This is a genomic window from Oryzicola mucosus (assembly GCF_014534685.1).
Taxonomy (GTDB): Bacteria; Pseudomonadota; Alphaproteobacteria; order Rhizobiales; family Rhizobiaceae; genus Oryzicola; species Oryzicola mucosus.
The window spans coordinates 1-56,517 of sequence record NZ_JACVVX010000010.1; the positions used below are offsets into that span (position 1 = coordinate 1).

Here is a 56,517-nt window from a genome sequence, read left to right on the forward strand (position 1 = left end):
GGCTGGGCGGAGGAGACCATCGAGCAGACGCTCACCTTCTTCCGGCTGCCGCGCCAACACCACAAGCACCTGAAGTCCACCAACATGTTGGAGCGCCTCAACGAGGAAATCCGCAGGCGCACCCATGTCGTGCGCATCTTCCCCAACGCCCAGAGCTGCCTGCGCCTCGTCAGGGCGCTCGCCGTGGAGACCAACGAAAATTGGATGGAGGCCAACCGCTACATCAACATGGACGACCTCAGAGAGCACAAGAAGCTCGAACTCCGAAAAGCCGCATGACCAGCACAATGGCCGCCCCAATTTGCAGAACTTGACGCACACAACCTCAAAATCGAAGGCGGATGACCGGGTTGGGTTCGCTCCGCAGCGTCCATTCCAGCAAATCTAGATAGCTACTTTCAATGCCCAGGAGGTGTTGTGCTCAATTGCTGGCGAAGCATAGCGCGGTAGCGTTGTTGGCTCCCTTTCAGATGAACGCGCATGGCGTCGCGAGCGGCGTCGGCATCCCCATCGGAGATCGACGACACAATCTTCCTATGCTCATCCTGAAGCTGCTTAAGATAGGGTTCGGCCGTGCGCTCAGTCGTCGTCGCTTGCAACGCAGCGCGCGGGATAATGTTCTTTCCCATCATCTCGAGGAATTCCACGAAGCGGGGATTGTTGGTGGCCGCAGCGATCGCAAGATGCAACTCGAAGTCAGCCGCCGTCGTCGTTCTGCCTTCATCGATACAAGCTTGCACTGAAGCGAGTTTTTCGATGAGGATTTCCTCCTGCGCTGGTGACCGACGGATGGCGGCAAGCCCTGCTGCTTCAGTTTCAACCGCCGCTCGAAGCTCAAGAATCTCGATTATTGATGAAATCCGTTCGTGGTCGACATCCTGGAATGGCTGAGGCTGCGGCACCGGAGGATGCAACACAAAAACCCCGGCGCCATGCCTGACTTCAACGAGGCGATCGGCCCGCAAGGTTGCAACCGCTTCGCGGATTACCGTTCGGCTGACTTGGTGAATGTCGGTCAGTTGAGCCTCAGTCGGCAGCTTGTCGCCCGGGAGATAGTCACCGGCGGCGATAGCTCTACGCAATGTGTCGCTTACTTTGCTGACAAGGGTTCCGCTTTGGGGACGGGCAAGTTTATTCATAACGGACTCGGCTTCGTTATTCAGAATATGCAGCGATCTCCTGCTACAGCGCAAGAAATGATATGATGAATCTTATATCGTATTATATCTTTGCACAAGCACTCACTGCGATGCCGATAGGCGCTGAAGAACAATCCCGTAAGTTACCCGAGGTCTACCGCAACTTCAAATTGGCCTCGGCTCTGCAGTGCTTCTCCCTCTTAATCGACACGCCGGCGGAACGGGCTCGCCAGTTGCGATCAAGTAATCTCATTGATGCCTCTCAAAGCTGTGATCCACGTCGGTCGGGTTCCGATACCACGCAGGGCAGCGGGGCAAAGCATGCCCTTGTCGTCGATCTTGTGGATGGCGAATTGATTGGTCTTCTCGCTGGCAACGAGCAGAAACCGGCCGGAAGCATCAAGCGAAAAAGCGCGTGGAAATGGCGCCGTCTCGATCTCGCCCTGCCACACCAGATCACCGCAGCTCGATATGTCGAAAATGCCAATGCGACCCGCATTACGCTCCGCCGCGTATAGCCTATTACCGCCGGCGCGAATGTCGCTCGCTTTTGGTGCGGATATCGAGATACTTTGAAGGATCGGCAGAGTTTGACCGGCGATCATCGCACCGTCCAAGGTCTCCGAGAAAGCTGTCACGGTGGCAGCTTTCTCGCTTATAACGAACCATGCGTCATTCATCGGCGAACGTGCGAGATGGCGCGGTCCGCTGCCGGCGGCAAGCCGCAACCGCCCCGCCTCCTCGATGTGGCCAAGCCCGGCATCGAAACGGTAGGAAACGATCAGATCCGCGCCCAGGCAAGGCACGAGAAGATGGCTGTTGTCGGCGGTTAAGGCAACAAAATGCGGATGGAGTGGTGTCGGGATTGCGCGCGTTTCATCCGGAAGCCCGTCGTCGCCAATATGACTGACCGACATCGAGTTGCCTGAGAAGGACGCACCGAACAGATAGCGTCCGGTGGCGTCGAGGCCGATATGGCATATGTCCGCCGGCAGAGGTGCCGTTCCGAGAAAGCCGAGATCATCGCCCGCAGGGTCGATCTCGAACACATAGACGCGATAGGGCAGGCCTCGAAACGCCGCGTAGAGATAACGCCCGTCCGGGCTCAGAGCCATGGGAGCCGACCCGTTGCGCCCTTCAGCATCCGGCAAGCTGCAGCGTTTCACAGGATGTGGGACGCCCTGCGTATCGAGATCGAACACATCCAGGCAGTGGTCCCCGGCGCAGTAGACGACAAAACGGTTTCGCATAGCGTTCTAGCGACCGGGAATCAGCGCCGGGTCGGCCAAGAATTCCTTTGCGGCCGAGCCGCCGCCCTGGAACTGATTTTCCAGTTTGCCGGCCTCTTCCCGATTCTCTCCAAAACGCGCGGCAAAGGTCTCGGCGTCGTCCCGCGGCTGATACCCGAGTTCATGGGCGCGTGCGTTGTCGCACCAGGCACGCTTGTTGGCCGAAATGCCGAACACCGTCTCGAAAACGTAATCCGCATTGAGACCTATCTCGACAAGAGCGGCCAGATCGCGAGGCGAAATCCAGGTGGATAATTCGCGGCGGCTGATTGGCTCTGGGCGGTATGAACCGATGCGGATGCAGAATGCCTTTACGCCAAACTTGTAGGCGTAGACACTTGCCAGATGCTCGCCAAAAGCCTTCGTGATTGCATAGCGGCTGTCTGGCCGCTGTGGATCGTCGTTCGAGATTTTCTCTTCTGGTCTGTAGAAACCGACCACATGGTTGGAGCTGCCGTAGACGATGCGCTCCACCCCGTGCGTGTGCGCAGCGTCCCAAAGATGGGTGGCCGCCATGATGTTGGGCCCGGCCAGGTCGGTCCACTGACCTTCCTTGGCGCGGCCGGCCATGTGGACAATCGCGTCGACCCCTTCGCAGAGGCGAGATGCGAAGCCGGCATCGCAGAGGTCGCCGATAACGATCTCCTCCTGATCGCCAAGCTGGCCGAAAGGTCTGATGTCGCTGCTGCGCAATGTGGCGCCTTGTTCGACAAGCCAGCGGCGCAGGTCAGAGCCGATGACACCTGCGGCGCCCGTCATGAGAATGCGTTTGCCCTTCACGCCGCCGCTCCTTGTAATGGATGGCCCTTCAGGAAGTCCAAAATCACATCACCGAACTCCGGCCGCGACGGCGCGTTGCCATGGGTTGCGCTCTCGGTTTCCACAAAAAGCCCGGCGTTGCCGCTTTGAAAATACCGGCCGTTCGTCATGCTTTTTCCTTCGCCGCGGCCGAGCCCGCGACCATGGCGACGCCAAATTCGGCTGCCGCCTTTTTCAGGTCGGTGACGATGCCATCGTTGAGGAGGACGCCATGCTGCAACATGTGCCTGCGCAGCGCCAGACCACGCTGGCCTGGCAAGCGTACCGGACGTGATGGGTCGCGCGGCGGATTGCTGCGCACTGCGGCCGCCAGCCAGCCGGTTTCCCGCAGGAACGCCTGCCGGCCGCCGAAAAATTCAGGATCGAGCACCTGGATAAACACGCCGGCCTGCCAGCCCGCGGCCCCATCGGCACGACCGTAGCCGGCAAGACCGTTGGCGAGCGCCTCGACCAGAAGGCCGAGACCGAAGCCCTTATGGCCGTTGTCGACCCCGCCCAGCGGCATGATCGACCCCACGGGTTCGCTGAACCGCACGGCCGGATCGTCGGTTGGGTTGCCCTGCGCATCGACAAGCGCATGGTAGCTGAAACGTTTGCCCGTCTTGTGCAGTCGGTTGACCATGCCATTCGTCGTCGCCGACGTGCTCACGTCGATCAGGATCGGATCGCCGTTCGTCGGTATGCCTGCCGCATAAGGATTGGTCGTGTAGAGCGGCACGGTGCCGCCGAAGGGCGCGATCATCGCCTGCGTGGGGTCGGACACGGCGAGCAAAGCGACCAGTCCGTGGTCGGTCACCGGCTTGAGATAGGAGGTTAACGCGGCGGTATGGTGACTGCGACGGATGGTGAGCGTAAAGGTGCCATAGGTCCGCGCACGCTCGACGCCCAGTTTCATGCCTTCGCTGATCAGCCATGGGCCCGGAAGCCCGCGACCGTCCCACAGGGCGGCTGCGCCGGCGTCGCGCACGATTTCCTGCGCACCGTCCGCCGTCATGGTTCCGGCCTTTAGCGAGGCGAGATAGGACGGCAGGAGTTGCAAGCCGTGCGTGTCATGCCCCATCAGGTCGCCTTCGACCAGAACCTCGGCCACAGCAGCGCCATAGCGCTCGGGCAGACCGGCCGCAGCCAGCAGATCGGTGGCGAAGCGGCATAGGGCGGTATGGTCAAACGATACTGCGGTCATGGTCACGCTCCGTGAATCGTACCGCCGCCGGCCTGGCGAGCGGCGGTGATGTCGTTCGCCATGGAACGGTCGTAATGGTGGCTGGCGTCGAACAGCATGCGCGAATAGGCTTGTTGCGCGCGTCCGCCCGAAAGATCGGCATAGTCGACGACCTCTTCGATCAGGCCTTGCTGCATGACGGCGAGCCGCCGGCACATATGCCCGATCACCGCCAAATCGTGGCTGACCAGCAGGTAGGTCAGCCCTTCACGGTCTCGGATGTCGCTTAGCACATTGAGAACCTCGGCCTGCACCGACACGTCGAGCGCGGAGGTCGGCTCGTCCAGCAGCAGGATGGAGGGTCGCAGGATCAACGCCCGCGCGATGGCCACGCGCTGCCGCTGGCCACCCGACAATTGGTGCGGATAGCGGAAACGCAGATGCGGCGCCAGGCCGACGTCGCGCAGGACCTCGGTGATGCGTCTGTCAATGTCGCCGATGCCATGGATGCGCAGCGGCGCTGCGAGCGTGGTCTGTACGGTGTGCTTCGGGTGCAGCGAGCCATACGGATCCTGGAACACCATCTGGATCTTACGGCAGCGTTCCTTGGTCAGTTGCGCGCCAACCGGCTGCCCATCGATCCGGATTTCGCCCGTCCAATGCGTGTAAAGGCCGGCGATGCAGCGCAGCACGGTCGATTTTCCCGAACCTGACTCGCCCACCAGACCGAACACCTCGCCTTTCTCGACGTCGAAGCTGACTGCGTCCAGGACCTTGGTTTCATTATCCTCCTCGCCGAAGACGATGGAGAGATTCTTGACTGAAATAGCCGTCATCATGCGCTCCTATACCGCTTCGAGCCAGCTGTCGTCGCGCTGGATCACCGGAAGGCGGTCGCGCTTCTGGTCTAGCCTTGGCAGCGAATTCAAGAGGCCCCTGCTGTAAGGATGCTGGACATTGTCGAGGTCGGCCGCGGCCACCGTTTCGACGATGCGGCCGGCATACATGATGATCACGCGATCACAGAACGAACGCACGAGGTTGAGGTCGTGGCTGATGAAGATCATGCCCAGGCCGCGCTCTTTGACCATATCGTCGAGGATAGCGAGGATCTGCAGCCGCACGGTCACATCCAGAGCCGATGTCGGCTCGTCTGCGATCAGCACCTCGGGATCGGAGATCAGCATCATGGCGATCATGATGCGCTGGCCCATGCCGCCTGAGACCTGATGCGGATAGAGGTCGTAGACGCGCTTAGGCGAGCGAATCTGCACGGCTTCCAGCATGGTCAGCGCGCGCTCGCGGGCCTCCCGGCTGGATACCTTGTGATGCGTTCGGTAGGCCTCGGCAATCTGTTCGCCGACGGTTGCGACAGGATTGAGCGAGTACTTCGGATCCTGCATGATCATCGAGATGTGGCGCCCGCGCAGGCGGCGCAACTCCTTCTTGCTCGCGCTGAGAAGGTCGACATCCTTGAACGTCAGCCGCTCCGCGGTGACGATAGCACTCGGCGGGTTGAGGCGCATGATGGCGCGACCGACGGTGGACTTGCCCGAGCCTGACTCGCCCACGATCGCTAGTTTTTCCCGGCCTAGGCTGAAGGACACGCCACGGATAGCCTGGAACACGCCGCGCTGCATCTGGAAGGCTACACGCAGATCGCGCGCTTCGATCAGCGGAGCCTGAACGGCCGCCGCGTCACTTGCTCTTGGGGTCGAGGACATCGCGCAATCCATCTCCGAACAGGTTGAAGGCAAGGCTGACCACCATGATCGCAACGCCTGGTGCAGTGACCAGCCACCAGCTGTCGAGCATGTATTCGCGGCCCGCGGAAGTCATCGCGCCCCACTCCGGCGTCGGCGGCTGTGCGCCGAGGCCAAGGAAGCCGAGGCCGGCTGCCGTCAGGATGACGCTCGCCATGCCCAACGTCAGCCGGACGATGACCGACGACAGGCAGACCGGGATGATCGAACCGAAGATGATCCGCAGCGAGGAAGCGCCCTGAAGCCGCGCCGCCGCGATGTAGTCCGAAGAGCGGATCGTCATGGTTTCGGCGCGCGCCAGGCGAGCAATTGCCGGCCAGCCCGTGAGTGCGATGGCCAGCACCGCCTGCTCGAGTCCCGGCCCGAGAATGGCCACGAAGGTCAAGGTTAGGATCAGACCGGGAAAGGCCAGGAACAGGTCGGTGATGCGCATCACGATCATGTCGACCATGCCGCCAAAATAGCCCGAAACCGTGCCGACGATCAGTCCGATCGGCCCGACGGTAATTGTCACCAGCGTAACGATGTAAAGCGTCACGCGCGAGCCATAGACGATGCGGCTGAAGATATCGCGGCCATATTCGTCGGTGCCGAACCAGTTTGCCGACGAAGGCGGCTTTAGCGCCATGGACAGGTTCTGCAGGTTCGGGTCGTGCGTTGCCATCCATGGTGCAAAAGCTGCCACAGCGATCAGCAGCAAGATGATGGTAAGCCCGGCAACGGCGAGCCCGTTGGACAGGAACGTGTGGATGCCTACCAGCAGCCGCTGCAGAAAGGCCTCGGTGACGGAGGTCGCCTCGCGGTCGAGGAAGGCGACTTTCTTCCGCTTTGCCGGCCCTTGGCTTGCCTGCGCACTCATTGGACGGTCCTTGGGTCGAAGATTTTGTAGAGAAGGTCGGCCAGCATGTTCAGAGTGATGAAGATCACGCCGACCAGCAGGACGCAGACCATGATGGCGTTCATGTCGCCGAGCAGCAGGTTGTTGGTCAGGTACTGCCCGAAACCGGGCCAGGCAAAGATCGTCTCGATCAGCACCGCACCTTCCAGCATGCTGCCATAAGTCAGCGCGATGACGGTCAAAAGCTGGACGCGGATATTGCGGAAGGCGTGATGCCAGACCACGTTCCATTCCGACACACCTTTGACGCGCGCGGCGGTGATGTATTCCTGCGACAACTGGTCGATCATGAAACTGCGGGTCAGCCGGCAGAGCGAGGCCATGGAGGCATAACCGAGCACGGTTGCCGGGAGGATGATGTGACGCACCGCGCTCCAGAACACTTCCGTGTCTCCGGCCAACAGCGAATCCACCAGGAGCAGACCAGTGCGGGTCTCGACGAGACCTTCATAGTAAATCTCGACGCGACCACCGCCGCCGACCCAGCCCAAATAAGAATAGAAAAGCAGCAGCCCCATAAGGCCGATCCAGAAGATCGGAACGGAGTGGCCCAAGAGCGTGACGATGCGGATGATGTGATCGGCGGAGCGGTTTCGCTGGACCGCAGCCAGGACGCCAAGTGGAACGCCTATGCCGGCGCCGATCAGCAGCGCCAGCGTTCCGAGTTCGACAGTGGCGGGAAAAACGCGGATGATATCGTCCAGCACCTGATGGCCGGTCAACAGCGCCGTACCGAAATCGCCCTGCACCATACGCGAGATGTATATGCCGAACTGGACGATGATCGGCTGGTCGAGACCGAGCCGCTCATACGTCGCCTGATAAGTTGCCTGGTCCGCATCGGGACCGACGAGCCGCGACACCACGTCGACCGGCATGACCTGACCGAGAAAGAATGTCAGCGTCACCAGCAGCAACAGAGTGACGAGCACCGATGCCAGCGATTGCGCCGCCCGCTTGAGTTTGTTGCGTTTGAAGAACCGGCCCATCGCATTTCCTGATCGCATGGAGCCCGCCGAGACGGGCGGTGCGTGGCGGCTGGAAAGCCGCCACGCCTTGGGAGGACTACCGCTGCTTGTGGGTATCGCGATAGCGCGTGTTCTCGAACGGATGCGGCACGTAGTCCACCAGATCCGCCTGATAGACGACAGTCGAGTAGCTGAGTGAGATCGGCTGCAGCGAGGGAACTAACTCTTCGTAAAGAAGCTGGATGTCCTCGTACATTTTCTTCTGCTTTTCAGCGTCCGGTTCCAGCAAGGCCGTCTCGAGCAAGGTGTTGATCTCCTTGCTCTGGAAGCTCGTCCGCCACGCCTGGAGGGTGAACAGCTTGGCGTCGTCGGCATTGTTGGGATTGTAGACCAATGACAGGAGCGCCGAATAAGCGTTGGAGCCGTTGCGGTCGCCGCCGCGACCGACAATAAACTCGAAATCGCGGGCGCGCATGGCGCCATAAACCTGATCGCCATTGCCTGTCAGGATTTCAGCCTTGATGCCGCCCTGTGCCAGAGAAGCCTGGATGGCGGTAGCAATGTTCACAAAAGGCGATTCCGCCAGAACGCGGATCGTTGTGCTGAACCCATCAGGAAAACCAGCGTCCGCAAGATACTTCTTGGCCAGCTCAGGATCGAACTTGTACATCGGATCGGGCAGCGCGCCGCTCAGGCCGTGCGGAACCGGGCGCTGCAGAAGCTTGCCATAAAAGGGCAGGATCGTGTTGTTGATGCCTTCGTAGTCGATCAGATGTCGCAGCGCGAGGCGAACATTCTTGTCGGCGTATTTCTCGTTCTTCATGCTGGCGGCGAGATAGTAGACGTTGCCCGAGCGCACCTCGGCCGTCTTTAGCTTCGCGTCGGTCTGCAGGGCAGTGATGTCGCTAACCGCCATCCCCATGCCGATGTCGATGTCGCCACGCTGCAAAGCCAGACGCTTGGTCTGCGATTCCGGCATATGGCGATAGATGATGCGGCGGAACTTGGGCGCTTCGCCCCAGTAATCGTCCGAGCGCTCCAGGATCACGGCGTTGTTGGCCTGCCAGCTGCGCAGCACATAGGGCCCGGAGCCTGCGCTGTTGGTGGTGAGCCAGCCCTGCCCCTCGTCGCCATCCTTGGCGTGTTCGAGCGCCAGCTTCTTGTCGATCACCATCAACACGCCGGTCGACGCGATTGCATCGATCAGCAGCATCGGATCGTTGGGCTTGGGCAGTCGGATAACGAGTGTATGCGGGTCTGGCGCGGTCACCAGTTCTGGGATGTTTTCGACGGTGTAGCCGTAGACGCGCAGCGTGGATCCGCCAATGCCCAGCTTGAACGCTCGCCAGAACGACCAGATGAAGTCTTCCGCGGTCAGCGGGTTGCCGGAGTTGAAGGTAACGTCGTCACGCAGCTTGAACGTGATCGACATATGGTCGTCGGCGATCTCCCAGCTCTTGGCGAGGCGGGGATGGTAGGTGCCGAGCTTGACCGGATCGGCCTCGACGAGTTGGTCATAGACGTTGGAGTTCATCTCCATCGACTCGCGACCGCTCATGGCCGAGGGGTCGAGCGACAGCATGTTCACCAGACTGACGCCAATGACCAACTGGTCCTCGGGGGTCGCCGCCGGCGCAGGTGCGCTGCCCAGACCGACAAGCGCACTGACAGCGAGCGCTCCTAGCAGATTGCGGAATTTCATGCTTCTCCTCCAGTAAGAAATCCCGGCCGACGAAATGAATTCATCCGACCAGATTGGCTTCGATGTAGTCGAAATCGATATCCTCCCCGAGGCCGGGCAAGGGCGAGCCATGGACGTAACCGTCCGCATCCATTGGATCGACGAGGCCGCGCAGATATTCCGGCGGCTTCTCGTAATCGAGGAACGGGTGCAGCAGGCCGCGCTCGTACCAGTCGCAATTGGAGCTCGACAGGCACAGTGCGAGGTTTGCCGCGCCGTTGCCGTGGATTTCGCAATTGAGCCCAAAGGAATGCGCGGTATGCATAACCTTGAGCGAAGGCGTGATGCCGCCGGCATTCAACACGCCGGTGCGCAGGATGTCGCTGGCCTCGTGCTTGACCCATTCCGCACGGCTGCGATTCTTGCCTGATATCGTTTCAGGCCCGAGAACCGGAATGTCGAGCTTGTCTGCCAACCAGATGTAGGAGGACATGCTGGTCTCATCCATCGGCTCTTCGATCCACTCGAACGCTAGCTTTTCAAGCGTCCGGCCGATCTTCAGCGCGTCGGTCCGGCTAAACCAATGATAACCGTCCAACATCAATTTGATCTTTGGGCCGACCGCTTCGCGCACCGCAGTGCAGAGGTCGATTTCCATCTGCGCGTCGGGAGCGCCCGCTATCGGCGGAAACCAGCCGTGCAGCTTGATTGCCTTGTAGCCGGCTTCGACCAGCTTTACCGAATAGGCAGCATAGTCGTCTGGGCTGGAAAGCCCACCGGGAACGTCGTCTCCTGACATAATCGAGCCATAGGCGAGAATCTTGTCGCGATAGGCACCGATGAGCTTGTAAACCGGCATGCCCGCCTTGCGTCCGGCCAGATCCCAGAGGGCCTGGTCGATTGCGTTCAGCGACCGATCGTTGAAGCGGCCGCCGGCTCGCCGCTGGCGATGCGTCATTTCGGTGAACAGACGCTCTCGTGCAAGCGGGTCCTGGCCGATCAGGACGGGGCGAACATAGTTGTCGAGAATTGCAGCGCTGAGTTGCTCCGGATGCTGGAAGGAAAAACCTTCAGTGCCGTCATCGGTTAGGATGCGCAGCATTGCATGAGCAACACGCTTGCCCGAACCGAAATGAGCATGGCCGGTGGCGCCTTTCGAGCTGTAGCTGGTGTAGTGGAACACATCCGTGCGGACATCGACGATTTTCAAAACTTGCTTCTCCGGAGAGAGACAGCGACATTTGCTGAAACGCAATCCAGCAGACTCGCCAACGACTATACGAAGCGTGCTAAGTCATCATACCTATCTTGTCAACCTCACGGCGGTCATCGCCTATGTTGAAGACACATCGAGATTCTCGGATAAATCGAGCCAGTTTTGCGGCTGTTACAGCCCCCTTGCCTAGCCTCCAGAAGGAGGAATCCTTGATTTACCCTCTCCAGAGATGACAGATGGCAAATTTTCATCATACATATTATTGACAGATATTATGTACGGCATTATGCAACGCCATCAAGTGAGGCAGTGAAAAGGGTTTGTCATGGACGCTCAGCATCTCAAAACGGTACTCGGCGCGGGTTTGCTGTCGTTCCCGGTCACTCATTTCCACGAAGATGGGTCGGTGAACCACGAGTCCTATCGCAGGCATGTCGAGTGGCTCTCCGGATATGAAGCGGCTGCGCTGTTCGCGGCCGGCGGCACCGGCGAATTCTTTTCGCTTCACCCCGACGAAATCCCCGGCGTGGTGGCCTCGGCGAAGGAAGCAGCGGGGACGACACCCATCATTTCCGGCTGCGGCTACGGCACTGAACTTGCCGTTTCCATTGCAAAGTCTGTTGAAAAGGCAGGCGCCGACGGCATCCTGCTTCTGCCGCATTATCTGATGGATGCCCCGCAGGAAGGTCTCTATCGCCACATCCGCACCGTCTGCCAGTCTATCGGTATCGGCGTCATGGTTTACAACCGTGACAACTCGATTCTGCACGCCGATACGCTCAAGCGGCTTGCTGACAAATGCCCGAATTTGATTGGCTTCAAGGACGGCTCAGGCGATATCGGTCTGGTGCGCCAAATTACCGTCACCATGGGCGACAGGCTGACCTATCTCGGCGGCATGCCGACGGCGGAACTGTTCGCCGAGGCTTATCTCGCCGCCGGATTCACCACCTATTCGTCGGCGGTATTCAACTTCGTGCCCGGCCTCGCCATCGATTTTTACAAGGCGCTGCGCGCCGGCGAAACGACCAGGTGCGAAAAAATCCTCGCCGACTTCTTTTACCCCTTCATGGCGATCCGCAACCGCAACAAGGGCTATGCCGTCTCCGCTATCAAGGCAGGCGTCCGGCTTCAGGGCTTCGCTACCGGCCATGTAAGACCTCCCCTCGTCGATCTCACTCCAGAGGAAGACGACATGATGGCGCAACTTATCCAACCCTATAGAAAATGAAAATCGAGCGCGTTAACACGCATCTCCTCGACTTCCGGCTCGACACCGCGTTCGAAAGTGCATCGATGCGTTTCGACACGCGCACGCACATCCTGGTCGAGATCGTCTGCGACGACGGCACGACCGGCTGGGGCGAATGCCTCGGACCTGCACGGCCCAACGCGGCCGTGGTCAAAGCCTATGCCAACTGGCTGATCGGGCAGAATCCGCTTGAGACCGAAAAGATCTGGGCGACGCTTTACAACGCTCTCCGAGACCAGGGCCAGCGCGGACTGACTGTCACTGCGCTCTCCGGCATCGACATCGCGCTGTGGGACATCAAGGGCAAGGTGTTCAACCAACCCATCTCAATCCTTCTTGGCGGTCGGTTCCGCGAGAAGGTGAAGGCCTATGCCACCGGGTCGTTCAAACGTGACGGCGTCGACCGCGTCAGCGACAATGCCGAGGAAATGGCCCGCCATCGGGCAGAAGGCTTTCACGCCGCAAAGATCAAGATCGGCTTTGACCTCGAGGAAGACCTGCGGGTCCTGCGCGCGGTGCGCGAGGCTGTGGGCGACGACATGCGACTGATGGTCGACGCCAACCACGGCTATGACAGCCTTGATGCGATTGCCTTCGGCAAGCGCGCTGTCGACTATGGCGTGGACTGGTTCGAGGAACCGGTGCCGCCCGAACAACTCGCCGCCTACAGGGCGGTGCGCGAAGGCCAGCCGATCCCGGTCGCCGGCGGCGAAACCTGGCATACGCGCTGGGGCATGCGCGAAGCGCTCGAAACCCGCGCGGTCGACATCGTCCAACCGGACCTCTGTGGTGTCGGCGGTTTCAGCGAAGCCAAGCGCGTGATGGACATGGCGAGCCTCTACGGTGTCCGCGTCGTTCCACATGTCTGGGGAACCGCCGTGCAGATCGCGGCGGCCCTGCAATTCATGGCCTCCCTCGTGCCAGACCCGATGCGCGGCAGGCCGCGCGAGCCGATCTTGGAATTCGACCGGACGTTCAATCCGTTTCGACAGGCGGTGGTCAAGCAACCGCTGGAGCACTACAAAGGCGTTGTCACGATCCCGGACGGTCCAGGGCTCGGTATCGAAATCGACCGCGATGCGCTCACTGAATATCGTTTGAAGGAAACATGATGCTGGTTCGCAAGCTCGAAGGCAAAGCCCCTGTCCACGCCTTGCCCGCAGGCTCCATAGATAGCCAGATGCATATGTACCTGCCCGGTTTTCCAGCGCAGCCGGGTGGACCGGGACTACCACCCGGCGCACTGCCGACACCGGACGACTATCGCAGGCTGATGAACTGGCTCGGCATCGACCGCGTGGTCGTCACCCAGGGCAATGCCCACCAGCACGACAACGGCAGCCTCCTCGCCTGCCTGAAGGCCATGGGCGACGTCGCCCGCGGCGTGGCGGTCATCGGCGGCGATACAAGCGATGCCGAGATGCAGCGCCTGAGCGACGCCGGCATCGTCGGCGCCCGCATCATGGACCTTCCGGGCGGCGCGCGGACGCTGGTGGATATCGAAGCCGTCGACGTACGCACCGCACAGTTCGGCTGGTGCATCGCCGTGCAGTTCGATGGCAGCACACTGCTGGAACACGAGAGCCGCCTGTCGAGACTGAAAAGCCGATGGATCCTCGACCACCACGGAAAGTTCTTTTCCGGCATCACCCCCGACGATCCGAAGGTCGATGCGGTCAAGCGGCTGATCGACGGCGGCAACTGCTGGTTCAAGTTCGCCGGCTGTTACGAATCCAGTCTCACCGGCGGTCCGGACTACAGCGACATCGCAGCGGTTTCGCGCCTTATCGCCGAGTATGCTCCCGAGCGCATCGTCTGGGGCACGAACTGGCCGCATAACGCCATGCAGCGTACTGAGGATTATCCGGACGACGCTGCCCTGCTCGACACGGTGATGTCGTGGTTCCCTTCGGATGCGGCCCGTCACCGGGCGCTTGTCGACAATCCGCAGGATCTTTTCCAGTTTCCCGCCTTCAACGGCTGAGAAAACTACAGCCATGTTGAGACGCTGCACGAGGGCGGCACCTGAACACGCATCAAGCGTAGCGGCCAGACGCCTGGCTGACTGCTGTAAACAGGCCCGACTGGCTCGACTGCCGCAACGCGGCGGTCACATAGACGCTTTCCAGCGCTTTCACGCCCTTGACCAGTGTGTGCGACACGCGGGACGGATCGGCCAAGCTGAGCGTCATATCCTCGAACACGTTGCGCGGCGGCTGGTCCGGAATCGGCGCGTGATCGGCGATGTCAGGCACCTTCCAACCGGTGATGCCGTTGCCTTCTACCGTGGCGCTGCCGGTCTCTCCATGAATCTGCGCACGCTTGATCGTCGCACCGCCGTAGCGGCCGTTTGGCCGTTCGCTCGGAAACGTCGTGGTCACGCTCAAGGTGGCGAAAGAGCCGTTGCGGAACCGCAGCACGGCACTCGTCACATCCTCCGCATCCATGTCGTGCGCAAGCGTGGCGCTGATCGAAAAGACACTTTCCACCGGCCCTTGATACCACAGCAAATGATCGATGGGATGGACGCCTTGGTTGAGAAGGCAGCCGCCGCCCTGGCTCGCTATGCCTCGCCAGCCCGAGCCCTCATCGTAGTAGCTCTGGGCACGATGGCATTTGTTGATGTAATCGCCCTGGATCAGGCGCCCCAACCGGCCCTCGGCAATGGCCTTGTAGATGCTGTATGGCGCTTCCTGGTAGCGCGTGTCGAATTCCACCACCAGTTCGACACCGGCCGCGTCGGCCGCCGCCAGCATCGCCTCGCCGGCTTCGACGGTCACCGCAGTCGGCTTGCTGACGATGACATGCTTGCCCGCCTTGGCTGCGGCAATCGCGATTTCGCTGTGCAGGTCGGTCGAGGTGTAGACGCCGACGACATCGATGTCATCACGCGCGATCAGCGCCCGATAGTCGGTTTCGGCAGCGGCGCCATACCGCTCGGCCACCGCTTGCGTACGCTGCGCATCGCGGCCGCAGACCGCCACGAGCGTCGCACCCGGCAGTTCATGCACCATCAAGCAGCGCGATTCTCCGAACGAGGTGCCGATGATCCCGACGCGCATCAATTAACCTCATTGGCGGCGATGAAGTCCCAGTCGATGTCCCAGCCGATGCCGGGGCCGGTGGGCACGTGGACAAAACCGTCCTTGTCCATCGGGTCCTCCAGCGTGGCGAGCCAAGGGGTGCGCTTGGTGTAGTCGATCAGCGGGTGCAGCAGGCCGCGCTCGAAGAAACGGCCTGGAATCTGCATTGCGCCCAGTGCCTGGAGCGTCGCGGCGCCGTTCTGGTGCAGTTCGATCGACATGCCATGCGCTTCGGCCAGGTGTATGGTCTTCATCATAGGCGTGATGCCGCCGACATCGAGAACCCCGGTGCGGAGGATATCGCAGGCTCCTGCTTTCACCCATTCGGCGCGCGTCCATATCTGCCCAGGCGCTGTTTCCGGCCCGCAAATGTCGAGATCGAGTTCGTTGCACAGCCATGTGTAGGAACTCACGCTCGCCTCGCGCATCGGTTCCTCCATCCAGAGAAAACCGAGCTCCTCGATGGCGCGGCCGATCTTCTTGGCCTCTTGCCGGCTGTACTGGTGATAGGGATCGAGCATCAGATGCATGCCATCGCCGACGCGCTTGCGGACAGCCACGCACATCTCGATGTCGCGGTCGACCGATGGCGCGCCGGGAACCGGCGGCATCCATGGATGCATCTTGAAGGCCGTATAGCCCTCTTCCTTGCACTGCTCGGCGAAGTCGGCATAGGCCTCAGGGCAGGTCAGGCCACCCTTGAGGTCGGCATCGCCGCACATGGTGCTGGCATAGGCCGGAATCTTGTCTCGAAAGGCGCCGAGGAGCTTCTGCACCGGCAGGCCCACAGCGTGCCCGGCAAGGTCCCACAGCGCGACGTCGACCAGCGCCATATGCGCGTCCGACAAGGTCGAGCCGTTGCCGCGCTGCAGTTCCGAAAGCTTCTGCCAGATTTTTTCGCGGTAAAGCGCGTTTTCGCCGATCAGCATCGGCTTCAGGGTTCGCTCCACCAGATCCGCCGGCACGCCGAAGGCATAACCCTTGGCGCCGCCGCGGGTTTCGATCTCAAAGAGCGTCTGCCGCGCCTCGTTGGGCGGACCAGGGTGCGAATGGCCGAAGCCACGGCGGATGAAGGATGTGTAGGTGAACACACGCACGCCGAGCCGCGTGATCTCCATGTCCCTGTCTGCGATCATTTGCCTGCTGCCATTTTCTTGAGATCGTCGTGGGCGACCTGGTTGCGCAGCGCCTCGCCGCGCAAAAGCCTGCCGATGTTGTCGCCGATGAGCTTCAGAGCGCGCTGGCGCGTACCGAAGGTAGTGCCCGAGAAATGCGGGGTCATCAGCATGTTGAACTGATGGAACGGCAGGTCGGCCGGATAGCCGTCGCGGCCAGACCCGTCTTCCTCTTCGTGCCACCAGCAATCCATCGCGGCACCCGCCAGATGCCCGTTCATGAGGGCGGCGAACAGATCGCGCTCGACGATCAGCGGACCGCGCGTGATGCTGACGAGATAACTTCCCCGCTTCATCGCCGCCAGCCGATTGACGTCGATCAGGCCTTGTGTCGTTCCCGTCAGCGGCGCGGTGATCAGCACATAGTCGGCCTGTGCGAGCGCTGAATCGATGTCCTTGTATCCATAGGCGAAGGCGCGTGCATGCGGCCGGTCGCCGTAGCTGTCGGGATTGCGCGTGACAATGCCGACACGCATACCGAAAGCCTCGGCTCGCAGCGCCGTCGCCTGGCCGATGCTGCCGTAACCGACGATGCAGAGGGTCGAACCGTAAAGCTCCGGTCCTCGCCTGCCTTCCCAGCGGCCATGCGCCACCAGCGTTTCATGCGCGCGCAGGACCTGCCGCGACAGCATGATCATCGCCATGATGGCATGTTCGGCAATCGCTATGTCGCCGCTGTCGGCGGTGGCAATCTTGATCGAGCGTTCGGCCATCAGATCGGGGATGCCGTCGCGCAAGAGAAGGTCAACGCCGTGTCCGGTCAGGTTCACCAGCTTGAGACCGGTTGCCGCTTCCAGATAGGGTCGGGTGACGGTGCGCATCAGGCCGGTGTGGATGTCGATCCGCGGCGCAAGCTTCAGCTTGGCCGCCTGGTCGAGGCGACTGCCGCCCTCGATGATTTCGACCTCCTTCGGCCACGTCTCGATCACCGCGCGTTCCTCGGGCGGGATATCCCAGTCGACCAAAACCCGCATCGTCATGCCTCCTGTTCCTTCGTCGCCGTTTCTCCGACAAGCTCCGGCGAGGAGGCAAGCAGAAGCCGCGTATAGTCGTCGCGAGGATTGGCAAAGATGGCCTGCGTTGGCCCCTGCTCGACGATCCTGCCCCGGTTCATGACGATCACCTTGTCGGCAATCAGCCGCACCAGCGCCAGATCGTGCGAGATGAAGATGCTGGTGAAGCCGATCTCCTGTTGGAGCGTCATCAGAAGCTTTATGACCTGAGCTTGGATCGACACATCAAGCGCCGAGACCGGCTCGTCGAGGATCAGCAGGTCCGGCCGCAAGGCGAGCGCGCGCGCAATCGCAACACGCTGGCGCTCGCCGCCCGACAACCGCGCCGGATATAGCGACGCATAGGCCTGCGGCAACCCGACCTGTTCGAGAAGAGCGGCCACCCGCTGCGGCCATTCGCGGCGCGGGGCGACCGAGGAATGCACCCGCCAGGGTTCGGAGACGAGTTCGAATACCGTGCGGCGCGGATGCAGCGAGGCGTAGGGATCCTGGAAGATCATCTGGATATGACGGCGAGTGGCGCGCATCTCGGCTGCCGTTAGGCCAAGCAGGTCCTTGCCACGATACAGAATGCGGCCGGAGCTCGCATCGAGCAGGCGCAGGATGGTACGCGCCAGCGTCGACTTGCCCGAACCGGATTCGCCGACCACGGCCAGGATTTCGCCTTCCGCCACCTCGAAGTCGATGGCATTGAGCGCGGTCACCTGCCCGAAATGCTTTGTCAGCTTCTCGACCTTCAAAACGGAGGTGACGGCCACTTTGGTGTCAGCGGCCATCGAACATCTCCTGCGCGAAGTGGCAGCGGCTTTGCCGGCCATCCGCGACGGTGACGAAGTCGGGCTCGCGTTCGCTGCACATGCGCACAGCGCGCGGGCAGCGCGGCGCAAAGGCACAGCCCGTGAACACCGCCGACTTGTCGGGCGGATTGCCGGCAATCGGCTTGAGCTCGGACCAGTGCTTCACCGACCCGGGATTAGAGCCCAGCAAGGCGCGTGTATAGGGGTGCGCTGGACGGTGGAAAACGTCGTCGATCGGTCCGCGCTCCACGACGCGCCCCGCATACATCACCACCAGCTTGCGGGCGACCTGACGGGCGACCGCGAGATCGTGCGTGACGAACAGCAGCGCCATGCCGCTGTCGCGCTGCAACTGGCTGATCAGCTTGAGAATGCCCGCCTGGACCGTGACGTCGAGCGCGGTCGTCGGCTCGTCGGCAATGAGCAGGCGCGGCTTCAGCGCAATCGCCATGGCGATGCAGATGCGCTGGCGCATGCCGCCGGAAAATTGATGCGGATAGTCATCCAGGCGGCTTTCCGGATTGACGATGCCAACCTGCAGCATCAGCCGTATCGCTTCCTCACGCGCCTGCTGCCCCGACCAGCTGAGCCTTACGGTGAATATCTCGATGATCTGGCTACCGATCGAGAAGACCGGGTTGAGCGCATCGAGCGAGTCCTGGAAGACCATGGCGATGCCCGGTCCCCGAACGGCGCGCAGAGAGGCCTCGCTGCGTCCGACAAGTTGCATGCCGTCGAACTCGACCGATCCCGCGACTTTGCCGGGCGGATTGATCAGCCCCATCACCGCCTTGCCGGTGACACTCTTGCCGGAACCGGATTCACCCAAGATTGCGACACTCTCGCCGGGCATGATGTCGAGGTCGATGCCACGTACCGCATGGGTGCGCCCGTAGCGCACACGCAGTCCGGCGATCGAAAGAAGCGGTCTCGCCGACGTCTCACCGGCGGGGCGTTTGAGGATTTCGGTGGTCATGGCCGCGCAGCCTCCTCGCGGGACGCGGTGACCCCCATAGCAGCCGCCTGCAGCGGGTCGCCGCTGGCGCGCATCCAGTTGGACAGGAGGTTCGCGGCCAGTGCGGTTACGAGAATTGCGAGGCCCGGAAACACCGTCGCCCACCAGGCCCGCGTCAGATATTCGCGGCCTTCCGAAACGATGGTACCCCAGTCGACATCGGGCCGTTGCAGGCCGACGCCGAGGAAGCTCAATCCGGCAGCCGCCAGCATCACGCTGGCGATTTCGAGCATGGCGACCGTCATGACCGTGGGTACGACAAGCGGGCGGATGTCACGCCAGAGGATGCTGCTTGTACCCTTGCCCAGCGCACGGGAGGCTTCTACGAAGACCCGTTCGCGGATTTCCAGCGTCTGGGCACGGGACACACGCAGATAGATCGGCAGCCGCGCCACCGCCAGAACCAGGATGAGGTTGAGTATGCTGGGTTCGAGCACGAATAGCACCGACAGCGCCAGGAGGAGCGATGGAACGGTCACGATGATGTCGCTAATGCGCATCAGCGCGGCATCCACGACTCCACCTATATAGCCGCTGACCATGCCCAACGTGGTGCCAATGGTAGCGGCCAGCGCCACGGTCGCGCCGGCCACCAAGAAGCTGGTCCGTGCACCGACGATCAACTGCGCCAACATGGGGCGTCCAAGCGCGTCAGCGCCGAGCACATAGGCCCAGCCGCGTTCGAGACTGAACGGGCGAAAGAAACGCAACCGCAAATTCTGCGTGTTGGCGAGGTCCTGCAGCAGCGGCGCGCCGATGATGGCCACAAGCAGCAGGAAGATGAGGACCAAAGCCGACAGAAGCGCTACAGGCGAACGCAACAGCAGGGCGAGGCGGCTGTCCGCAGCGAGCCGGCGACGTGGAGGGGTCAACGAAAGGGTCCGCGCGGCCATGTCAGGAGACCCTGATGCGAGGGTCGGCCGCCGCATAGACGAGGTCGACGAGGATGTTGAGCAGGATGACAGCGATGCCGACGACAAAGACGCCGGCCTGGATCACCGCGAAGTCGCGGTTGTAGACGGCATCGACCAGAACCTTGCCGATGCCGGGCCAGGCGAACACGGCGGACACGATCACTGCCCCGTTGACCATGCCGCCCGCGCGGTCGCCCGCCACCGTGATGATCGGCAGAGCGGCATTGCGCAGCGCATGCCGGAACGCCAGCCGCCGCCAGGAATAGCCGCGCGCCCGGGCGTTCTGCACATAGCCGGCATTGAGCGTTTCCAGCATGGCGCCGCGCACCACCTGGGTGATGACGCCGACCGGATGCAGCATGACGGTGGCGACCGGCAGCACCCAGGACGACAGCCCCCCCTGCCCCGAGGTCGGCAGCAGGCCCAGGCTGACCGAAAAAACCAGCACGCAGACAAGCGCGAACCAGAAATCCGGAATGCTCGCGGTGAACAACGAAAACAGCGTGATACCCCGGTCGAGCGTGCTGTTGGGACTAAGTGCGGCGAAGGTTCCGAGCGGAATCGCGAGCAGAAGCGTGAGCCCCATGGCGATGGCCGCCAGAAGGATGGTCTGCGGCATGGCCGATAAAACCGCCGTCGCCGCCGGCCGCTGCTGGGCTATCGACTGGCCGAAATCCAGCCGCAGCGCATTAGCGACGAAATCCACGAACTGGGAGACCAGCGGCTTGTCGAGGCCGTTCTGGCGATTGAATGCCTCGACCATGGCATCGGTCGCATCGACGGGAAGGTAGAGGGAAGCGGGACTTCCCGTCAGCCTTGCGAGAAAGAAGACGATGACCATCACTCCCGTCAGGGCGATCAGACTCGTCGTCAGCCTCACGCTCAAGAACTTTAACATGGCGACCTGCGGCAAGCTTGCGGAAATGGCGGCTTACTTCTTCTTCACGTCCGCCAGATGCAGTTCGATGTCGGTGAAGCCGTTGGCCTCGTAGGATACCTTGTCGGAGGTCAGGAGCCGGCTCTGCAATGCCGCGACCGGGATAATGATCTCCTCGCCATACGCCGCCTTCGCAATGTCGCGATAGGCTGCCGTCCGTTCGTCGCCGACAAGGGTTGCGGCCTTCGCCAGCTTCTCATCCAGCGCAGTATCGTTGGCCATGCTGAGCCGTCCACCGCTGCTGAAGTAGTTCGGGAAGGACAGCGAAGCGTCGCCCGAGATGTTGTCATGGGTGACAGTCAACAGGTTCGCCGGCTGCTCAAGCGAATCCGGCTTGCGGGCCCATGGGCTCCAGGCCGCGGAGTCGACCGGCTTGAGGTTAACTTTCAAACCGGCTTCCTGCAGCATCTGCTGGATCGCCTGCGAGACTTCGTTGATGCCGGAGAACAGATCGCTGCGGGCGATGAGTTCGATCGGCGTATCGACGGCCACGCCCGCCGCCTTGGCTTCGGCAATCAGCGCCTTCGCCCTATCGAGATCGTAGGCAGTGCCGGCGAAATCCGGAATGTTGCCGTTGATCAACGGGCTCACCAGCTGCTGGGCCGGTACGCCCGAATGGTCCATCAGAACCTCGGTCAGTGTGTCCTTATCGATGGCCGCGTTGACCGCTTGGCGGACGCGCAGATCGTCTAGCGGCGGCTTGCGCAGCATTGGCCGCAGGAAGAAGACGCTGTTGGTGGCATATTCCTGAGCGTTGGGAAGCCCCTCGGCCTCATGGAAAGGAATGTCGATGGCTATATCGGCTTCGCCAGCCTTGATCATGCTGGCGCGGATCGTCGGTTCGGAACGCCAGACATATTTGGCTTCGGCAAAATCCGGCGCGCCGTCCCAATAGGTTTCGTTGGCGGCGAGCGTGATGGACTGGCCAATGTCGCGGCCGGCGAATTTGAATGGCCCGGTGCCGATCGGCGTATCGGTTTTCGCCGCCGGCGGCGTCGCAGGCGACGGCAGGTCGATATAGGCGATGCGCGCCGGCAGGATGGGATCGGCATCCTCGGTGACGATCTTCACCACCATGTCGCTTTCGATGGAAGCGGTGGTCTTGGTCTTAAACAGCGATAAGGTCTGGCAGACCAGATCCGCGTTCATCGAGCGATTGATGCCGAAGGCAACAGCCTCGGCGTTCAGCGACGCGCCATCGTGGAACTTCACGTCTGGCCGCAGCGTGAACAGCCAGGTTTTGTCGTCGACGCGCTTCCATTCGGTTGCCAGCAAGGGCTCGACCTGACCGGTCTTTGGGTCGAGTCGGGTCAAACCCTCCACGACATTGCCGCGCAGCACGCGCGCATTGGCGTTGGTGCTGTCATCGCAGGCGTCGACGGAAGTCGGCTCCGAAGGCAGAACCAGCACGATTGAACCCTCGGCAGCGAGGGCGGCTCCTCCCACCACCGTCATGGCAGCGGACAGCATGAGCGTCTTGAGCGCGGGGACGCGCTTCACATAATTTGTCACTAAGTTTTCCTCCCGAATTCTCAGCCGCCGCTGCGTCAGAATTAGCTGTCGCTGGCAGTCCGGAAACTTATACACCGCCAGCATCAAACGTCAATATTCATATTATCAATCATTCAATATGTGTTTTTAGATAATATATGTTGGATGGCATATCTGATGAGGCCCACTCCCGCATGCTGCCGCAGCAGTTCGAAACAACGTCGTACCTGATGACCACTTGAGCTGTCGTCGACGGTGAGCGGAGACCCCCCATCGCAAGCACTGCTACTTCCCCCTCCAACACTCGATGTGCAGCGCGGCTTCAGGAGAGAGCTGTCTTGCTCCTTTTTTGTCATGGACAAGGTCGAGCTTCAGCGGGAGAAGATGAGCGGAAAACGCTGCTTTCGATTGTCGCGATGCCGCGTTCGCGATAGACTTCGACCATGCAGAACTCCACGCTTAAGCCCGCGCGCAAGGAACGTCTGGCCGACACGGTCTATGGCCAGATACTCGATGAAATCACCGCCGGCAGATTTACTTCAGGAGATAAGCTGCCCTCCGAAGCCGAACTCTCGCACAGTTTCGCGGTATCGCGTCCGGTAGTGCGTGAAGCCCTTCTGCGCCTGACGACGGACGGGTTGATTCAGTCCCGGCGCGGCATCGGCACGTTCGTCTCGACCCGTCCGTCGAGCCGCCTGACAGAACTGGCCAAAACGTCCGAGTTGTCCAGTTATCTCCGCTCGTTCGAACCGAGAATCGTGCTGGAGGTCGAAGCCGCCCGGCTCGCGGCCCAACGGCGGACCCGCGCCGACCTCGACCGGGCGCATGCGGCCATCGAGGCCCTGCGGGTGGCAATTGCCTCCGGCCAGCGCGGACAGGAACAGGATATCGAGTTTCACGATGCGGTGGCGCGGGCGGCAGGCAACGAGTATTTTTGTGATCTGCTCAACGACCTCAGGCAACCGGTGACCGAAACGATGAATATCGGGCTTGAGTTGGCCCGAGAACGCTCGCCAGGCCGTCGCTTGCGCATCATCGAGGAGCATACCCGAATTCTCGACGCCATCGCCGCCGAAGACAGCGACGCAGCGGCAAGCTACATGAAATATCACCTCATGCAGGCGAGAGCCGCGGTTCTCGACGCGCGACATCTGGAAAACAGCCAGGCACTGGACATAGCTCCACGCGCGAGGGGGTAGAAGCACGCGCTCGGCTCAACGAGCTCCGCATGCCTCAAGCCAGCAACGCGGACAACGCAAAATCAATTCAAGATTTGTGCGAGAAATTCTCTTGCCCGTTCGGTTTCCGGCCTGGCGAAAAATGCTTCGGGAGCGCCGGATTCGACGATGCTTCCCCGGTCCATGAAAATAACCCGATCGGCAACCTGACGGGCGAAATTCATTTCGTGGGTCACGCAGATCATGGTGGAGCCCTCCTTGGCCAGTTCCACCATTGTGTCGAGAACTTCGCGCACCATCTCGGGGTCGAGCGCCGAGGTCGGCTCGTCGAAAAGCATCAGTTCCGGGCTCATCGACAGAGCGCGGGCGATTGCCACGCGCTGCTGCTGCCCGCCGGAAAGTTGCGCCGGATATTTGTCGGCCTGTTCGGGAATATGGACGCGCGCCAGGAAGCGCTCCGCCGTCGCCCGCGCCTGATCGCGCGACATTCCCCTCACCTTCATCGGCGCTATCATGCAGTTTTCGATGACGGTCATGTGCGGAAACAGATTGAAGTTCTGGAACACCATGCCTGTCTTGCGGCGGACGGCATCGACGGATTGTCTGCTGTCGTTCACCTCGACGCCGCACACCGTGAGCTTTCCGGATTGATGGCGCTCAAGCGCGTTGAGACAGCGTATCAGCGTCGATTTGCCTGAACCGGAAGGTCCGCAGACAACGATGGTCTCGCCCTTCTCGACGTTGAGATCAATGTGGTCGAGCGCCTGAAACCCACCGTAATATTTGCAGACCTGGCTGGCCCGCACCACCGAAATACCCGCGGCCGTGCGTTCAATCGAGCTCATATGCTGTCTCCGTTTTAGCCGAACGCCTCAAACGATCTTGGGGTCGAGTTCGCCCGAAGCGTACCGCTTGGCCATATCGGCCATAGGAATGACCTTGATCTTTGCCGCGTTGCCGGCCGTGCCGAACTCTTCGAGCCGCTGCCTGCACAGTTTGGTAATTGCATCCATGCCCGGCTTCATCATGTTACGGATGTCGAATTCCTTGGGGTCTTCATGCATCACCCGGCGTATCTGGCCGATCAGCGCCATGCGGTTGTCGGTGTCGATATTCACCTTGCGCACGCCGTGTTTGATACCGCGCTGGATTTCCTCGATCGGTACGCCCCATGTCTGCTTGATATCGGCACCGTATTTGTTCATCACATCCTGCAGTTCCTGCGGCACGGAAGACGATCCGTGCATCACAAGATGCGTTTCGGGCAGCCGGCGGTGGATTTCCTCCAGTCGGTCCATGGCGAGCACGTCGCCGTCGGGCTTACGGCTGAACTTGTAGGCGCCGTGCGAGGTGCCCATGGCGATGGCCAGCGCGTCGACCTTGGTGGCCTTGACGAATTCGACAGCCTGGTCGGGATCGGTCAGCATGCGCTCGTCATTGCGGGACTCGAGCTTGCCCAGCACGCCGATTTCGCCTTCCACCGATGCGCCCATCCAATGCGCCATGCGCGATACGGTCGAGGTGACATCAACATTGTAATCGTAGTCCGACGGCATCTTCGCATCGGCCAAAAGCGAGCCGTCCATCATCACCGAGGTGAATTTGTGCTGCAAGGCCGTGGCACAGGTGGCTTCGCTGTTGCCATGGTCCTGGTGTACCACCATTGGAATGTGCGGGTACATCGTCTCCAGTGCGGCGAACAGGTGTTCGATCATGACGTCACCGGCATAGCCGCGCGCCTTGGTGCCGACCTGCAGGATCACGGGCGCGTCAACGGCCTCCGCGGCGGTCATGACGGCGAGCATCTGCTCCATGTTGGTGACGCTGAAAGCTGGTACGCCATATTGGTGCTCGGCGGCATGGTCGAGAAGCTGGCGAAGAGTGATGCGGGACATGATCGGACCTTTATGGTGAGTAAGGCCCCGCAACCGATGCGAGGCCTGGACGACATTAGAAGCGCGGCAATTCCTTGTTGACGACGCCGAGCCATTCTTTCTGCGCAGCCTGCAGTTCGCCGGAATTCCACAGCAGCATGATTTCGGTGTTCAGCCACTGACGGAGATCGAAATCGCCGCGGCGAACACCGATGCCCATGGGAGACTGGCGGACTGCAAACTTGCGCTGGAATTGGTCGGTCTGCGCGTTGATGGCGTTGGCTGCCGCGACACCCGAAACGATGGCATCGACTTGTCCGGAGAACAACGCCTGATTGGTTGCGGCATCGTCGTCGAAGCGCTGGATATTGGTGCCTTCGACGGCTTTCTCGGTAATGATGGTGTCGTTGGTGGTGGAGCGGGTGACGCCCACGCGCTTGCCAACGAGATCCTGCAGCGATGCAATCTGGGTGCCCGCAGGGGCGATGACCATCTGCTCGTCGACATAGATCGAGTTGGTGTACATGATCGCCTTGGCACGTTCAGCCGTAATGCCGAGCGAGGACACGACGATATCGACCTTGTTGCTGGTCAGGTTGGGAATGCGTGCCTGCGACACCTGGTCGACGATCTCGAGTTGCACGCCCAGATCGCGCGCGATCAGGTTGGCCACCGCGACATCGAAGCCGGACGGCTTCATGCTGGCATCGGTCATGCCGTAAGGCGGTGTGGATAGCGAGATGCCAACGACGATCTTGCCGCGCTGGATGATCGTATCCAATGTGCTTCCGGCCTGCTGGGCCATCGCCGCGGACGATATGAGCAGCGTGGCGGCGGCACCCACCACAAGACCTCTAACGAATCTAAGCATTGGTATTCTCCTCCGTTGAAAATGGTTCAGACGTTCAAGCGCTTTTCCAGCCGGCGGCTGAACAGCGTGATGGGAAAGCAGACGAGGAAATAGAACAGCGCGGCTGTCAGATAGACCTCGAGCGGCTTGAAGGTGGCGTTGCTGACGATCTGTGCGGTGCGCGTGAGCTCGACGATGCCGACTACGGATGCAAGCGACGTATTCTTGATGAGCTGCACGAAGAAGCCGACCGTCGGCGGCGTTGCGATGCGGATCGCCTGCGGAATGATGATGTAACGCATGGCGGCGACCCGGCTGAGGCCCAACGCATGCGCGCCCTCATGCTGGCCGCCGGGGACGGACTGAATCGCCCCACGCCAGATGTCGCCCAGGAAGGCGGCCGCATAGAAGGAAAACGCCACCGCGATGGCGACCAGCGGCTGCACGGCAAAGCCGACATAGCTCGCGCCGAAATAGGCGATGAACAAAGTGACCAGCAGCGGCGTGCCTTGCACGACGAAGATGTAGAACTGTGCGATGCGGCTCAGAATCGCATTCGAGGAAACGCGCATCAGCGTCAGCACCGAACCGGCGATCGAACCACCCACAAGCGCAATCAGCGCGAGCGTCACCGTCCAGCCGAGGCCGGTGAGCATGAACTGGACATGAGCGAGGCTGTATTGCTGGAACATCACTCAGCGCCTCAGGAACTTGAAGGGAAAAAGGACGCGCTCCAGCACCGTCATGGAGCCCTTGAGGATAGCGACGAGAGCGACATAGATCACCGCGATGACGAGGTAGATTTCCATGTTGCGCAGGGTAAGACCCTGGATGTCGTTGCCCGTACCTGTCAGTTCCGGCACCGAGATAGCGGACACCACGCTCGACGACAAAAGCAGCAGGATGAATTGCGCGACCAGCGACGGAAATACCGAAGCAACGGCCGGTTTGAGCACGATGTGGCGGAAGATCGTCAGCGGCGACATGCCGAGCGCGCGCCCGGCTTCGATCTGCCCTTTGGCGATACCCTGGATGCCGGCGCGGATGATTTCGCTGCAGTAGGCGCCGCCATAGATCGACATAGCGACAATGGCAGCCGTGATCGGCTCGAGTCGAAGGCCAAGCGCCGGCAGGCCGAAATAAATCAGGAAAACCTGTACGATGAAGGGGGTATTCCTGATGACCTCGACATAGGCAAGCACCGGAAGCCGCACCACACGGCGTTCGTTCAGCGAAAGGGTCGCCGCCACCACTGCGATGACGAGCGCAATCACCATCGCGGCGACCGAAATCTGCGCGGTCAGCACGAGTCCGTTCAGCAGCAGGTCGCTGCGGGAAAGGACACCGGTGAAATCGAGATAGTTCAAAGGAACAACTCTCCGGCTTGAACGAATGGAGGGATCATCCGAACGCTCGCGGTTGCGCGAACTGCGCATAGTGGGACGCGAAATCTTCGCCTGACGGGGACATCGCGACGTCGCCCTGCCAGCACACATGATCCATCCATGGCGTGGCGAACCGGTCGGTCAACGCATTGAGCTTGTCCATGATAGCCGGAGCACTCTCGGCCAGGGCGTGTTCCATCGCCGACATATCCGGAAAGTTGGAAAATGCTTGCGACCAGATCGCACGACCTGCGAGATATCCATTGGCGCCCGACCTGAAGGCGTAAGTGAGAAGCCGCAGGAAATCCTCCGGCGTCGATCCGGCGCTTAACAACACCCAAGGACGGTCGATGCCGTTCGCCATCTTGTCGAACCGCGCCTGAACCTGTGCTGCGTGCGGCCCGTCCGGATCGGGCACATCAGTCGTTTCCGTCGGCGGCTCGAGCTTGTAGACGTCGACGCCGTCAGGGTTCATCACATCGGGATCGGCAAGCGACTGCAGAACCAGTTCGACCCGGCGCGCGGAAAACCCCTCGGCGGTCTCGTCCGGGAAGGGATAGACCAGAAACTCAAGGACGAAGGGGATGTCTTGGTCGCGGCAGGCTTGCTTGATGCTTTCGAGATAGGCGAGCTGATGCTCCTTGACGTCTTGGCTGACATCGCAGCGGAACCAAAGATTGACCTTCACGCCGTCTCCGCCGACCTTGCGGATTACGGCGGGATTCCAGCCGGGAATATTCTGCGACTTGCGCCCCGTGGGCGTCACTTCCCAGGTCGCCCATTCGGTGGCCACCAAAAGGCCCTTGCGCGGTGAAATCCCTTCCACCGCCGCGGCATATCCAAGCGGCGGATCGATCAGCACAGCTGAGGCCTTGGAGGCGAGATATTTGCCCAGCATCCGCTTGACGGCGGCAACATCGGAATAAGGTGCGTGGTCGAGCTTCAAAGCCGCTTTGATTGGGTTGACGATCGGCCCGGTCTGGTCCATCGCCAGCATCTTGAAGCGGCCGGCATCGTCGGCAAGGCGACGCAATCCCCACAACTTTCCAGGGGTGATGTTCATGTGTGGCTCCCGTTCAGCAGGGCGTTAACCGCGGCGCGGTTGGGAATGCTCTCCCAGCCGCTGCCACGCGCGCATTTGAGGGCGGCGGTCGCACCGGCAAAGCGGGCAGCGCCTTCGACGTCCAAGCCCTCGGCGAGGCCGAGCGTGTAGGCGCCGTGGAAAATATCACCCGCGCCATTGGTATCGATGGCTCTCACCGGAAAAGCCGGCACGTTGCGCACCTCGTCACCGTCGAGCCAGAAGAAGCCACGTTCGCCATCGGTGACGGCAACGACGCCACTGCAGATGCCACGCGCATGACGCAAGCCGGCATCGACGTCGGCGGTGCCGGAAAGACGTTCCAGGCAGGCTGCCGAAAAGACGATGTGGTCGGGCAATTGCAAGAGCTTGTGGACGGCATCCATGTCCCCGACATCGGCATCCAGGACGGAGACGATGCCACGGTTCCGCGCGGCCGTGAAAATAGCAGCCGCGCCTTCCCACCAGCTATAGTCAGCGAGCACGCCATCGACGCCGTCGAGCCGTTCGAGCGGCAGCCAATCGGCTTCATTGCCAAGGTCTTTGCCGATGAAGCCGAAGGCCATCCGGTCTCCATCGGGCGATACCAGGACGGTACCGATCGGGCTGATACCACCCTCCACCCTGCGAACGGAGCTCACATCCACGCCGGCCGCATTGAGCCGCGCAAGGATCTGGTCGCCTGTTTCGTCCTGGCCCAGGCGGCCCCAATAGACCGTGTCAGCGCCCAGTGCAGCGGTTGTGTAGGCGGCCGTCGCGGCAATTCCGCCGCCCGTACGGCGCACATCGATTGCGCGGATTTTCGTCGGCGCGGTGGGCAGAACCGGCAAATAGACGATCGTATCGAGGAATGCGTTTCCCAATGTAACGATACGGCGGGTGGACATCAGGCACGTCTCCAAGACTCACGGGCCGCCAAATTCGGGCAAACCCTGAGCGCTCCCGCCCCCAGCTTCGAAGCGAGTTCACATTGGTTTTTTTGGTAATCCTCCGCAGGCTCTTTTTTGGCCCTTGTGAATTTAGCGGGACCTTAGCCGCTGCTTGACATGTAGTCAATAAAACTTACAAGTAAATTTCCAAGTCTCAGTCTGCCCGGTTTTCAAGGCGAGGATGGATGGCTGCGGTTGCACATGATCCAAATGGCAGTCGCGGATCGCGGTATGATCGGCGATCGGTCTGGTGACTTCCAGACTGCCCGACATGCGGAGGAGCCAACAGTGACAGCCAACACGATCCGGCAAACGACCTCGGGCTATATCGATGGCATGCCCGTCGAGGCGTACCGTGTCACGGCTGCGGAAACCGGCTTTGCGCTTGAAACGCAGAATTTCCCCAACGCGCGCCCAACGAGCCGCGTTTCCCCTCTTCGGTCCTGCGCCCCGGAGAGACTTACGACCATCGCATGGAAATTACGTTCTCGACGGTCGATCCATGACTTCGGGTTTGTGCTGGGCATTGATTGGAGCTTCCAGCATCGCCCGCGAACGCATGGTCCATGCGATCCGGTCGGCAGGCGGGAATATCGTGGCTGTCCAGTCGGGTAGCCTCAAACGCGCCGAGACGTTCGCATCGAATTTCAGCGTGCCGCTTGCCACGACAAGCCTGGAAGAGGCTGCGGCCCTAGCGGATGCGGTCTACATATCGAGCACCAACAGCCAGCATTGCGCCACGACCTTGGAAGCGCTTGAAGCCGGTTGCCATGTGCTGTGTGAAAAGCCCATTGCCGTTGAACTCGACGACGCCAGGCGCATGATCGAGGCAGCCGACGCAGCAGGCCGTGTGCTGGCGGTGAACCATCACCTCAGACACAATTCGGTGCACCGGACCATACGCGACTTCATCATATCAGGCAGGATCGGCAATGTTCGAGCGGTCACTCAACTTTCAGGGATAGCGCCGGTCGGACAAGCGGACAGGCCTTTCCTACGAGCGATGGCATGGCATGCGCCTTGCCACGCGATGTTCCAGGGCAGAAATCTGTCTGCTGCGGCAATCGGCCCGCAAGATCGGCATTTGCATAGCAGCTTCCGCACCGCAGCACGTCCGGCAACCCGCTAGAACGTCACGTGAAGAGCAGGCGCGTTCCAACCAGGTGAGAGCGCGGTTGCGCAAGACCCCGGCCGATTCGAAGATTCGCTCAAGCTGGTTTGCAAGGAGACATGCAATGACAACCATCAGAACATCCGACGGGACCACTCTCTTTTACAAGGATTTGGGGCCGAAAGACGCGCAGCCTGTCGTGTTCCACCATGGCTGGCCGCTCAGTGCCGACGACTGGGACAACCAGATGCTGTTCTTCCTGTCCGAAGGCTACCGTGTGATCGCGCACGACAGGCGCGGCCATGGCCGGTCCGACCAGACCGACTTGGGCAACGACATGGATACATATGCCGCGGACGTGGCTGAGATCGCCAAGGCGCTCGATTTGCGCGACGCGGTTCATATCGGACATTCGACCGGCGGCGGTGAAGTCACGCGGTATGCGGCCCGCGCCGAGCGTGGCCGGGTGGCCAAGGCCATTCTGATCGCCGCGATCCCGCCGGTGATGGCTCAGTCCGACGCCAACCCGGACGGCGTTCCGATGGAGGTCTTCGACGGGCTGCGCTCCGCCCTGGAAACAAACCGCGCACAGTTCTATCTCGATCTTCCGAGCGGACCCTTCTATGGCTTCAACCGCGAGGGCGCGAAGGTCAGCCAGGGGCTGATCGACAATTGGTGGCGCCAAGGCATGAGTGGTGGCGCCAAGGCGCACCATGACTGCATCGAAGTGTTTTCGGAGACAGACTTCACGGAGGATCTGAAGACACTCACCATTCCCGTGCTGATCATTCACGGCGAGGATGACCAGATCGTCCCGATCGAGAACTCGGCTCACAAGGCGATAAAGCTCGTCAGGGACGGCACGCTGAAGACCTATCCCGGCCTTTCTCACGGCCTGTTCGCCACGCATCCCGAGGTGGTGAACGCGGACATGCTGGCCTTCATCCGCGCCTGAGACAGCATCACCGACGGGATCGGCCGCACCGTTTGCGACCGCCGAAAGCGCGTTTTCGTGTCTGCCCTGCTCGCCGTCGGTGGCGCGAGGATACACTGTCGGATAGTTTCGGCTTTCACCGCTAGCGTGTTCGGCGCTCTTGGAAGCTTTGGCAAGCCGTGCTCGATGCTGGAAGATAACGCATGGAACCCATGAATGTCATCAGGGTCGCGATCGCCGGTTTCGGGGGAGTGGGCCGCGCGACGGCCAATCTCCTCCTCGCACGCCGCGATCGCTACCGGCAGGTCCATGGAGCCGAAATCCGACTGGTCGCCGTATGCGGTTCGCGATCCGGACTGGCCGACGCGGACGGTCTCGAAGCCGAGCGTCTGGATGCGCTCGAGCCGGGCCTGTCGGGCCCGGCATTCATCGAGGCGAGCGGCGCCGACATTCTCATCGAGGCGGGCCCCAGCGATTTTCGAACCGGAGGTCCCGGTCTCGCCTATATCCGATCCTCCCTCTCGGCGGGGCGCGATGCCATCGTCATATCCAAGGGTGCGCTGGTCCACAGCGGACCGGAGTTGCTGGCCCTGGCGCGTTCCTCGGGCGCGCTGCTGAAACTTAGTGGCGCAGCGGCAGCCGCGCTGCCGACGATCGATCTCCTCGATCACAGCCTGAAAGGCTGCGAGGTGTTGGAAATCGAGGGCATTCTGAACGCCACCACCAACTACCTGCTCGATGCGATGATGAACCAGAACCTCGGCTTCGACGAGGCGCTGGCGCACGCCCAGGCGGGCGGTTTCGCCGAAGCCGACCCGCGCAACGATACAGAGGGCTGGGACACCGCCAGCAAGCTCATACTCATCGCCAATTTCGGCCTCGACGCCGCCCTAACGATGGACGATCTGGTCGTCGAGGGCATTCAGTCGGTCACGGCGCAAGACATCGAAGCATGGCGAAAGCAGAGTCTTGTTCCCAAGCTCGTCGGGAGCCTCATCCGGACGGACCGCGCGACGCGGGCGACCGTCGGCATCCGGACCTACCCGCCAACCGATCCGCTTGCGCATGTTTCGGGAAAGAACAAGGCGATCCGGATCACCACCGACGCGATGGGCGAGACAATCGCCATCGGATCGGGAACCGAGCCTCTCGCCACAGCTGCCGCCGCGCTCAAGGATCTCGAACATATCCTGACGACACGAGCGGCCCAGGCCACTAGCGGCAAGGGAGGCGAGGAATGACGCAGAAAACGGTGCAGGCCATTCGCCATATCAGCTTCGAGGACCTTGGCAGTTTCGAAGCACCGTTGCGGGAGGCCGGCTACGACATCGAATACATCGATGTGGCCGAGCGCGATCCGGCAACGCTCGATCCTCTCGGCGCCGATCTCCTCGTGGTTCTGGGTGGTCCGATCGGCGTCTACGACCACGACGCCTATCCGGTCGTCACCGACGAGATACACCTGCTGCGGGCGCGGCTCGCGGCCGACCGACCGACGCTCGGCATCTGTCTCGGCGCGCAGCTGATGGCGGCAGCCCTCGGTGCGCGCGTCTATCCGGGGCCGGCCAAGGAGATCGGCTGGTCAGCGCTCGATCTTTCGGACGCGGCTGCGCCCAACCCTCTTGCTGCGCTGCGCAACGTGCCCGTGCTTCACTGGCATGGCGATACCTTTGACCTGCCGGAAGGCGGCACGCTCCTCGCATCAACACCGCTCTGCGCAAACCAGGCTTTCGCTCGCGGACCGAACGTGCTCGGCCTCCAGTTCCACCCGGAAGTCCTGGGCGCGCGGTTCGAGCACTGGCTGCTGGGCCACGCCAATGAACTGGCCACGGCAGGTATCGACCCTGTCACGCTGCGCCGCGATGCCGGGCGGCATGCCGGCGCGCTCGAAGGAGCCGGCGCCGTCCTTGTGGCCGGGTGGCTGTCGCGCCTGACGCTCTAGCTTCCCGGCGGTCACCGCAATGCGATGGAACGCACCGGCTCGCGCACCGCCCGACGGTAGTCGGTCGGGCTCATGCGCTGGTGCTTTATGAACACCCGGGCCAGCACCTGGTTCGACGAATATCCCACCTCCTGCGCGATCTCGGTGACCGACATATCCGTTGTCTCGAGGAGTTCGCAGGTTCTCTCCATCCTCAGTCGCGTCAGATAGACCCGAGGCGGCACACCGACGCTCTGCTTGAACATGCGGGCGAAATGAAAAAGCGACAGCCGCGCTTCGGCTGCCAGTTCGTCGAGGCTGATGTCTTCCGAAAGCCGCGCCCGCATAAGCTCCAGGCAGCGCCTTTTTGCCCACAGGGCGAGGCCGCCCTTGACTGGCCCGAGCGGCGCCCCGCCCAACCTGCAGAGTTCGGCCAGAATCTCGCAGCCTGCGGCCCGCGCCAACAGGCGCGACGGCGCCCCCTCGTCCTCACAGAGAGCCCACAGGTTGCGGAACGCCGATCGGATTGCCGACGAGTCGAACACTCGGCCGTAGATGCAGGAACTGTCGAACGAGAACCGGCCATCGGCGGCTTCGTCAAGCACGCCCTGCCACTGCGCCAAAGGAAACGCCAGGCTGCGGAGCCAATGGCTTTCTTCATTGATCACCGTGGTCGCGAAATTCGGCGCAGCGACGGCGAGGGTGCCTTTCCCGGTCGCCACATCGAAGCGACCTCCTCCCAGGTCTCCCCTACACGACTGCAGCCAAGCATGTCCTCCATCAGGACGATGTCCGGCAGGGCAGGACGGGACATGTCACCGGCTGGTCGCTGGACGCTAAGAAGGTCGAGAATTCCGCCGGGGGATTTCAACGTACGCAAGTAGGACGCATGTCGACCGTTGCTGTGCCACTGGGCGAATGACGAATGGGCATGGACGGTCATGCTGTGTCTCCTATGCGTCTTGCAGTGCCTCAATGCCAGCCGGTCGCACGCTCCAATCCGCGCGAATCGATCGGCGCGCGCTCAATTGGTCAAAGCAAGCATTCTTCCTTCAGGTGGCACGCGAAACGCACTGCGGCGATCCTCGTGTCCGGCCAAACCGCAACGATCCAGAAATACCCGTTGAAGGCTAGTTCAGCCCCTTCTCGCTTATTGGTTGAAACGCTATCGTTCCATCCACAATGGGGAATTTCTGGATGGAACGCAAGAGTATCGACCATACAAAAAGCAGCCGGAAACCAAGTGGGGCGGCGGTCATGCGACCCGAATTGACGACCGCGCTGTTCAGGGCATTGTTCGAGGAGTGGGCAACGACAGGCTACGCGGCAGTAAGCCTGGAGCGCGTGGCGGCGCGGGCGGGCGCAGGCAAGGCGGCCATATACCGGCGATGGCCGTCGAAACTGGAGTTCGCGTGCGAAGCGATCCGAAGCGTCGAGGTCATGCGGTTGGGTTCCACCGACCAGGGGTCTCTGCAGGCCGATATCAGTGAATATCTACGAGCCACGCGCGCGGTCCTGAGACATCCTTTGGTCCGCCGGATAATCCCCGATCTGGTTGCCGAACGTTTACGATCGAACGAATTGTCGGCGATGCTGCATGGCATTGGCGAGGCACGGCGACAGTTCGGACGTCGGCTACTGGATCGCGCCATCGTCCGGAACGAACTGCCTGCGGACATCGACAGGGAACTGGCGCTCGATCTGCTCTTTTCGCCCCTCTACTCGCGTATGATCGTCCGGGGGAAAAGTTTCACGAAGGCCGAACTCGACAGGCTGGGCAACGCACTGCATGTGGCCGTCAAGGCTTGTTGAACCGGCGCCAGGGTATCGCGGGCACGCGGTACGTCGTTCCGGCCACTATGGCGCGACGTCCGTCTCCGACGCTCGACAATCATCGCAAGAACAGCATCGTCACAGCAGGGTCTGCGACGCTTTGCTGGCGCATCTCGCTAGATTGTCTAGCGAGACCTGCATTTTTGATCGCACCGGGCCGATGCGAAAACCCCTCTAATGGTTCATAAGCATAAGGGGAAACCAAGCGCGGAAGGCATCACGGGAATGACCAGCGGCATACACCACGTCACCGGCATCACCTCCAATGTGCAGGCCAACGTCGACTTCTATGTCGGCTTTCTCGGGCTGAGGCTTGTGAAGCGCACCGGAGGCTACGCAGACGCCGAGCAGTTGCATCTTGTCTATGGAGACGGTCTCGGCAGTCCCGGCTCGTTGCTAACGTTCCTTGTCTGGGAGGCGGCGGGCCGCGGGCGCACGGGCATCGGCCAGGTATCGGAAGTGGCGTTGGCGGTGCCGCCACCTTCGCTCGGTGGCTGGATTACCAAGGCGCTCGCCGCCAACATTCCGCTCGATGGTCCATCTCGCGAGTTCGGGGAGCCGGTCCTCCGGCTTAAGGATCCGGACGGGCTGATCGTGAAGCTGGTCGGAGTGGACATGGCAACGCCGGCCCCACTTCCGAACGCACCCACCCGACTGCGGGGCGTCACACTCCTGACGGACAAGGCGGCTGAGACCGCAAGCTTTCTCACGCGTTTCGGGTACACAGAAGAGCGGCGTTCAGGCGTTACACAGCGCATGGGGTCCGATACAGACATCGTCGATATCAGGGAGGTGTCTGGTTTCGTGCCTTCCGTGTCCGGCGGCGGGGTGCCCGATCATGTAGCTTTTCGCGCGCGCGGTATCGATGATCTCCGCTCCATGCGGCTTTTGCTGAAGGAGCATGGGCCCACCGAGGTGCATGATCGGAAGTACTTCGTGTCGCTCTACGTTCGCGATCCCGCCGGCATACTGATGGAATACGCGACCGATGGGCCGGGCATGACCATTGACGAAGCGCCTGCCGAGCTTGGCCAGACATTGTTTATGCCGCCGCGTGATGCCGATCGCGCAGAGGATCTGAGGGCAATGCTTCCACAGTTTGCCCTGCCAGGCGAAGAGAGGTTTCCGGCCCGCGACCTTCCTTTTATACATCGTTTCAACCGGCCGCAAAATCCGGACGGCACGACCTTGGTGTTGCTGCATGGCACTGGTGGCAACGAAGCCGATCTGATGCCGATCGCACGACGCATAGCCCCACAGTCGACGCTGCTCGGCGTGCGTGGCCGAGCGACCGAGGAAGGAACCAATCGTTGGTTCCGCCGCGTCGATGCAACGACGTTCGATCAGCAGGATATCCGTGGGGAAGCAGAAGCCTTCGCGGTGTTTGTCGAAGGCGCCGTAGCCGGCTATGGCCTCGACCCCGACAAACTTGTCTTCCTCGGCTATTCCAACGGCGCCAACATGCTGGCGGCGGTCATCCAGCTTCACCCTGGCGTCGTGCGCCGCGCGATTCTACTTCGTGGCATCCAGCCCCTGGAGAAACCACCGGCGGTGGATCTCTTGGACACGAGCGTACTGGTGCTAACCGGGCGTGATGATGCCTTTGCTCGCGATGCGCCCGCGCTGGCGGACGCCCTTTTGGCTCAAGGAGTGCACGTCGACAGCCTGCAGCTCTCAGCCAATCATGAACTCGCCGCTGCAGACGTCACTGAATCAGTTGCATGGATACGGCGAAATCTCCCGGTGAATTGACAGATCCATTTGCAAGAACCGTCCTTTTGGGCCGAATGGGACTGACCTGCTCCCCCGGGTGTTCGCGACTGCGGCAGGCTTCGCGATCACCTCCACCGATGGCCGCCGACGATCAGCTTTTGCGCATCAGGATCATCTTCTCCTGCGTCATGTCGCGCATGGTGAAGGGGATGCCTCCCGTGCCGCATCCGGACTCCCTACGGCCGGCGAACGGCATCCAGTCGGTGCGGAACGCAGTGGGATCGCTGATCATCACAGCCGAGGCATCGAGGCGATTGGCCGCCCGCATCGCGACGTCAATATCCTGTGCGAATATCTGCGCACGATCGAAGGCCTGGAAGACTGTCAGCATCGTTGATCTCCCTTCGCTGGACTACCCGAGCTCCACGTCGGGCCTGCGGTTGCGCAACTCATCGACAAGAACGCGGGTGTTCTCGGAATAGTCGATCGGCACATCGACCAGATGAACGCCGCCACCGGCGAAGGCGGCTTCGAGCGTCCGCACGAGATCTTCGACAGCGGTTACCCGCGACCCCTTTGCGCCATAGGCCTCGGCATACCGCACGAAATCGGGATTGCCGAAGCTCATGCCAAAATCCGGGAATCCGTCCACCGCCTGCTTCCAACGGATCATGCCGTAGGCGCTGTCGTTGAGGATGACCACCACGAGGTTCAGCCCGAGCCGCACCGCCGTTTCCATCTCCTGCGAGTTCATCATGAAACCGCCATCGCCGCAGACCGCCATGACGCGGCGGTCCGGATAGAGCATCGCCGCCATCATCGCCGAGGGTAGGCCGGCTCCCATCGTGGCAAGGGCATTGTCGAGCAGCAGTGTGTTGGCGACATGGGTGCGGTAGTTACGAGCGAACCAGATCTTGTACATGCCGTTGTCGAGGCAGACGATACCGTCTTCCGGCATGACCTTGCGGACATCATGGACGATGCGCTGCGGCGTGGGCGGGAAGCGGTTTTCCTCGGCGCGTTCATTGATGCGGGCGAGGATTCGCTGACGCAGTTCGAGCATTCCCCCGTCGGGCGACAATTTCGCTTCGAGCCGCTCGGCAAGCCCCGCGACCGCAGCCCCGATATCGCCGATCACCTCGAAATCCGGATGGTAGACCTGTTCGACCGTGGCCGACTGGTAACCGACATGGATTACCTTCGGCCCGCCCGCGCTCTTCATGAGGAAGGGCGGCTTCTCAATCGTGTCGTGGCCGATGACGATGATCAGGTCGGCGCGTTCAACCGCTTCGTGGACGTAGTCGCCCTCCGACAGTGCCGCGGTTCCCATGTAGAGGTTTGACCCGCCGGTGACCGCACCCTTGCCCATCTGGGTGTTGAAGAACGGCAGCCTTGTGCGCCTCACGAAGCTTGAAAGCACATCGACCAGCGCAGGCCGATTGCCTGCCGCGCCGAACATGACGAGCGGACGGCTGGCACCAAGGATTATCTCCGCCGCGCTGTCGAGCGACAGGGTCGAGGCGACCGGCCGCTCCGTCGCGTGGACCGGAATGACCGGGATGTTCGCGACCTCCTCGCCCGCAACATCCTCCGGCAGCTCCAGATGTACCGGTCCCGGCCGCTCTTCCATCGCGACGCGAAAGGCATCGCGCACCGTCGAGGGTATGGCGGCGGCACTGACGATCTGGCGCGTCATCTTGGTCAGCGGCTTCATCGAGGCGACGATGTCGACGATCTGGAAGCGGGCCTGCTTGGCGCTCATCACTGGCTTCTGGCCAGTGATGAGGATCATCGGCATGGCGCCGAGATGCGCATAAGCGGCGCCGGTGGAAAAGTTCAGCGCGCCCGGACCCAACGTGGCGAGGCAGACGCCGGGCTTACCTGTAAGCCGACCATGAGTCGCTGCCATGAAGGCCGCCGCTTGCTCGTGACGCGTCAGGATAAGTTCGATGCGCGACGTCCGCAACGATTCCAGAAGGTCGAGATTCTCCTCGCCTGGCACCCCGAAGATGCGGTCCACGCCCTCGTTCTCCAGCGCGGCGACAATAAGGTCCGATCCTTTCGGCATAGCCTAAACTCCTAGGTTCATCGTTCGACGGAACACGCGACGAGTATACACGGGATGTGCAATCGCACCCTATCGTCTCCGCGTCACGAGACCGGCGGCCCGCTTCGTTCTGGCCGATCACGTTTTCGGAATGTTCGGGATGGCGTGCAGAGTAGCCGCCCATGAACGGGCGGCGCAGGACGACCCTCGCCGCCTTGCGCGCGGATCGCCTCAAAGACACCCCGGGCAAGCTGCGAACCGATCCCCTGCCCCGTGAACCGGTACGGCACTTCCGTATGTATGAGGATGAACCAGCCATCCTCGGTGCGATAGTACACTGCTGCGATATCGCCGTCGCTGCCCTCTATCGGGAGTTCGAAAGGTGTTCGGCCGGATTGTCGATGATCTCGCTCACTCGTATCCCTTGGTTTGGGGGAACGTCGCGATGGTGCTCGCCGATGCCGAAGACGTCGAGCCCGACCCGGTCAGCGATCTCAACCTCATCAAGGAGGTCGGCCATGCGATCGGTTGCCGAGGGAGGACGCCCCGTCGCCCGGTCGGGAGGATGGCCGCGAAGCTGTTGACGCCTATTTCCATGACGGGTTCTCGCAAATCACTGTCGAGCGTGATGGCGGTGGCGCGTGCTACGCCGACTTCGGTGAAGCACGATGTGCTCCTTCCCCGGGGTCGAACATCGAGATGCCGCCATAGGCGGCAGTCGCGCTCACCTCGTTCTGCAACACGTCCCAATGCTCGGCCAACTTGCCGTCCTCCACCCGGAAAATGTCGATCGCTATCTGCGGTTCGTCCGCCCAGCCGCGGATGCGTCCGTGGATGGCGACGAGATCGTCGCCGGCGACGACCAGTCCGGGCTCGTAGAATACGTGCTCAGGCAGGCCGGCGACGATCGCCTGCAACGCGTCGCGACCCTGGGGAATGTTCGGGTTGTGCTGGATGTAGTCCCGAGCGTAGAGCCGTTCCACGGCCGACGCGTCGTGACGCTGGAAAAGAGAGGTCATCGCCTCGAGGACGAGTTCCTTGTTGCGCCGCGGCCGATCGTCGAAGCTGCGATGAGCGGGCCGTATGACCGCCATTTTCCCGGTCATTCGCAGGAACTGCCCGCCGGGCAGCGTCGCGAACGAAAAGACCAGCCCGCGGTCGTAGTCCTGGACGTTGGTGACCGTCGCGCCGTCCTTCTCCTGCCAGCTCACGGCGAACATGCCGTTTCCGAGTGGAATGACTTCGGTGTCGACGATCTCGGTTCGGGCGAATGGGCCTTCCTTGATCTCGAACTGCAATTGCGACGCCGACAACAGGGTCAGGCTGACATGGAAGTTCGGATAAGAGACTTCCATCTCCAATCCAACGGGAAAACTGTGTTCAGTCACTCTAGCGTCTCCTTTGGCATAGCGGAAGCTCCGGCCGGGTTGGCTGAAGTCGCGTTCATGACGTCTGCATTCTGGCTCACGCGGTTCGACGTGGCGATCAGGGAAGATCTGATCGTCTGCCCCGCTGGGGACGACGCGGCGAAGGCGGCGTTTCCGGGCAAGTCGAGTTGGGCAGCGCAGACGGGTGCGGGCCTGAAAGCAAGCGGGTGCGCCACCAACTGACGCAATGATCCGCCTGCGATCCCGCTGCCGGCCGCGCGGCAAACAGCATGCCCTCCGCTCGGACGTCATTACCGTTCAAGGTTCCGATTGATCGAGGAAGACATGCAGGGTTCGAATGAGGCCGCCTTCGACATGCGCGACATCGGTACCCGTGACCGCGAACGGACCTTCGGCCGGACCGGCCCCCCATTGCAGGCGACCGACGCCGTTATGGCCCAATGCCGGCCTTATCGCGGTGAACACGAAGTCCGGAGGCAAATGCTCCAAAAGGTCCGTTACGGCCTGCGAGATCGCTTCATGACCACGCGCCGAACGCTCGGGTTCGTGAAGCTCCGCGTTTTCATCGTAGATGTTTCGGATCGCCGAGATGCGCTGTACGGGGTCTCGTTCGCCGAACACCAGATCGAGGTTGGCCTGCATGAGTTTCTCAAAATCCATCAATGCCTCCTTAGCTGCAGGTTTGAGTAGCCCCATAGATGAGGCTAAGCCCGTTCCAGGTATGCCTCGGGCTCGCTTCACCATCCCGCCTCAATCAGCCCGCCGGGCTCGGCTTCGGCGTGTTGAGCAGTTGCTGCTCCCACAGATAGGCGATACCGCTGCCCGCGGCATGCTGAATAACCACCTCGTTGAGCGCGCCGGCGGTTTCGCCCCGTGTCCAGTCGCGCTGCCACTCCGCCGCCAGCGCCATCCAGGTCATCATGTTGACGCCGGCCACGATCATGCGGTGGATGGCGATTTCGTGCGCCTCGGTGGAAACGGCGCCGGAAGCATCGGTGATGACGGTCACGTCCCAGCCTTCACCAGCCGCCTGGATCGCAGGCATCGCGACGCAGACCTCAGTCCACAGGCCGGCCAGGACCAACTGCTTGCGACCGGTCGCCTTGACCACGTCGACGACCTTAGGATCCTCCCAGGTGTTGATCAGCGTCCGGTCGATGATCTCCTGGCCGGGAAACACGTCAGTGATCTGCGGGAAAATATGACCGCCACGGTCCGCCACAACGCTGGTCAAGATGGTGGGCACGCCGAACACCTTCGCTGCCTTCGCCAGCGCGGCCGAATTGTTGACCACGGTATGCGGATCGTGGCTGTTCAGGTTCGCTAGCTGGTAGGGCTGATGGTCTATCAGAACGAGTACCGAATCCTCGGGGCGAAGAAGCGAGGCAAGGCCGTTGCGAAAAGTCATTCCAATCTCCTGGGTATCGAGGGAAGCGCTCATTGGCCGCTTGAAACCTACCAAAGGCTTTCTGGCACTGCGGTGCAGGTCGTGCCATTCTGGTGCCGTTCTTGCTCCCAATCACGCTCGTCGCTGCGCGAAGACTTGAGTTCGTTCGGTTTCTTGGAAAGGGTACGACGGCATTCGCCGATCTGCTGGCGGAAACGAGTGAATGCCGGGCAGCCCGGCGAGCGCGGAAACTGACATCTCCTTCGGTGATACGGTGGGGCCCGATCCTGCCAAGCTGTGTCGCGAAACGGGGACGCCGAATGGACACCGAAGACTTGCGGACGTTTGTGGACATTGCCGATGTCGGGCGTTTCGGCCGCCCGCTACGACGATCGCTCGGCGGGATCAGGCGATGCGACGACAGAGGATGATGCACATGAGTTGGAACCCGTCACTCGAACCGGGTTGTCCCGATGAGGTCAACCTCGATGCCATCGAGACCCTGATCGTCCCGCGTTCCCGCGACCTCGGCGATTTCCAGGTCCGGCGCGCCCTGCCGGCACCCAAGCGGCAGATGGTCGGGCCGTTCATCTTCTTCGATCAGGCGGGGCCGGCAGAGTTGCTGACCGGGCAAGGCGTCGACGTCCGGCCGCATCCGCATATCGGCCTCGGCACGGTCACCTACCTGTTCCAGGGCGACTTCCATCACCGTGACAGCACTGGCGCCGACCAGATCATCAGGCCTGGCGCGCTGAACTGGATGGTCGCCGGTCGCGGCGTCACGCATTCGGAACGCACGTCGACGGCCGCACGGAGTGGCCCGAACAGCCTCTTCGGGATCCAGACCTGGCTGGCCCTGCCGGACAGCCATGAAGATGTTGCCCCCAGCTTCGAGCACCATGGCAAGGAGGCGTTGCCCGTCATCGGGGACCAGGGCGTCTCGGTCCGGCTCATCCTCGGAAATGCCTATGGCAAGACCGCGCCAGCGACGATGCTTTCTGAGACGTTCTACGCCGATGTGAAGCTCGAGCCGGGAAGACGACTGCCCATGCCGGACAACCACGAGGACCGCGGCGTCTACATCGTCGAAGGCTCCATATTGGTCGCAGGCCAGGACTTCGAGGCCGGCCAGATGATGGTGTTCCGGCCTGGCGACCGCATCACCGTGGCTGCTGGCGAGCGGGGCGCCCGGCTGATGATCCTCGGTGGCGCGACCTTCAACGGACCGCGCTACATCTGGTGGAACTTCGTCGCCTCATCGCAGGAGAGGATCGAACTTGCCAAGGCTGAGTGGCGCGCGGCGAAATGGGGCAAGGGCCGCTTCGACCTGCCTGCCGACGACCGGAGCGAGCACATTCCCCTTCCGGAATAATTGGAACGAGCTTGGAGAACGACTATGAACAGGTGGCCACAACTCGACTATCTCGGCTGGCGCGAAACGTGTTCAGCCTTGCAACTCTATCTGCAGATCGCAGGGAAATATCGGCTGGCGCACACGCCGTGGCTCAACCACTCTTGGAATGCGACCTTCTACGTCACGCCCAACGGTCTTGCCTCCTCGCCCATCCCGGATGGCCCTGGCATCGAGATCCTGTTCGATCTTCGCGAGCACAGGGTCGTGGGCACCTGCGGCAACGGTCTTCGGAAATCGATCGACCTCGGGCCGATGACGGTCGCCAAATTCCACGCGAGCTTCGTGCAACTGATTTCCGAGCTCGGCGGCACGCCGAACTTCAACGGGCTGCCGAACGAGGTGCCGAATCCAATACCCTTCGTGGAGGACGATCGCGACCGGCCGTACGACCGCGACGCGGTCCAGCGCTTCCACCAGGCCTTGATGGCGGTCGACAAGGTCTTCAATAGGTTCCGCACATCCTTTCTGGGCAAGTCCAGCCCAGTTCATTTATTCTGGGGCAGCTTCGACCTGGCCCTCACGCGCTTTTCCGGACGTCGAGCACCGCTCCATCCCGGAGGCATTCCGGCATTGCCGGATGACGTTGCGCAGGAAGCCTATGATCGAGAGGTCTCATCAGCGGGATTCTGGCCGGGCGGCGGCGGCATCGACTACCCGGCCTTCTACGCATACGCTTATCCTGCGCCAGGCGGCTACCGCTCCGCGTCCGTGCAGCCCGAGGCCACGTTCTGGCACGATGGCCTGTCGGAATACGTCCTCCCTTACGATGCCGTGCAATCCGCCGCCGATCCCGACGAAGCCCTGATGGCTTTCCTCGTCACGACCTACGAGGTCGCGGCCGATCTGGGAGGCTGGGACCGCGACCTGCTGGAATGTGCGCCAGGGCTGCCGCGCAAGGTCCGCTCAGTTGCGCGGTCCGAACATTGAACAGGATTGGGTGCCGTTGCGCGACCAACGCATCTGTCGCTTCTTGCACATGCGTTGGTTGATCGACTGGTTCACGGTCAACACCCGCTCGCCTCGTCGCCGATGCGACGCGTAATCCGCCTGGGATCCGATGTTGCGATAGACGTAGCGCTGGAATTCCAGGAAGCGTTTGTAGAGATTGTCGTTTTACCGGCTGCGTCAGCTCCGAGACGATGAGACAGAATGAAGCCGGCCAGACTAGACATCGCGATCATCCAGCGAGCATGTAATTGTGCCACTTTTCGTAGATGACAGAATGTGGCTTCTTCAATAGTGGGTCGCGCGACGTAGCGCTCGCCGATCGACAGGCAAGGCCGCCGTCACCAAGACGTTCCCAGCCATTGTCGGTAGGACCGCGTCGCGGCAAACATCACCGAACTCGTTCTTCAGCTCGATCGTGGTCCTCCATTCCATCGCCATCCGCTTCCCTCCAAAAGCAACGTCGATGGAATAAGCAGGCCCAACACCCTGTGTTCGATCCCGGAAAAATTGCCGGTCTCAACCGCGATCCAATTCCGGCTAGCCTTGTGGCGACGCGGCCGCACTTGCCCTTCTTTCGCCGTGCAGGCCGATAGCGATGCTCACGCACATGAGGAGCAGTACGAACGTGAACGGAAAGCCGGTGGTCACCACCATGGATTGCAGCGCCGCAAGCCCGCCGCCAAGCAACAGCGCGATGGCGACGAGCCCTTCAAAAACGCACCAGAAAACCCTCTGCGGGATGGGACCGTCGTCCTTGCCACCGGCCGTTATCGTATCGATCACAAGTGACCCGCTGTCCGAGGAGGTGATGAAGAATACTGCCACCAGGATGATACCGATCAGCGAAGTGATCTGCGCGAAAGGCATCACGTCGAACATGGCGAAGAGCTTGACCTCCAGATCGGCGTCCGCCACGGCGCGATAGCCGTCATTGATGTATTGGTCAAAGGCGACGCCTGCAAAGACCGACATCCAGATGATGCACACGGCCGAAGGTACGATCAGCACGCAGGTGATGAACTCGCGCACTGTCCGGCCCCGGCTGACCCTGGCGATAAACATACCGACGAAGGGTGACCACGAGACCCACCAGGCCCAATAGAACGAAGACCATCCCTGCGCATAGTTGGCATCCTCCCGTCCAAAGGGCTGCGAGAGCGCCGGTAGATACGCGAAATAGTTGACGAAGGAATCCCCGAGACGAGCGAGGATTGCGCCGGTCGGCCCTATGACGAACACCATGACGAGCAGCACGAAGGCCAGCCCCATGTTGATTTCCGAAGCGATCTTGACTCCACCGTCGAGCCCACGCAGCACTGAGATCAGCGCAATTCCAGTGATGATCGAAATCAGCACGATCTTGACCAGGTTTGAAACCGGAACGCCGTAGAGATACGCCAGGCCGGCATTGATCTGCTCGGCGCCAAGCCCGAGCGACGTGGCCAAACCGAACAGCGTGGCCAGAACGGCAAGCGTATCGATGACATGGCCGACCCAGCCCCAGACGCGTTCTCCGAAGATCGGGTAGAAAGCCGAGCGGATCGCGAGCGGCAGCCCTTTGTTAAAGGCGAAAAGCGCCAGCGCGAGGCCGACGACCGCATAGATCGCCCAGGCCTGCAGTCCCCAATGATAGAGCGTTGCCGCCAAACCGAGCCGCGCCGAGCCCTCGACGTCGCCGGCAATTCCTCCGAGCGGCGCCCAGCTCTCCGAACTTCCGGCATCTTCGGCGACGGAACTTGCAAAATGGGTCATTGGCTCGCCGACACTCCAGAACAGCAATCCGATCCCCATCCCTGCCGCGAACAGCATCGAAAGCCAGCCGATGAGGCTGAAATCCGGCTGCGCGTCCTCGCCGCCGAGGCGGACCTTGCCGTAAGGCGAGACTGCGAGCGCAACGGTGAAGAGCAGGAAGAAATTGGCCGTTAGAATGAAGAACCAGTCGAAACGCACCGTGACCCAGATCTTCGCTGCCTCGAAAATGCCGGTGGCGGTCACAGGAAATGCCAGCGTGCCGATAACGAAGAGCACAATGCTCAGCCCCGAAATCGCGAAGACGGGATTGTGAATGTCAAGCCCAAACGGGCCAATCGACGCTTTGATGTTGTCCTGACCGATTTCATAGTCGGTTACGATGAGGTTTCCGCCCGGTGTCGGTTCCGTGCTCGCCGCCGTCTCGGTCATTGCTATCTTCCCTCTGTTGGTTTGCTGTCGCACGCCGCGCGTTGACGTTGATCACCTTGTCGATAGAGTCTGTCCGGCAACAGCATTGCAATCATCGCGGCTGGACGCAAGTCGTTGTCCGGGATCAGGAGTTCTTCCTTTGTGTGGTTTATTCGCTGTTCGCGAGAGTGCGGCTCACAGCTAGGCTTTGGCCCGTCGGATTGCGGCAGGGAGAGTCCACAATCCGACTTGCGGCGAGCAAGCTGGACGGTAGGTAGCGAGGGGTGATGAGATGTAATGGCAACCCGGTCGAACCGGGGATTGGGATCAGCCCGAGATTCTCAAGGCGCTTCGAACGCGCTGATTTGATTGGAACCCGATCCGCAGACTTCATCAGGGCCTGCAGCCAGAACCGTTACCTGTTGCCGGATTGCGCGTCGGATATGCCTCAAGCATGGCTTGCCGAGTCGGGGCGGTGGATATGGTGACGCCATAGCGAAGGCGTTGCGCGGTGCTGAGCAGGTTGCGGATCGCTGGTGTCGCTAGGCAGTTAAACGTAAGAATGCGCCGGTTTTGCTCAATTAAATAATGAAAATCATTGATGTCGAATTCTCATGTGTGGAGCGGCTGTCTGTTGCAAGAGAGAAAATCAGTGATGCCGCGCTGGTCGGGCGCAAGCCATGTGTCCGGCCTTCACGAGGCGGCGCATCTCCCTCGCTAAAGGCGCGGGCGGAGAGCTTCATGCGGACCTTTAATATGGAGGACATCTATACTGCCGGGTACGAGACCTTCGCAGACGTTGCCGAACGCTTGCCCAGGTTCATCGGGGATGATCCGAAATGGCAAGCGGCTGCACTCAGCCTTGGCTACGGATCGCCAACAGAATTTGAAAACCAACTCGACCAACGGGCGGCTTAGTTTGAAGCGCCTCGCTGGTCTAGCCAGAGGGGTTGCTCCAGTGCTGGGCCAGGTCTCAGCAACAATCAACACCGGACGACTCGTCGAAACTGAAGGCAACCCTATTGCGACCGGCATTCTTCGCGGCATACAACGCCGCATCCGCGCGCTTGAAGAGCTCCTCGCGCCCTTCCCCGTCCTCCCGAACTGCAACGCCGAAACTAGCGGTTACCGCGGGAGCGATGTCCGGGAGCGGAAACGAGGCAGCATCGATGGCGCGCCGGAGCCGTGAAGTGAATTCCGGGGCCTCATCGGCCTCAGGGATTACGATGGCAAACTCCTCGCCACCAATCCGACCCACAATGTCCCGCTTGCCGGCGGTGCGTTGAAGGATTGCCCCGAAGGTGCGCAGAACATCGTCGCCGGCGCTGTGCCCAAACGTGTCATTGACCCTTTTGAAGTGATCGATGTCGCAAAGAATAAGGACAATCGGAAAATCCGATCTGCGTATCACTCGATCGTAAGCATCCTCAAATCCCCTGCGATTGAGGACGCCCGTGAGGGGATCGACATCGCGCTCCAGCCGAAGACCGTCTATTACATCTGTAACAGCCGCGGCCAGGATCGCCAGAGCCAGGCCGGACCCTAATACCGCGAGCGAAAGTTGAAGCGCGTGCCAGAAGATCGACTGGCCGAAGGCCTTGGCACCCACTGGAGCAGCAGTCCCAAGGGTGAACAGCGTGCGTGGGAAGAAATGGATCGCAAACGCAAGAAGAATCCAGAACAGAAGCCGATCCACAGTGCGCGCTTGCGCAAGATGCGTCAGCCGCATTGATGTGGCTAACAAAATGAGCCCAAAGCCGAAATTCTGAATATAGACCCGCGCGAGGAGGTTTCGATCGATATAGAAAAAGTACCAGATCAAGACGCTGAAGATCGCGAGTGCTGTCAAGTCGGCGAGAACCCCCATGCTCTTTCCAGACCGCATCAACAACCCCTCGGATGCGGCGATCACGGCGGACGTGTAGAACAGGTTCGAGATGATGGCATTCAGGCCGGTATCGGCCGGAAGGTAGAAAATCTGTGTCAGGGCGCCAAACACAAACAGCATGCACGCAAGCGTGAGCACCAATAAATAATGCCGCCGCCGCTCGATCGACCATGCCCATAGAAACCCGATGCCGAAAACCAACAATGTCCCGGGTCCGATCAGTAGCAGCGCCAGGCTCGTCGTTCGTTCTTCCATATTCGTACTTTTATTCTTCAATGCACTGGCGCCAGGGCTTTGCCTGGGCGCCCGAATAACGCGTGCCTTATTCTTATTCAATTTGCCATGGCTGTTCGAGGCCGTCCCTAACTAATGTAGCAGGGCGTCGCACTAGCGCTCCAGTCTCACCCTCAGGCGCCAGTCGCGTTCCGCCAGAATTATTTGTCGGCGCGGCAATCTGCCGAGGGATGATCGTTAGTACGCGACATCCCGCATATGCGGTCAAGCGCATCAAACGGGATGCATAAGAAATACCGGACCGTAACCGAGATCTGCCTGTCGGCATGCAATTCGGCTTATACCGGTTTGCGTAAAGTATCAGGCGGCAAGAAAGGTCATTGGCAGGCGTTCATAGCCTCGTAGAACATTGTTCATAGCGAGCGTGGGCTCGCCAACCTGGATGCTCTTAACCTGCTTGGTCATCGCCGTTACGATGCTCCGAATTTCGAGCCGCGCGAGCTGCATTCCGGCGCAGGAATGGATGCCATGACCAAAGCCAACATGGTCAGTGAGGATGCGTTTGACATCGAATGTGTCGGGTCGCTCCCAACGTCGCTCGTCCCGGTTGGCTGAGGCATAGAGGATCAGGGCACGATCACCGGACGGAATGAGCGTATCGCCGACGTGACGGTCCGCGGCGGCATAGCGGGTGAATCCACGTATCGGAGACTCCAGGCGCACGGCTTCGTTGATCGCGTTCGGAATTAGGGTCGGATCGTCCCGTAGCATTTGCCACTGGTCTGGGTTCTGGCCCAGAAGATACATCAGATGACCGGTCGCGAAGATGGTTGTATCTAGGCTTGGCCCAAGATAGTCGCGCATCAGCACCTGCACCTGTTCAGGTCTGATGACGCCCTGATCCGCTGCGTCATAGAGCATGGCGACCCATCCGCCGGGCCGCACCTTGTCGCGCGTCGCTTCGTTCGCCGTATAGGCGCGCATCTCCATGATGATCGGCATGGCTGCCGCCGCTCGCTCATTATCGCCACCCAGCATATCGAAGACGGCGGAGGCCCAGCGCAGCATGTTTTCGCGGCCATGTTCAGGCATGCCGACCAGTTCGGACACGATGGAGACCGGCAAGTACTGCGCGAGATCGGCCATGCCGTCAAAGCTGCTGCGCTGAACAAGCCGATCGACGAGCGCGTCGGCCGTTTCCTCAATGCGTTCCTTCACCATGGCAAGAGAGCGGGGACTCAACGGTGCTGCCACGATCCGCCTGAGGTGATCGTGTAACGGAGGGTCGGAGGCCAGCAAATTACCTGGGGCGATCTTGTTGGCAGCTGAATTGCCCGACACGCCATGTCCGGAACGGAAGTTCACATGGTCGGCCAAGACAGCGCGAACATCCGCATGCCGGCCTATTGCCCATAACCCGTTCAACGGCAACCAGACCGCGGCTCCCAAAGCCCGTATCCGACGATAATGTGGATATGGGTCGCGGATGACCTCGTCCGAATAGATGTCGACCTCATAGACAGGCGCGCGAGACGCGCGAACGAGAGTGGGCGATCCGACCGACATAAATCCTCCTCGGACATGAATCAATGAGACGGCTGCCCGGCAAGTTTCCCTGCCCGGTCCTTCGTCGCAAGCACCCGTCTGGGAATGTTCGATAGGTGGACAGATTGACGGCAGGCTCTATAGCGGGGAAGTATCAAGCTCGGCGCTGATGTGGTTTTCGACTGGGGTCTCGAACGAATTCAGGATGCAACCCAGTGTGGTATAAAAGCCGACAATGGCTATGAGGTCCAACACGCCAGGCTTGCCCACCGCTGCCACTAAGGTACTGACGGTCGTGGGTTGGAGACGGGCGTCGCGCACCAATTCGTCGACGGACTGGACAATCACCGAATAGCGCTCGTCGTCCACCAGCCTTCCGTCAAGGATGTCGCGTATAACCTTATCGCTGACCCCGCAGGCGCGCGCTCTGACGATGTGATGTGCCCGCTCATACTGAGACTTCAGGTGATATGCGGCACGCAGAATGGCAATCTCTGTCAGATCGGCACCGAGGCAGTTCTCAACGACGACATGCTTGCGAAACCCCGCCCAAGCGCTCAGCAGCGCCGGATTGTGAGCCATGACACGATAGACATTCAGTTGTTCCGCAAAACTGCCCTTGAGATGCTCGAGTGCATCTGGCCATTGCTCGGATGGCAGTGGCCGGAAATCAGTATCCATGCTCATTGTACCTTCGTCGGCGACTTGCATCAGAGAGCGGGGCGCGCGTTTCTTACCTTATGTCAGCAGTCTTCCCAAGATTGCGAAGATCGACCTCGGGCTCCCGCAAAGTCGACATATCGAGCAGGATTCCTGCATCGATGATACGCCGACCTGCCAAAAAAGCCTGTGGGTCGTTGATGGCGTCAACGGCAATGAGCGCTGAGTTCTTGAAGTACCAGCAGGACTTCCGTTTCCCATCCGTCTCGGTTCTGAGGATCGTCTCGTCATGTCCCATCGAAAGGCCCACAATCTGCATGCGTACGCCATATTGTTCTGTCCAGAACCAGGGTCGCGGCACATAGGCGGTCCGGCGTCCGATGATATTCATCGCGACTGTTTCAGCCTGATCGATGGCATTGCCGACACTTTCCAGGCGTATCCGTCGACCGCCCATGTCGATGGACGTGCAGTCGCCGGCAGCCCAAATAGAGCTGCTCGATGTTTTTCCGAGTTCATTCGTAACGATCCCATTGTCGACGTGGAGCCCTGCCATCTCCGCGAGCTTCGTCTCCGGGGCGCCACCGATCCCCACCACAACCAGATCGCATGCGATAAGCTGGCCATCGGCCAACTTCGCAGCCTCCACCCGGTCCGATCCGTGAAGCCTGCGGATAGCGGTATTTTCAATAATGCGAACACCATTTTCTTGGTGAAGCAACCGGAAATGGCTCGCCGTCTCTGGACCGGCTACCCTGTTGAGGATCCGTGGTTGCGCCTCCACAACGGTGACGGCGAGGTTCAGGCTCCGCAAGGCTGAGGCGATCTCGAGGCCGATATAGCCGCCGCCGATGACAAGTACCGACTTGGCGCTGCTCAACTCAGCTTGAAGCACGTGGGCATCGTCAAGCGAGCGTAAGGTGTGGATGCCGCGAAGGGTCCCGCCTAATGCGGCCGGCCACTGGCGGGCGGTAGAACCTGTTGCCAGCACCAATTCATCGTAGGGAATGACATCGCCGCCCGCCAGCGCGACTTCCTTTGAAGCTGGATGTATCGAGACGATGGACTGCCCCAGGCGCAGGTCCACGGCCGACTGTTCATAAAACTCGCGCGGCCGGAGCAGCAACTGGTCCAGCTTCTGCTTGCCGAGAAGATAGCCCTTCGAGAGTGGCGGACGCTGGTAGGGCATCGTTGTCTCGGCCCCCACCACGGTGATCGTGCCGCTGTGGCCCTCGGCGCGCAGCTTCGCGACAAGCGATAGGGCGGCCTGACCAGCACCCGCGACGACAACTGAGCTTTTTTCCATGGTGCCGGTTCACCGATCAATATTGAGACGGAGGGACGGTCACCTCCAACCCGTCGAGCCCGTCGTCGATCGGGATTTGACAGCTGAGACGGCTCGTCTCCATGCGGGGAGAGCCCGTGCCTTCCAGCAATTCGTCTTCGAAATCAGACATGGCGGCAATCTTGCCGAGCCATTTCGGGTCGACATAGACGTGGCATGTCGCGCACATCGCAGCGCCGCCACATTCCGCGACGATCCCGGGAACGCCATTGTTGCGCGCCGCCTCCATGACCGAGTGGCCCGTTGCGGCGGCCACGGACATGACCGTGCCGTTGTGCAGGGTGAATAGAACCTGGGGCATCTTTGGCAATTCCTCGATGTGTAGGGGTCTGCAACGGTCAGGAAGGACCAGGGTTTGTCAGGATGATTTTGCCGAAATGTTCATTGCGCTCTAAGAGGCGATGGGCTTCGGCAACGTCCTCCAGGGCGAAGGTGGCGTGAATCCGAGGTCTCATCTCGCCTCCCGCGAGGCGCGGCAGGACGTGACTTTTGAGATGCTCGACAACCCCGGCCTTGGTAGCCAGAGGGAGCGGGCGAAGCGTCGACCCTACGAGCATCAACCGTCGGCGCAGGATGGGCTCCAGGTCTATCTCGGCCCGGCTACCGCCCTGCAGAGATATTAAGGCATAGCGCCCGTCCTCGGCCATGCAGGCGATATTGCGATCTGTATAGTCGCCGCCGACCATGTCGAGCACGACGTCCACCCCTCGCCCCTTCATTTGGCGCATGACTTCTCCGGTCCACTCAGCCGATGTCGTGTCGATAGCGAGCGCCGCGCCGATTCGCCGGCAGTATTCGGCTTTCGCAGCACCGCGCGATGTTGTGATGGGAACGGCGCCGAGGGCATGTGCCCTGGCGATGGCATGCGACCCGATGCCGGACGAACCGCCATGGATCAGTACGATGTCGCCGGCTTCCAGCCCGGCTCGCATGATCATGTTAAATTCTACAGTCATTGCAGCTTCGGGAAAGCCCGCCGCTTCCGTGTAAGACAGGTCTGGCGGGATGCTCATCACTAGACGTGCATGAGCGCGGCAGAACTCAGCGTAGCCCCCGCCATGAACCAGCGCCATGACACGGTCGCCCAGGCTGAACATCTCCGTTCCAGCCCCGATCTCCACAACATCCCCCGCGACCTCGAGCCCAAGCAGCGGGCTCGCGTCCTTCGGCACCGGATATCTCCCAAGGCGCTGGGCGATATCCGGACGGTTGACGCCGGCGGCGCGGACCGCGATCACCACCTCCCCTGGTCCCGCTTTTGGTATGTCGGCTCGGCCGACATACAAGACGTCCGGACCACCGGGCGCATCGAACAGAACCGCGCGCATAGCCGGGATCAGCTCTCGTCCACGATGGCGTTCGCCAAAGTGCCGATGCCGGTGATTTCAACCTCGATACGGTCGCCGGCCTTCATGAAGAGTTTGGGTTCGCGGAACATGCCGACGCCGCTGGGCGTCCCGGTCGCGATGATATCCCCCGGCAGCAGTTCGCAAACCGTCGAGAGATATGCAATCAGCGTCGGGATGTCGAAGGCAAGGTCCGCGATCGAGGTCGACTGCATGACCTCACCGTTGAGCCTGGTAACCATCGACTGGTCGGCCGGGTTTCCAAACTCGTCGGCGGTGACGAACCACGGCCCCATAGAGCCGCTGCGGTCAAAGTTCTTTCCTGCCCAAAACTGTGTGGTGTGGCGCTGAAAGTCACGTATCGTGCCGTCATTAAAGCAAGTATAGCCGGCCACGTGGCTCATGGCCCGCTCCGCGGGAATTGCACGACCAGCCTTCCCGATGATGACCGCCAATTCGCCTTCGAAGTCGAACCAGGTCGATACCGATGCCCGGACCATCGGCTGATCGTGACCGACCAGGGAGGAAGGATAGCGGGTGAAGATCGAAGGATGGCTCGGCGCGTCCCGGCCGGTCTCCTTGATGTGCCCCATATAGTTCAAGCCGATGCAGATAATCTTGTCAGGGTTGGTGATGGGCGGGAGGAGAGTCAGGCTGTCCAGCGGAACGGCTGCGGAGCCGGAAGCCCCCTCTGCCACATCCGACAAAACACCGCTCGCCAGGGCTGCCCGCAAATCGGGATATTGGCCGCGGATCGTTTCTCCGACATCGCGAACGAGGTCTCCGTCGACAATTCCATAGGATCGTGTGCCGTTTGCAAGCACGTACGAACAGATACGCATCTCATATGCTCCGATTGATTGTTGTAGATTTGCGAGTGCCGTCACTCTTGCCGGACGACGCTGTCCAGCCACGCACAGTTGCTGGCCGGGTCAGGTGCTCTCAACCCACGACGCGCTGCGTCGAGCCGCATCTCCCGGAGACGCTGGCGGTCGGCTGATGTCTCCGGCATATGGAGACGTTCGTGGCCCCAATAGCTTGGGCCGTCGAAGGTTTCATGGGCCTGCCAGGTGTCGGGATCGATGACACGCGCGCCCCATCCGTACTCAACGAAGAAGCCTGACGGACTGTTGGCGTAGAAGCTCATCATATGGTCGTTGGAGTGCCGGCCAAGCGTGTAGGCCACCTGCCCCTCGTTCCGTGACGCCAAGTCGTAGCCTTGCCCTACATCGTCGAGGCTGAGCAGTTCGACCATGAAATGATGGATGCCCTGCCTGCCGGTGCCAACCATCGCAAAACTGTGGTGCCGGCCGTTGATGTGGAAGAAATAAAGCTTGAACGGGGTCAGGCCGTAATCCGTGACCTGGAAACCCAGCAAATCGCGGTAGAATGGAAGCAAAGTGTCGACATCGCGGGCATGAAGAACCGCGTGACCCATGCCAAGCGATCCGGTCTTGAAGCCTGAAATAGCGCGCCCCGGAACAAAAGGGTCGCTTGCGATCTCGGGTCCGCAAAAGACCTCGATGCGATTGCCTTCGGGGTCTGAGAAAGAAACCATGCGCGCTACGTGCCGTTGATCCGCCATTGACGCGGCCTCGAGCGTTACGGCGACGCCGGCATTGTCCAGACGGTCTGCAAGCCCGGCCAATGCTTCAGGGGATTCAATCTCCCAGCCCATAAAGCCGAGGCCATCGCCGGAATCGTTGGTGACGATGAGCCGCTGCTTGCGGTCGTCCATGCGGAAAGCCCGCATCCCTCCTCCCGTGTCGAACTGCTGCATGCCCAGGAGGCTTGTCGCAAAGGATTCCCAGTCCGAGGTGCGCGCGGAGCGGATGCCAATATATCCAAGGGACGTGAGGGACATTGGGACGGGCCTTTTCAGGAGGTGCCACGCCACTAAGGGCGTGACACCCGGTGACTTGCTTACTGTGAAGACTTGTTTGCAGCTATCGCGGCCGCGAAGGCGTCGTAAATCTGTTGCCCTTCCGGGTTCTGTTCGATCCAATTTGTCTTCGCTACGCTGACGGCATTCTGCCACTCGGCCATCAATTTATCATCCGGATCGACGATGGTGACCGCGGGGTTGGCGGCAATGCGTTCGCGTGTGTCCTTCATGGACTTATCGAAGATTGCACCGAACCGCTCCGAGAATGCGGCGCCGGAAAACTTGTCGAGCGCCTCCTGCGCCTCTTTGGGGAGGGAGTCGTATTTGGACTTGTTCATCACCACCAGCATCGGCGTAGCGCCGAGCGGCACCGTGTTGTAGTGGGTAATGACATCGGCCATGCGGAATGTCTCAACTGCTCCCCACTGCGTGAGAGTTCCGGCAATAAGCCCCTTGCTGATGCTATCGGCAATCGACGGCCCCGTAATACCTCCAATCGGGACGGCGCCAAGTGCCTTGATCGCCGTCAGCAACGTCGGGCCTGGTGCGCGGAAGTTGAGGCCGTTCATATCGGCGGGCGTCGACACCGGTTTCGTTGCGGCCACGAAGTTCGGAAAGGACGCGAAGACGCCAAGCATCTTCAGTTTGTTGAAATCCCCTTTGAAGAGGCCTTTTTCGTACATCTCCCACATTGCGGCAGAGCCAGCCGTGGCATCTGGCACGAGGAACGGAATTTCGGCGACGGTGCCCTCCTGAAACCGGCCGGGCGAGTAGCCGGGGATGACCCAGGCAATGTCGGCAACGCCTTGCTCGACAAGCTGCAACTGCTGTGCGGGATCACGGCCGAGC

General features: G+C 61.2%; 57 protein-coding genes and 2 pseudogenes (1 of these 59 only partly in view). 15 read left to right on the forward strand and 44 right to left on the reverse strand.

What is annotated here, in order from left to right; genetic code table 11:
- On the forward strand, positions 1–279 hold a 279-nt coding region (locus ICI42_RS21140; protein ID WP_188166597.1), incomplete at its 5' end, for a transposase.
- Between the two features lie 119 nt (positions 280–398).
- Here the strand turns inward: ICI42_RS21140 and ICI42_RS21145 are convergent.
- The 11 genes from ICI42_RS21145 to ICI42_RS21195 form a co-directional block, all read right to left on the reverse strand.
- The gene (locus ICI42_RS21145; RefSeq protein ID WP_188166598.1) at positions 399–1,139 is read right to left on the reverse strand and encodes a FadR/GntR family transcriptional regulator; all 741 of its coding nucleotides are present in this window, start codon (positions 1,137–1,139) and stop codon (positions 399–401) included.
- A gap of 239 nt (positions 1,140–1,378) precedes the next feature.
- A complete protein-coding gene (locus tag ICI42_RS21150) occupies positions 1,379–2,389 on the reverse strand; it encodes a lactonase family protein (protein ID WP_269140802.1) in 1,011 nt (336 codons plus the stop codon).
- A 6-nt stretch (positions 2,390–2,395) separates the two neighbouring features.
- Positions 2,396–3,208, reverse strand: a complete 813-nt coding sequence (locus ICI42_RS21155; RefSeq protein WP_188166600.1) for an NAD-dependent epimerase/dehydratase family protein — start codon at positions 3,206–3,208, stop codon at positions 2,396–2,398.
- Complete coding sequence (locus tag ICI42_RS21160; RefSeq protein ID WP_188166601.1) at positions 3,205–3,357, reverse strand: hypothetical protein; 153 nt, start codon at positions 3,355–3,357, stop codon at positions 3,205–3,207. The genes ICI42_RS21155 and ICI42_RS21160 overlap by 4 nt, the downstream gene beginning before the upstream one ends.
- Complete coding sequence (locus ICI42_RS21165; RefSeq protein ID WP_188166602.1) at positions 3,354–4,430, reverse strand: Ldh family oxidoreductase; 1,077 nt, start codon at positions 4,428–4,430, stop codon at positions 3,354–3,356. Before ICI42_RS21165 ends, ICI42_RS21160 begins: the two co-directional genes overlap by 4 nt.
- 2 nt (positions 4,431–4,432) lie before the next feature.
- Positions 4,433–5,248, reverse strand: coding sequence for an ABC transporter ATP-binding protein (locus ICI42_RS21170; RefSeq protein ID WP_210317441.1), 816 nt, complete (start codon positions 5,246–5,248; stop codon positions 4,433–4,435).
- A 6-nt stretch (positions 5,249–5,254) separates the two neighbouring features.
- A complete protein-coding gene (locus tag ICI42_RS21175; RefSeq protein WP_188166604.1) occupies positions 5,255–6,133 on the reverse strand; it encodes an ABC transporter ATP-binding protein in 879 nt (292 codons plus the stop codon).
- A complete protein-coding gene (locus ICI42_RS21180; protein ID WP_188166605.1) occupies positions 6,108–7,031 on the reverse strand; it encodes an ABC transporter permease in 924 nt (307 codons plus the stop codon). Before ICI42_RS21180 ends, ICI42_RS21175 begins: the two co-directional genes overlap by 26 nt.
- Positions 7,028–8,077: an ABC transporter permease gene (locus ICI42_RS21185; RefSeq protein WP_407945192.1), complete on the reverse strand. Its 1,050-nt coding sequence runs from the start codon at positions 8,075–8,077 to the stop codon at positions 7,028–7,030. Before ICI42_RS21185 ends, ICI42_RS21180 begins: the two co-directional genes overlap by 4 nt.
- A gap of 58 nt (positions 8,078–8,135) precedes the next feature.
- On the reverse strand, positions 8,136–9,740 hold the full coding sequence (locus tag ICI42_RS21190; RefSeq protein ID WP_188166606.1) for an ABC transporter substrate-binding protein: 1,605 nt from the start codon (positions 9,738–9,740) through the stop codon (positions 8,136–8,138).
- A gap of 40 nt (positions 9,741–9,780) precedes the next feature.
- The gene (locus ICI42_RS21195) at positions 9,781–10,929 is read right to left on the reverse strand and encodes an enolase C-terminal domain-like protein (protein WP_188166607.1); all 1,149 of its coding nucleotides are present in this window, start codon (positions 10,927–10,929) and stop codon (positions 9,781–9,783) included.
- A 331-nt stretch (positions 10,930–11,260) separates the two neighbouring features.
- Here ICI42_RS21195 and kdgD point away from each other — a divergent pair, with 331 nt between their 5' ends.
- From kdgD to ICI42_RS21210, 3 genes are read left to right on the forward strand one after another with little or no spacing between them, the layout of a single operon-like run.
- Entirely contained in the window at positions 11,261–12,166 is a 906-nt protein-coding gene (gene kdgD / locus ICI42_RS21200; RefSeq protein ID WP_188166608.1) for a 5-dehydro-4-deoxyglucarate dehydratase, read from the forward strand.
- A complete protein-coding gene (locus ICI42_RS21205; RefSeq protein ID WP_188166609.1) occupies positions 12,163–13,299 on the forward strand; it encodes a mandelate racemase/muconate lactonizing enzyme family protein in 1,137 nt (378 codons plus the stop codon). Before kdgD ends, ICI42_RS21205 begins: the two co-directional genes overlap by 4 nt.
- A complete protein-coding gene (locus ICI42_RS21210; protein WP_188166610.1) occupies positions 13,299–14,171 on the forward strand; it encodes an amidohydrolase family protein in 873 nt (290 codons plus the stop codon). Before ICI42_RS21205 ends, ICI42_RS21210 begins: the two co-directional genes overlap by 1 nt.
- A gap of 52 nt (positions 14,172–14,223) precedes the next feature.
- On the opposite strand, the gene ICI42_RS21215 is transcribed toward ICI42_RS21210, so the two are convergent.
- The 8 genes from ICI42_RS21215 to ICI42_RS21250 are packed head-to-tail and all read right to left on the reverse strand — an operon-like array spanning position 14,224 to position 22,633.
- On the reverse strand, positions 14,224–15,249 hold the full coding sequence (locus tag ICI42_RS21215) for a Gfo/Idh/MocA family protein (protein ID WP_188166611.1): 1,026 nt from the start codon (positions 15,247–15,249) through the stop codon (positions 14,224–14,226).
- On the reverse strand, positions 15,249–16,406 hold the full coding sequence (locus ICI42_RS21220) for a mandelate racemase family protein (protein ID WP_230980489.1): 1,158 nt from the start codon (positions 16,404–16,406) through the stop codon (positions 15,249–15,251). The genes ICI42_RS21215 and ICI42_RS21220 overlap by 1 nt, the downstream gene beginning before the upstream one ends.
- Positions 16,403–17,425 (reverse strand): 2-hydroxyacid dehydrogenase, encoded by a 1,023-nt coding sequence (locus tag ICI42_RS21225; protein ID WP_188166612.1) that lies wholly within the window; start codon positions 17,423–17,425, stop codon positions 16,403–16,405. Before ICI42_RS21225 ends, ICI42_RS21220 begins: the two co-directional genes overlap by 4 nt.
- Positions 17,422–18,234, reverse strand: coding sequence for an ATP-binding cassette domain-containing protein (locus ICI42_RS21230; protein WP_188166613.1), 813 nt, complete (start codon positions 18,232–18,234; stop codon positions 17,422–17,424). Before ICI42_RS21230 ends, ICI42_RS21225 begins: the two co-directional genes overlap by 4 nt.
- On the reverse strand, positions 18,224–19,231 hold the full coding sequence (locus ICI42_RS21235) for an ABC transporter ATP-binding protein (protein ID WP_188166614.1): 1,008 nt from the start codon (positions 19,229–19,231) through the stop codon (positions 18,224–18,226). Before ICI42_RS21235 ends, ICI42_RS21230 begins: the two co-directional genes overlap by 11 nt.
- Positions 19,228–20,142 (reverse strand): ABC transporter permease, encoded by a 915-nt coding sequence (locus tag ICI42_RS21240; protein ID WP_230980490.1) that lies wholly within the window; start codon positions 20,140–20,142, stop codon positions 19,228–19,230. Before ICI42_RS21240 ends, ICI42_RS21235 begins: the two co-directional genes overlap by 4 nt.
- 22 nt (positions 20,143–20,164) lie before the next feature.
- The gene (locus tag ICI42_RS21245; RefSeq protein ID WP_188166616.1) at positions 20,165–21,082 is read right to left on the reverse strand and encodes an ABC transporter permease; all 918 of its coding nucleotides are present in this window, start codon (positions 21,080–21,082) and stop codon (positions 20,165–20,167) included.
- A 33-nt stretch (positions 21,083–21,115) separates the two neighbouring features.
- On the reverse strand, positions 21,116–22,633 hold the full coding sequence (locus tag ICI42_RS21250; RefSeq protein WP_330999215.1) for an ABC transporter substrate-binding protein: 1,518 nt from the start codon (positions 22,631–22,633) through the stop codon (positions 21,116–21,118).
- 422 nt (positions 22,634–23,055) lie between these two features.
- Here ICI42_RS21250 and ICI42_RS21255 point away from each other — a divergent pair, with 422 nt between their 5' ends.
- Positions 23,056–23,811: a FadR/GntR family transcriptional regulator gene (locus ICI42_RS21255; protein WP_188166617.1), complete on the forward strand. Its 756-nt coding sequence runs from the start codon at positions 23,056–23,058 to the stop codon at positions 23,809–23,811.
- 62 nt (positions 23,812–23,873) lie between these two features.
- On the opposite strand, the gene ICI42_RS21260 is transcribed toward ICI42_RS21255, so the two are convergent.
- The 7 genes from ICI42_RS21260 to ICI42_RS21290 are packed head-to-tail and all read right to left on the reverse strand — an operon-like array spanning position 23,874 to position 29,867.
- Positions 23,874–24,635, reverse strand: a complete 762-nt coding sequence (locus ICI42_RS21260; protein ID WP_188166618.1) for an amino acid ABC transporter ATP-binding protein — start codon at positions 24,633–24,635, stop codon at positions 23,874–23,876.
- 27 nt (positions 24,636–24,662) lie between these two features.
- Complete coding sequence (gene fba / locus ICI42_RS21265; protein ID WP_188166619.1) at positions 24,663–25,685, reverse strand: class II fructose-bisphosphate aldolase; 1,023 nt, start codon at positions 25,683–25,685, stop codon at positions 24,663–24,665.
- A gap of 55 nt (positions 25,686–25,740) precedes the next feature.
- Positions 25,741–26,535: a transporter substrate-binding domain-containing protein gene (locus ICI42_RS21270; protein ID WP_188166620.1), complete on the reverse strand. Its 795-nt coding sequence runs from the start codon at positions 26,533–26,535 to the stop codon at positions 25,741–25,743.
- Positions 26,536–26,561: 26 nt separating this feature from the next.
- A complete protein-coding gene (locus ICI42_RS21275; RefSeq protein ID WP_188166621.1) occupies positions 26,562–27,206 on the reverse strand; it encodes an amino acid ABC transporter permease in 645 nt (214 codons plus the stop codon).
- Between the two features lie 3 nt (positions 27,207–27,209).
- Positions 27,210–27,881, reverse strand: coding sequence for an amino acid ABC transporter permease (locus tag ICI42_RS21280; protein ID WP_188166622.1), 672 nt, complete (start codon positions 27,879–27,881; stop codon positions 27,210–27,212).
- Positions 27,882–27,915: 34 nt separating this feature from the next.
- Entirely contained in the window at positions 27,916–28,962 is a 1,047-nt protein-coding gene (locus ICI42_RS21285; RefSeq protein WP_188166623.1) for a tagatose 1,6-diphosphate aldolase, read from the reverse strand.
- Positions 28,959–29,867 carry a PfkB family carbohydrate kinase gene (locus ICI42_RS21290; RefSeq protein WP_188166624.1) on the reverse strand — a complete coding sequence of 303 codons (909 nt, stop codon included), beginning with the start codon at positions 29,865–29,867 and terminating at the stop codon, positions 28,959–28,961. Before ICI42_RS21290 ends, ICI42_RS21285 begins: the two co-directional genes overlap by 4 nt.
- 421 nt (positions 29,868–30,288) lie before the next feature.
- Here ICI42_RS21290 and ICI42_RS21295 point away from each other — a divergent pair, with 421 nt between their 5' ends.
- The 4 genes from ICI42_RS21295 to ICI42_RS21310 all read left to right on the forward strand — a co-directional run bounded on the left by ICI42_RS21295 (position 30,289) and on the right by ICI42_RS21310 (position 33,896).
- The gene (locus tag ICI42_RS21295; protein ID WP_188166625.1) at positions 30,289–31,038 is read left to right on the forward strand and encodes a Gfo/Idh/MocA family protein; all 750 of its coding nucleotides are present in this window, start codon (positions 30,289–30,291) and stop codon (positions 31,036–31,038) included.
- Between the two features lie 106 nt (positions 31,039–31,144).
- Positions 31,145–31,975, forward strand: coding sequence for an alpha/beta fold hydrolase (locus ICI42_RS21300; RefSeq protein WP_188166626.1), 831 nt, complete (start codon positions 31,145–31,147; stop codon positions 31,973–31,975).
- A gap of 182 nt (positions 31,976–32,157) precedes the next feature.
- Positions 32,158–33,195: a homoserine dehydrogenase gene (locus ICI42_RS21305; protein WP_230980491.1), complete on the forward strand. Its 1,038-nt coding sequence runs from the start codon at positions 32,158–32,160 to the stop codon at positions 33,193–33,195.
- Positions 33,192–33,896 carry a glutamine amidotransferase gene (locus ICI42_RS21310; protein WP_188166627.1) on the forward strand — a complete coding sequence of 235 codons (705 nt, stop codon included), beginning with the start codon at positions 33,192–33,194 and terminating at the stop codon, positions 33,894–33,896. Before ICI42_RS21305 ends, ICI42_RS21310 begins: the two co-directional genes overlap by 4 nt.
- 11 nt (positions 33,897–33,907) lie before the next feature.
- Here ICI42_RS21310 and ICI42_RS24195 read toward each other — a convergent pair whose 3' ends face one another.
- The gene (locus ICI42_RS24195; protein WP_330999216.1) at positions 33,908–34,597 is read right to left on the reverse strand and encodes an AraC family transcriptional regulator; all 690 of its coding nucleotides are present in this window, start codon (positions 34,595–34,597) and stop codon (positions 33,908–33,910) included.
- 475 nt (positions 34,598–35,072) lie between these two features.
- Between ICI42_RS24195 and ICI42_RS21320 the strand changes: the two genes are divergently transcribed.
- Both ICI42_RS21320 and ICI42_RS21325 read left to right on the forward strand, forming a co-directional pair.
- Entirely contained in the window at positions 35,073–35,687 is a 615-nt protein-coding gene (locus ICI42_RS21320; RefSeq protein WP_188166628.1) for a TetR-like C-terminal domain-containing protein, read from the forward strand.
- Positions 35,688–35,933: 246 nt separating this feature from the next.
- Complete coding sequence (locus ICI42_RS21325) at positions 35,934–37,460, forward strand: VOC family protein (RefSeq protein WP_188166629.1); 1,527 nt, start codon at positions 35,934–35,936, stop codon at positions 37,458–37,460.
- A 112-nt stretch (positions 37,461–37,572) separates the two neighbouring features.
- On the opposite strand, the pseudogene ICI42_RS21330 reads toward ICI42_RS21325, so the two are convergent.
- The 5 genes and pseudogenes from ICI42_RS21330 to ICI42_RS24200 all read right to left on the reverse strand — a co-directional run.
- Positions 37,573–37,785 (reverse strand): annotated as a pseudogene (locus ICI42_RS21330) (aldehyde dehydrogenase family protein); the annotation flags it as partial.
- 48 nt (positions 37,786–37,833) lie between these two features.
- On the reverse strand, positions 37,834–39,489 hold the full coding sequence (locus ICI42_RS21335; RefSeq protein ID WP_188166630.1) for an acetolactate synthase large subunit: 1,656 nt from the start codon (positions 39,487–39,489) through the stop codon (positions 37,834–37,836).
- A gap of 83 nt (positions 39,490–39,572) precedes the next feature.
- Positions 39,573–39,806 (reverse strand): GNAT family N-acetyltransferase, encoded by a 234-nt coding sequence (locus tag ICI42_RS24285; protein ID WP_407945193.1) that lies wholly within the window; start codon positions 39,804–39,806, stop codon positions 39,573–39,575.
- Between the two features lie 104 nt (positions 39,807–39,910).
- Positions 39,911–40,065: pseudogene (locus tag ICI42_RS21345) on the reverse strand (LLM class flavin-dependent oxidoreductase); the annotation flags it as partial.
- A gap of 47 nt (positions 40,066–40,112) precedes the next feature.
- Positions 40,113–40,856: a nuclear transport factor 2 family protein gene (locus ICI42_RS24200; protein WP_330999217.1), complete on the reverse strand. Its 744-nt coding sequence runs from the start codon at positions 40,854–40,856 to the stop codon at positions 40,113–40,115.
- A 57-nt stretch (positions 40,857–40,913) separates the two neighbouring features.
- On the opposite strand from ICI42_RS24200, the gene ICI42_RS21355 reads away from it, so the two are divergent.
- Positions 40,914–41,078 carry a hypothetical protein gene (locus ICI42_RS21355; RefSeq protein WP_188166631.1) on the forward strand — a complete coding sequence of 55 codons (165 nt, stop codon included), beginning with the start codon at positions 40,914–40,916 and terminating at the stop codon, positions 41,076–41,078.
- Positions 41,079–41,153: 75 nt separating this feature from the next.
- Here ICI42_RS21355 and ICI42_RS21360 read toward each other — a convergent pair whose 3' ends face one another.
- Together ICI42_RS21360 and ICI42_RS21365 are read right to left on the reverse strand one after the other, a co-directional pair.
- Entirely contained in the window at positions 41,154–41,516 is a 363-nt protein-coding gene (locus tag ICI42_RS21360; RefSeq protein WP_188166632.1) for a nuclear transport factor 2 family protein, read from the reverse strand.
- A gap of 94 nt (positions 41,517–41,610) precedes the next feature.
- Positions 41,611–42,264 (reverse strand): hydrolase, encoded by a 654-nt coding sequence (locus ICI42_RS21365; protein ID WP_188166633.1) that lies wholly within the window; start codon positions 42,262–42,264, stop codon positions 41,611–41,613.
- Between the two features lie 415 nt (positions 42,265–42,679).
- Here ICI42_RS21365 and ICI42_RS21370 point away from each other — a divergent pair, with 415 nt between their 5' ends.
- On the forward strand, positions 42,680–43,615 hold the full coding sequence (locus tag ICI42_RS21370) for a pirin family protein (protein ID WP_188166634.1): 936 nt from the start codon (positions 42,680–42,682) through the stop codon (positions 43,613–43,615).
- 24 nt (positions 43,616–43,639) lie between these two features.
- Positions 43,640–44,584, forward strand: coding sequence for a DUF5996 family protein (locus ICI42_RS21375; RefSeq protein WP_188166635.1), 945 nt, complete (start codon positions 43,640–43,642; stop codon positions 44,582–44,584).
- Positions 44,585–45,142: 558 nt separating this feature from the next.
- On the opposite strand, the gene ICI42_RS21380 is transcribed toward ICI42_RS21375, so the two are convergent.
- Positions 45,143–46,786, reverse strand: coding sequence for a BCCT family transporter (locus tag ICI42_RS21380; protein WP_188166636.1), 1,644 nt, complete (start codon positions 46,784–46,786; stop codon positions 45,143–45,145).
- Positions 46,787–47,353: 567 nt separating this feature from the next.
- On the opposite strand from ICI42_RS21380, the gene ICI42_RS21385 reads away from it, so the two are divergent.
- Positions 47,354–47,683: a hypothetical protein gene (locus ICI42_RS21385; protein WP_188166637.1), complete on the forward strand. Its 330-nt coding sequence runs from the start codon at positions 47,354–47,356 to the stop codon at positions 47,681–47,683.
- A 55-nt stretch (positions 47,684–47,738) separates the two neighbouring features.
- Here the strand turns inward: ICI42_RS21385 and ICI42_RS21390 are convergent, their stop codons facing one another.
- From ICI42_RS21390 to ICI42_RS21430, 9 genes are all read right to left on the reverse strand, one after another.
- Complete coding sequence (locus ICI42_RS21390; protein WP_188166638.1) at positions 47,739–48,908, reverse strand: GGDEF domain-containing protein; 1,170 nt, start codon at positions 48,906–48,908, stop codon at positions 47,739–47,741.
- Between the two features lie 339 nt (positions 48,909–49,247).
- Positions 49,248–50,264 carry a cytochrome P450 gene (locus ICI42_RS21395; RefSeq protein WP_230980492.1) on the reverse strand — a complete coding sequence of 339 codons (1,017 nt, stop codon included), beginning with the start codon at positions 50,262–50,264 and terminating at the stop codon, positions 49,248–49,250.
- A 306-nt stretch (positions 50,265–50,570) separates the two neighbouring features.
- A complete protein-coding gene (locus tag ICI42_RS21400) occupies positions 50,571–51,113 on the reverse strand; it encodes a carboxymuconolactone decarboxylase family protein (protein ID WP_188166640.1) in 543 nt (180 codons plus the stop codon).
- A gap of 52 nt (positions 51,114–51,165) precedes the next feature.
- Positions 51,166–52,398, reverse strand: a complete 1,233-nt coding sequence (locus ICI42_RS21405) for an NAD(P)/FAD-dependent oxidoreductase (RefSeq protein WP_188166641.1) — start codon at positions 52,396–52,398, stop codon at positions 51,166–51,168.
- A 16-nt stretch (positions 52,399–52,414) separates the two neighbouring features.
- Positions 52,415–52,738, reverse strand: coding sequence for a 2Fe-2S iron-sulfur cluster-binding protein (locus tag ICI42_RS21410; RefSeq protein WP_188166642.1), 324 nt, complete (start codon positions 52,736–52,738; stop codon positions 52,415–52,417).
- 37 nt (positions 52,739–52,775) lie between these two features.
- Entirely contained in the window at positions 52,776–53,765 is a 990-nt protein-coding gene (locus ICI42_RS21415) for an NAD(P)H-quinone oxidoreductase (RefSeq protein ID WP_188166643.1), read from the reverse strand.
- Positions 53,766–53,773: 8 nt separating this feature from the next.
- Positions 53,774–54,625, reverse strand: coding sequence for a fumarylacetoacetate hydrolase family protein (locus ICI42_RS21420; RefSeq protein WP_188166683.1), 852 nt, complete (start codon positions 54,623–54,625; stop codon positions 53,774–53,776).
- A 41-nt stretch (positions 54,626–54,666) separates the two neighbouring features.
- Positions 54,667–55,647 (reverse strand): VOC family protein, encoded by a 981-nt coding sequence (locus ICI42_RS21425; RefSeq protein WP_188166644.1) that lies wholly within the window; start codon positions 55,645–55,647, stop codon positions 54,667–54,669.
- A gap of 59 nt (positions 55,648–55,706) precedes the next feature.
- A protein-coding gene (locus ICI42_RS21430) for a TRAP transporter substrate-binding protein (protein ID WP_188166645.1) crosses the window boundary here: on the reverse strand, positions 55,707–56,517 show its 3' portion. It continues 197 nt past the right edge of the window; only the last 811 of its 1,008 coding nucleotides appear in the window; its start codon lies off the right edge, out of view — the gene reads right to left on this strand; the stop codon is at positions 55,707–55,709.

Bases quoted from the DNA above. Each gene is read 5' to 3' on its own strand.
- ICI42_RS21145 (WP_188166598.1), bottom strand. From the start codon at position 1,139: ATGAATAAACTTGCCCGTCCCCAAAGCGGAACCCTTGTCAGCAAAGTA.
- ICI42_RS21150 (WP_269140802.1), bottom strand. From the start codon at position 2,389: ATGCGAAACCGTTTTGTCGTCTACTGCGCCGGGGACCACTGCCTGGAT.
- ICI42_RS21160 (WP_188166601.1), bottom strand. From the start codon at position 3,357: ATGACGAACGGCCGGTATTTTCAAAGCGGCAACGCCGGGCTTTTTGTG.
- ICI42_RS21165 (WP_188166602.1), bottom strand. From the start codon at position 4,430: ATGACCGCAGTATCGTTTGACCATACCGCCCTATGCCGCTTCGCCACC.
- ICI42_RS21170 (WP_210317441.1), bottom strand. From the start codon at position 5,248: ATGATGACGGCTATTTCAGTCAAGAATCTCTCCATCGTCTTCGGCGAG.
- ICI42_RS21175 (WP_188166604.1), bottom strand. From the start codon at position 6,133: ATGTCCTCGACCCCAAGAGCAAGTGACGCGGCGGCCGTTCAGGCTCCG.
- ICI42_RS21180 (WP_188166605.1), bottom strand. From the start codon at position 7,031: ATGAGTGCGCAGGCAAGCCAAGGGCCGGCAAAGCGGAAGAAAGTCGCC.
- ICI42_RS21185 (WP_407945192.1), bottom strand. From the start codon at position 8,077: ATGCGATCAGGAAATGCGATGGGCCGGTTCTTCAAACGCAACAAACTC.
- ICI42_RS21190 (WP_188166606.1), bottom strand. From the start codon at position 9,740: ATGAAATTCCGCAATCTGCTAGGAGCGCTCGCTGTCAGTGCGCTTGTC.
- kdgD (WP_188166608.1), top strand. From the start codon at position 11,261: ATGGACGCTCAGCATCTCAAAACGGTACTCGGCGCGGGTTTGCTGTCG.
- ICI42_RS21205 (WP_188166609.1), top strand. From the start codon at position 12,163: ATGAAAATCGAGCGCGTTAACACGCATCTCCTCGACTTCCGGCTCGAC.
- ICI42_RS21210 (WP_188166610.1), top strand. From the start codon at position 13,299: ATGCTGGTTCGCAAGCTCGAAGGCAAAGCCCCTGTCCACGCCTTGCCC.
- ICI42_RS21215 (WP_188166611.1), bottom strand. From the start codon at position 15,249: ATGCGCGTCGGGATCATCGGCACCTCGTTCGGAGAATCGCGCTGCTTG.
- ICI42_RS21220 (WP_230980489.1), bottom strand. From the start codon at position 16,406: ATGATCGCAGACAGGGACATGGAGATCACGCGGCTCGGCGTGCGTGTG.
- ICI42_RS21225 (WP_188166612.1), bottom strand. From the start codon at position 17,425: ATGACGATGCGGGTTTTGGTCGACTGGGATATCCCGCCCGAGGAACGC.
- ICI42_RS21230 (WP_188166613.1), bottom strand. From the start codon at position 18,234: ATGGCCGCTGACACCAAAGTGGCCGTCACCTCCGTTTTGAAGGTCGAG.
- ICI42_RS21235 (WP_188166614.1), bottom strand. From the start codon at position 19,231: ATGACCACCGAAATCCTCAAACGCCCCGCCGGTGAGACGTCGGCGAGA.
- ICI42_RS21245 (WP_188166616.1), bottom strand. From the start codon at position 21,082: ATGTTAAAGTTCTTGAGCGTGAGGCTGACGACGAGTCTGATCGCCCTG.
- ICI42_RS21255 (WP_188166617.1), top strand. From the start codon at position 23,056: ATGCAGAACTCCACGCTTAAGCCCGCGCGCAAGGAACGTCTGGCCGAC.
- ICI42_RS21260 (WP_188166618.1), bottom strand. From the start codon at position 24,635: ATGAGCTCGATTGAACGCACGGCCGCGGGTATTTCGGTGGTGCGGGCC.
- fba (WP_188166619.1), bottom strand. From the start codon at position 25,685: ATGTCCCGCATCACTCTTCGCCAGCTTCTCGACCATGCCGCCGAGCAC.
- ICI42_RS21270 (WP_188166620.1), bottom strand. From the start codon at position 26,535: ATGCTTAGATTCGTTAGAGGTCTTGTGGTGGGTGCCGCCGCCACGCTG.
- ICI42_RS21275 (WP_188166621.1), bottom strand. From the start codon at position 27,206: ATGTTCCAGCAATACAGCCTCGCTCATGTCCAGTTCATGCTCACCGGC.
- ICI42_RS21285 (WP_188166623.1), bottom strand. From the start codon at position 28,962: ATGAACATCACCCCTGGAAAGTTGTGGGGATTGCGTCGCCTTGCCGAC.
- ICI42_RS21290 (WP_188166624.1), bottom strand. From the start codon at position 29,867: ATGTCCACCCGCCGTATCGTTACATTGGGAAACGCATTCCTCGATACG.
- ICI42_RS21300 (WP_188166626.1), top strand. From the start codon at position 31,145: ATGACAACCATCAGAACATCCGACGGGACCACTCTCTTTTACAAGGAT.
- ICI42_RS21305 (WP_230980491.1), top strand. From the start codon at position 32,158: ATGGAACCCATGAATGTCATCAGGGTCGCGATCGCCGGTTTCGGGGGA.
- ICI42_RS21310 (WP_188166627.1), top strand. From the start codon at position 33,192: ATGACGCAGAAAACGGTGCAGGCCATTCGCCATATCAGCTTCGAGGAC.
- ICI42_RS21320 (WP_188166628.1), top strand. From the start codon at position 35,073: ATGGAACGCAAGAGTATCGACCATACAAAAAGCAGCCGGAAACCAAGT.
- ICI42_RS21325 (WP_188166629.1), top strand. From the start codon at position 35,934: ATGACCAGCGGCATACACCACGTCACCGGCATCACCTCCAATGTGCAG.
- ICI42_RS21335 (WP_188166630.1), bottom strand. From the start codon at position 39,489: ATGCCGAAAGGATCGGACCTTATTGTCGCCGCGCTGGAGAACGAGGGC.
- ICI42_RS21355 (WP_188166631.1), top strand. From the start codon at position 40,914: ATGACGTCTGCATTCTGGCTCACGCGGTTCGACGTGGCGATCAGGGAA.
- ICI42_RS21360 (WP_188166632.1), bottom strand. From the start codon at position 41,516: ATGGATTTTGAGAAACTCATGCAGGCCAACCTCGATCTGGTGTTCGGC.
- ICI42_RS21365 (WP_188166633.1), bottom strand. From the start codon at position 42,264: ATGACTTTTCGCAACGGCCTTGCCTCGCTTCTTCGCCCCGAGGATTCG.
- ICI42_RS21370 (WP_188166634.1), top strand. From the start codon at position 42,680: ATGAGTTGGAACCCGTCACTCGAACCGGGTTGTCCCGATGAGGTCAAC.
- ICI42_RS21375 (WP_188166635.1), top strand. From the start codon at position 43,640: ATGAACAGGTGGCCACAACTCGACTATCTCGGCTGGCGCGAAACGTGT.
- ICI42_RS21380 (WP_188166636.1), bottom strand. From the start codon at position 46,786: ATGACCGAGACGGCGGCGAGCACGGAACCGACACCGGGCGGAAACCTC.
- ICI42_RS21385 (WP_188166637.1), top strand. From the start codon at position 47,354: ATGAAAATCATTGATGTCGAATTCTCATGTGTGGAGCGGCTGTCTGTT.
- ICI42_RS21390 (WP_188166638.1), bottom strand. From the start codon at position 48,908: ATGGAAGAACGAACGACGAGCCTGGCGCTGCTACTGATCGGACCCGGG.
- ICI42_RS21400 (WP_188166640.1), bottom strand. From the start codon at position 51,113: ATGGATACTGATTTCCGGCCACTGCCATCCGAGCAATGGCCAGATGCA.
- ICI42_RS21405 (WP_188166641.1), bottom strand. From the start codon at position 52,398: ATGGAAAAAAGCTCAGTTGTCGTCGCGGGTGCTGGTCAGGCCGCCCTA.
- ICI42_RS21410 (WP_188166642.1), bottom strand. From the start codon at position 52,738: ATGCCCCAGGTTCTATTCACCCTGCACAACGGCACGGTCATGTCCGTG.
- ICI42_RS21415 (WP_188166643.1), bottom strand. From the start codon at position 53,765: ATGCGCGCGGTTCTGTTCGATGCGCCCGGTGGTCCGGACGTCTTGTAT.
- ICI42_RS21420 (WP_188166683.1), bottom strand. From the start codon at position 54,625: ATGCGTATCTGTTCGTACGTGCTTGCAAACGGCACACGATCCTATGGA.
- ICI42_RS21425 (WP_188166644.1), bottom strand. From the start codon at position 55,647: ATGTCCCTCACGTCCCTTGGATATATTGGCATCCGCTCCGCGCGCACC.